Consider the following 57252-nt stretch of genomic DNA (forward strand, 5'->3'; position numbering starts at 1 on the left):
ATAGGCATTGGCGACCATATCTTTATCGCCGCCGGCGAGCGCGTCCCCGCCGATGGCGTCGTGATCGCCGGCACGAGCGAACTCGATCTCTCCATCGTCACAGGCGAGAGCGTGCCGGTCGCAGTCGCGAATGGCACGGAGGTTAGGTCGGGTTCGATGAACCTCATGGCTTCGTTGACCATTCGCGTCACGAAGACGGCGGAGAACTCCCTGCTCGCCGAGATTATCAGCCTCATGGAAGCTGCCGAAGGGGGCAGGGCGCGCTATCGCAGGATCGCGGACCGAGCTGCAAGCCTTTACTCACCGGCAGTCCACCTGCTTGCGCTGGTTTCGTTTCTTGCCTGGGGTTTCATCGGTGGGGATTGGAAGCATGCGATGCTGGTCGCGGTTGCCGTTCTCATCATCACCTGCCCGTGCGCGCTTGGTCTTGCCGTACCGGTCGTCCAGGTCGTCGCCGCTGGGAAACTGTTTCGCGGCGGCATCATGATCAAGGATGGTTCTGCTTTGGAACGTCTCGCCGAGGTCGATGCCGTCGTGTTCGATAAGACCGGTACTTTGACGATGGGCCAGCCATGTCTCATCGAAATGTTGGGCGCGGGGCCGGAGGAAAGGGCGATTGCGGCCGGTCTTGCCGCGCATTCCCGGCATCCACTCTCCCAGGCGTTGTTGCGTAGTGCTGGCAACAATGTCCGCCGGTTCGACAGCGTCGCGGAGATTCCGGGAGCGGGCCTCGAGGCCGAGGCCGCCGACGGACTTTATCGGCTCGGCAACATGCAGTTCGCTTGCGCCGCCCCGCTTCGTGAAAAAGAACCAAATCAGTCCCTTTCCGAGGTTATACTGTCGAGGAACAGGGTAGAGCTGGCGCGCTTCTACTTTGAGGACACTCTTCGTCCCGGAGCAGCCGCGGCCATTCGCCAGCTCAGTCTTGCGGGGCTGCATACAATGATCTTGTCTGGTGACCGGCGAGCAGTCGTCGAATCGACCGCGCGGCTATTGCATATGGATCGCTGGATTGCGGAATTGGATCCGAAGCAGAAAGTCGAAGAGTGCGCACGCTTAAACGAGGCGGGCAACAAGGTCATGATGGTTGGCGACGGTATCAATGATGCGCCGGCACTTACGGCGGCGCATGTGTCGATGGCTCCCGCAACCGCCTCCGACATTGGCCGACAAGCGGCAGACCTCGTTTTCCTGAAGGACCGCCTCGACGCGGTTCCGGAGGCGATCTGCGTCGCGCGGCGTACGGCTGCTTTGATCCGCCAGAACTTCGCTCTTGCCATCGGTTACAATGTGCTGGCAGTTCCTATTGCTATCGCGGGCTATGCGACGCCGCTTATCGCCGCCGTCGCCATGTCGACGTCGTCGCTGATCGTCGTGACGAATGCATTGCGGCTCGGCTGGAATCGACGGGAGCAACTTAGGCATACGGGCAAATATGCAGCCTCAGTAGGGAGTTCTACCTCATGAATATGCTGATTTATCTGATCCCGCTGGCGCTGTTCATGGGTACGCTTGGGCTGGGAGGCTTTCTGTGGTCGCTAAAGAGCGGACAGTATGATGATTTGGAAGGAGCTTCGTGGCGCATCTTGGTGAATGAGGAGAATACGCCTGAGGGGGAGCAAAAGACGAAAATCTCGAGCGCAGATGACCCTACGGAACTGCTAAATTCCTAAGTGTCTCGAATCCAGAGAAGGTCTAACACGAAGAGGCCTTTCCGAAATGACGATTCGAAAGCGTGTTGAATTGCGCAAGGCTTCCTGTCCAGGTAGTCGTAAGGGCCAGACGCGAATGATCCAAAGCTGCAGCAAAGGCCTTTTCCAATGATGCCGTTGTTATTCCAATTCGCTTTTGCGGCAAGCGTCATTCAAGTGCCCGAACGTTGCGAAATTGCCACACAAGGCTAGGGTTTGTCTGCGACAGGCAGTGCAATTTTCTTTAGTTGAGCCGCCTCAAATCCTGACGTGCCAGCCGATGTTATTGCTCCTCGATTGACGAATTTCAGATCGAAGGAGACAAGGATGACTTCCAACGACATCGTACGGGCCATCATCGCTACTGCATTATTCGGCGCCGTCAGCACCGCGGAGGCTGCCGATCTGACGACACTACCAAGTAGGGCTCCCATTCCCGTGGCAGCGAACAGAAACCCATGGCAGATACGGCTGCGGGCGCTTGGGGTGATCACCAATGACTCTGGGCGCGTCGACGGACTGCCGGGCTCGGATCTTTCTTTCTCGGACACAGTCATTCCAGAATTCGACATCTCGTATTTCTTTACTGAGAGTTTTGCTGCGGAACTCATCCTGGCCACAACCTACGCCAAGGTCCAAGGCGGAGGCTCGATTTCAGCGCTCGGCGAGATCGGCAAGACTTGGCTGCTGCCGCCAACGCTCACCCTACAATACCATTTCACCGACTTTGGCGCTTTTCGGCCTTATGTCGGCGCCGGCATCAACTATACGCTGTTCTACAACCAGTCAGGAAAAAGTGCTCGTAGCCTTGATGTCAAAAACACCTTCGGTGTCGCGCTCCAGGCGGGCTTTGACTATATGATCGACGACCACTGGGGTGTGAACTTCGATGCAAAAAAGATCTTCGTGAGGCCTGATTTCGATGCCAACGTCGGCGGCGCCGCTGTCAGCGGCAAGGCCAGGCTCGATCCGTGGCTGTTTGGCGCGGGCGTAACCTATCGTTTCTAGGCCGTAGACTCATCAAAATTCCTTGGTGTTTAGCGAGTTGTGTCATTCAAGGCTCGAGAAGCGTTTGGATGACATTGGCAGCCAGTGATGCCGGGTACGAGCGTGCCAACTTGGTCGTCAAACTAATGAGAAGATCAAAGTCGGACAGTGGACTAGCTTGAGAAATGGAACAAAGCCGCGACCAAGTCACAGCATAGTTGAGTTCGCAAAGAGTTCACTTGACCCATCGTATCCGGGTGCGGCGCGATATTCTGGTCGTACGAATATCGCACGACATTGACGCCGATGCCTCAACGGAGGGCCTGGATGCGATGGCGGCGAAATGCCGTAAGGGCGGCGATCTCTATATGCCTATGGGAGCATGACATTGCGAATTCTCGTTAAGGGCGCCGGTATTGCCGGCCTAACAGCAGCACGTGAACTTTGCGCGCGGGGGGCTCAGGTCACAGTCTTCGACCCGCATCCAGGATTCGGGCGTGCCGCGTCCTGGCTCGCCGGCGGCATGCTGGCGCCCTGGTGCGAACGGGAAAACGCCGACGAGAGAGTGATGACATTGGGGAAAATGGCCGTGGAATGGTGGGATGCGGTCGTGCCTGGCCAAGTCGTCCGCAAAGGGACACTGGTCGTCGCACCTCAAAGGGATTCGGGCGAACTCGCCCGATTTGCGGCCCGTACGTCTGGGTATGAATGGTTGGACGAAAACGGGGTAGCCGAGCTTGATCCCGCCCTTGCGCGGCGTTTTCGCAAAGGCCTGTTCTTTCAGCGTGAAGCTCATCTGAACCCTCGTCAGGCGCTGCGCGCGTTGAAAGAGCTGCTATCGTCAGAGGGCGTCGTTTTTACCGGCGAAGATGTGAGCGAGGACGATTTCTCCGATATCGTTGATTGCACAGGTGCTGCCCGCATCGGGCAAAGTCGTGATCTGCGCGGTGTGCGTGGCGAAATGCTCTATCTGCATACGAAGGAGGTTACGCTCGCCAGACCCATCCGCCTGCTGCATCCGCGCTTTCCCGTCTATATCGTCCCCCGCGGCGAGGGCCTGTTTATGGTCGGCGCGACGATGATCGAGACCGAATTCGACGGCCCGATCACCGCGCGCTCGATGATGGAGCTGCTGAACGCAGCCTATACGCTGCATCCGGCCTTTTCGGATGCCACCGTCGTCGAAACCGGGGTAGGCATCCGCCCGGCCTTCGCCGACAATTTTCCGCGCGTGATGCGGGAAGGCAAAGTCATCCACGTCAACGGTCTTTATCGCCACGGTTTTTTGCTGGCGCCCACAATGGCGGCCGAAGCCGCCGATCTCGTCTTTTCCGAACGGACGCAAAGGAGTTTCCAATGCACCTGATCATCAATGGCGAAGCGCAGTCGATCGCCGCTACGACGCTTTCGTAGCTTTTGGCCGCACTCGACTATGAAGGCGACTTGCTGGCAACCGCCGTCAACGGCGAACTCGTTCATCGCGAGGATCGAGAGGGGGCGGACAGCGCTGCAGTGGTGACGAATATTGTCTTGAATGCGAATGCTGAAAACCAAGGCAATGGATCGCAGCAACGAGGCCTGCCCTGAACACCATCGAGCATTTGGAGCTGAAGCGCCGCGACACTGCACTCATGCCTAAAACGAAAAAATGTTGAACCAGCAAACAAAAATGGACGCTGCGGCAAAATTCGGGATGCCTGGCTAACGACACGCCGCGGTTAATATTTTAGAAAATAAGCATAGTCGCAGTGCAGTTAAGACAGGATTTCAGGACAAATCTACAACAAGTCAACCTTCAGAGGGACGTCTCATGGAACCTAACCGACCCACAACAATGCAGATAAGCGCCCCTCAACATGACGCGAATAATCCATATCGCGTCATCGAGGGCGAGGAGGTGCTTTCCGTGGCATTCCGCGAATTCGTGCTGACGGCCGTCGCTGCCGGTTGGAAGGAGCCGGAGGTCGCTTTGACCTTGGCCGATATCGCAGATGACTACGTTATGGCGCTCGCTCGAAGAGCTGCGGCAAATTAGCATTGAGTTCCATCTGCGTTCGTCTGTGGTATGCGCAAGATGGCTGTTAACAACTCTTCATCCAGCCGTCCGGCAACTCGCTTAAGACGAGATGGCTTGCCGGCGGTATACCGACGTGCCGAAGGGCTCCCGTTGCTTTGTTGCAAAGAGAAACCTCAGGCCGTCTTGCTATAACGGCGCGCCGGACCCCTCACATAGGCATCGAAAGCGGCTGCAACGGCGCGGATCAAAAAGCGCCCTTCTTCTAGCAAACGAATGATGCCGCCCGCGTTTTCGATTATTCCGTCGCCCTCGAGCATCGCGAGCCTGAGGTTGCCGTCGAGAAGCGCGCGTGGCTCAAAACCGTATGTGACGGCCAACGCCGGGACGTCGACCTGAAAGTCGCACATGAGGCGCTCGATGATGCTTGCCCGCAGGCGATCCTCGGCCGACAAGCGCCAGCCTTTCGTTGTGGCCAAGCGTCCGGATGCGATCCGCTTCGCGTAACGATTGGGAAGCACCTCGTTTTGAACATAGCCGCCTGGCATGCGGCCAATCGCTGACGAACCCAAGCCGATAAGCGTCTCACAGGCGTCGGTCGTGTAGCCCTGAAAGTTGCGATGCAATTGCCCGTTTGTCTGCGCGGTTGCCAAGCTGTCGTGCGGCCTCGCAAAATGATCGATCCCGATGCGGCGGTAGCCGGCCGCAACAAGGTGTTCCGAAATTGCCTTTGCCTGGGAAATACGGCTTTGCGCATTGGCGAGAGCGGCTTCGTCGATCAGCCGTTGATGCTTCTTGAAGGACGGTACATGCGCATAACCGAAGACTGCGAAACGGTCAGGCTCCATCTCGATCGCTGCCTTGGTCGTCTCGATGCAGGATTGAACCGTCTGGTTTGGCAGGCCATACATAAGATCGAAATTGATGCTGGCGATGCGCGCCCGGCGCAGCTGGAAAACCGCCTCCATTGTCTGTTCTTTGCTTTGGGTGCGGTTGATCGCCCTCTGGACCGTCGGGTCAAAGGTCTGTACCCCGATACTAGCGCGGTGCACCCCTGCTTCCCCGAGAACCGTCGCCATCTCTTGATCTAGCGTCCTCGGATCAATCTCCAACGCGATTTGGGTCGAACCCGTGAACTCGAAGTGCTTGTGCAGAAGCTCAATAAGCTCAAACATTTTCTCCGGCCCCATGATCGTTGGCGTTCCTCCACCAAAATGCAGATGGTCGATCCTGACCGGTGCCCCGGTCTTTGCGGACACGAGCCGTACTTCCTCGCGCAGCATTCTGAGATAGTCGGCGATCGGGCGGCTGTTGCGCGCGTTCATGGTGTGACATCCGCAATACCAGCATATCGATGGACAAAACGGTATGTGCACGTAAAGCGATGCCGCTTTCTCCAGCGCGCCAGCGGTAAGCCAATTCTCATAAGTGTTATCGTCGACGTTGGTGGAGAAACACGGCGAGGTCGGATAGCTGGTGTAGCGGGGCAGGCGCTCATCGCCGTATTTTTCAACAAGTGCCGATCGCATGCGAAATCCTTCTACGGAGTGCGGCCTAGAATGCGGGCATTCTAGGCACACGCTTTGCATAGCTCTTTGATCGACAACAAAGAGCGCGTCGGATTTCTTTGAATTATTTTCAAAATCGTGGCGCCGACGCAAAAGGAGGCGCGTCATAGTCGATGACGAGAGTGCAGCTTATTTTTGATCTGCCAGTGAGGGGTGCGGCATGATGACAATACCTTATCCCCTGGTAGACCACGAAATGCATTCACGAGGCGCTGGCGGGCTCGCTTGGATGTTCGTCCGGTGGCGGGGGAGACCGATCGTCGCCTATAGTGTCGTTGCCGCTGCTCCATTAGGCGTTCTCGCACTGAGACTGGCCCTGTCGCAGTTCACTAGCGACGATCTTAACCTATTGCCGTTCATCCCTGCTATTCTCATGGTTGCAATCGTCGGCGGCGTAAAGCCGATTGCCCTTGCGGCTGGCATGTCGTTTGGTGCCGATGTCCTTGTTCAGCGGCTGCACGATGGGTCTGATCCGACGGTCTTTGAACTGGTTTCCTTTGGCGTTGCAGTGCTTCTAATTGCTTGTCTCGGAGAGGCATTGCAGGCGACAAGACACGCCATCATCGAGAGGGAGATTGCCCCCACAGCCTGCACTGCGCATCTGACATCGATATTGGACAAAATCCCAGATGCGACGGTGATCACTACCCGCGATGGCGCAATTGTTTTCTTCAACGCCGCCGTCTTGCGGCAGTTCGGGTATGACGCACAAGAACTCCTTGGCGCGAACCTGCGACTGCTGATGCCTGACCCTTATCGTGCCGACCACAGCAACCATAGGCAATGGCAACTTGGAACCGGCGAAAAGTGCGTTTTCGAAGATCAAGTGGTTGTCGCACGCAGGAAGAACGGATCGACGTTTCCCCTCAAGTTAACCGTGAGCCGGCTGGAATCGGGTGGCGACTTATTTTTCATCGGCTTCCTAAGAGACCTTACGGAGCGGGAAGAAGCCGCTGCTCACCAGCAGCGAATCCAGGCGGAATTGGCGAGATTGGCCCGCCTAAGCGAGATGGGCGAAATGGCATCCGCCCTCGCGCATGAGCTGAACGAACCGCTGGCGGCGATTGCAAATTATGCTTGCGGGTGTACGAAGCTCATGAGCGACATGAACAACAGTGTCCCAACGGGCATGAGAAACGCTTTGCAGGAGATTGAAAGTCAGTCCCTTAGAGCGGCAAAAATTATCAAACATCTCAGGGAGTTCGTAACGACAGGTGAAACGGAAAAGGCCCTCGAAAACATTCGCACGCTGGTGGAGGAGGCAGGCGTTCTTGCGCTTGTCGGTTCCCGAGAAAACGGCATCAGGACTGTATTCGAATATGTGCCCGGCGCTGAGATGGTGATGGTCGATCGTGTTCAGGTCGAACAGGTCATCATCAATTTGATGCGAAACGCCATAGAAGCTATGCGCCACGTCGAGCATCGTGAGCTTACGATCCGCACGATGCCCACGCAGGAGGGTGAAGTCGCCGTTATCGTGGAAGACACCGGCGAAGGCATTCCGGAAGAAATTGCCGCGGAGCTCTTCGAGCCATTCGTCACGACAAAACCAACTGGAATGGGTGTCGGCCTTGCGATCTCGAAACGTATTGTCGAGGCCCATGGAGGTGAAATGACAGTCTCGAAAAACGCGGCTGGTGGAGCTACTTTCCAGTTCACGCTTCCCGCCTATGCGGAAGGACAAACGTGTGAAAACAACTGACTATACGATCCATATTGTCGATGACGAAGAGCCGGTACGCAAATCGTTTGCCTTCATGCTGGCCACGAACGGCTATGCCGTCAAGGTGCATCAATCGGGCGCCTTGTTTCTTTCCTTTGCCCCGAGCATCCACAACGGAATTCTTGTTACGGATCTCAGAATGCCTGAGATGTCGGGTATCGATCTCATCCGTCAGCTTAGTGTGAAAAAGATCTCGATTCCGTCAATCGTAATCAGCGGACATGGCAATGTGCCCATGGCAGTTGAGGCGATGAAAGCCGGTGCAGTCGACTTCATAGAGAAACCCTGCCAGGATGCCGTTATCATCGAGGCGATCGAACGAGCGTCGGACCATTTGCATGTTTTTGACACTAACGCCGACGAGATCCTCGCCATTCAAGCGCGCGTCCAAACCTTGAGCGAGAGGGAGCGCCAAGTGCTTCTTGCCGTCGTGGCCGGCCTTCCGAACAAGTCGATCGCACATGATCTGAATATTAGCCGCCGCACGGTGGAGGTTCATCGCGCCCGCGTCATGTCGAAAATGAGAGCGAAAAGCCTCCCGCATCTCGTCCGTATGGCTGTTGCGGTAGCGGATGGACCCTTCTAGTTTCGTGGCGTTGATCTCGCCGTATTCGGCGTCCTGCCGGGATCCTCCGAACGGAAAAGGTCGCGTCATGGCATCCGTTTTTCCCAGAAACTCTGTATTTGGTCGTCATCGCCGAGTTCCTTAGCCTTCGCGGGTTGAAGGATTATGCGCCCAAGTTCCGCAATGTCTTGGGCTGAAACCAAAAAACGCTCTCTACCAGCGAAGACGGAACCACAAAAGCGGTAACTTCGGTAGCGTTTCCGCGGACTTCGCAGGGAGCGCCCTCCTGCGCGTCGAATCGAAGTCTTTTCCGAATAACTGGCCGTATGGTCCTTCTGACCCGGCGATACGATTCTTATGAGGACGATGAGCCGCTGCCTCTTGTGATGAATACCCGTCGAAAGGGATCGGAATAAAGCGCCGGCGAACCGTACGAGATGCCGTTTAAGTGTTTACCCTTAGTGATGAAACCGAATTTATCGCTCCCATAAGAACCGGCAATCTTGCCCTGGAACATGGGGAATACGAGATGCATCCCAAATTAATGCCTGCAGCACAGACTTCGATCACGCCGGCGAAAATTGTGGGGCCGCAAATTCCGGGAGCGCACCTCGTCGTGACATATGAGCGCGGCCAAGAGATATACGCCCAGGGCGGGAACGTCGAAAAGTGCTATCAGGTTTCTGCCGGAGCTGTTCGGACATGTCGTATCCTTCCCAACGGGGGGAGGCAGGTCGTTTCCTTCCATGTCGCGGGGGAAATGTTCGGCTTGGAAGCCGGCGCTCAGCATCGCTATTTTGCCGAAGCGCTCGCCCTGACAAGAATAGTCGCGTTTGAACAGGGCCCTGCCCAGCATCATTTGCCGGAACTCCTTGCGTTTGCTCTTGAAGCTATGGAACGCGCTCAGGAACACCTTCTGCTTATCGGACGGCAGTCTGCGATTGAACGGGTCGCAGTATTTTTGCTGGATCTCTGCGAGCGCCTGGGAGGCACACGACAGTTTAGATTGGCCATGTCGCGGCAGGACATTGCAGACTATCTCGCCTTGACCATCGAGACGGTATCGCGTGCCATGAGCGAGTTGAAGGAGCAAAGCATAATCAGCCTGCGACATGCGCGAATGGTCGACATTAGGAAGCCTGAGGCACTTCGTTCGCTCTCGGGCCATGTTGCCCGACTATCTTAGTTTGACGCGACCTGTGCAATGCAGGACGTTGCAGCCTTCGGGCTGAAAAATCGCCATTGCGCTCGCGCATCTCATTTCTGGGACATGGTGTGGCGGGCCCACGTCAGCTTGTTTCCGGTCCTTGCCTGGAACTTATGGCGCGACCGTAGGACGACGGCCACCTTCCGTGCTGTCAGCAGGAGTTTTGCGGATATCAATGCCGATGCTGTCGGCAACGATGTCGAACATTCGGGCATTCGCCTGAGGCGGCACGACCGTCCCGCATCATCATCAGGAAATCCTCCGCCACCGTGCCCGGAGCGAAGAGCCAGGTGCTGCCGCCCGCCGGAATGGAGATCAGATCGTAGCGACTGTCGTCCACGGCGAGATCCACGTCGAGAATGGCCTTCTTCCTATTGCCTGACGGCGCCAACACGACGGCGCCGATAGTAGCCGCTGAGCGTCTCGGCATAGTCAACGCAGTGGCGCGGGGATGCCGGTCCGGCGCTCGATTGAGCCGGGTCCTAGGCCGAGCCCGATTCAATCCCGGCATTTTCCGGCACGGCATGGCCGACACCAACCAAAGAAGATGAGCGCCTCCCTCATAGCCGCCCAGCCCCAAGAAAGCCCTCAGTAAGCCTTTCGCTTTGACGCTCTGCGAGCTTTTACGATGCGCTGGCCGACCGGTTTCGTCCTTTGAAGACACGCGCTGTCCCGTCCGCTTCGCGCGAGCAAGCCGGCCATCAGAAATCGCTTGGTTTCACGCAACAACCGGAGAGGGATAATCGATAAGGCTCTCTGGGGAAAACCATCACCACGGTACCATCCTGCTTTTCCTCATAACCAAATGGGATATAAGCGGACGCGAAGATGCGTCGACCGTTGGCTCGGCCGTTCACATCGGAACCAATGACGATTGCCACTGGTTCCATTGAGGAGCTTCAGGGTGTATTCGCGAATTTTGGCTGCATTTCAAGGTGATCGTGGTGGCTTGAAGATTGTCGCAGCGAGCAATCGTTTGTCGCTGATTTGACCTGACCGCCGATCTCACAGCCGTGATTTGACTTCAGCGTGCATCGGATTATTGAAGCAAATTGGCTAAACTCTTTAAAGTTGTTATAACCTGATAATCTACCTTCGGAAGGGACAGAAGACGACCGCAAAGTGGCAAAGGCAAGCAGTTCAAGTCCGTTCAAGGTGATCCACCCTGACCGGCGATTGTTGAAAAAATAGGGACAGGCGGTGACGCAAGATCTAGAAAGTTACAAAAGTTCGAGAGGCCTGGTGGATACCACCGATCCGGAAGTCGACAAGCCGATCTACCGCAAGCCCGGTTTTGACGGGAACGTTGCGACATTAGGGAATATGGAAGAACTGATTAGCGCATTTTTAAAAAAAACGCGCGAGGCCGAAGGCCTCTCTCGCGCGGATCTTGCGCCAATGCTCGGCCTGTCGACACCCGTTTACGGACGTTACGAGCGGGCGTTTTCAAAAATGACGGTCACCCGAATGATCCATCTCTGTGAGATTCTCGGTTTCATGCCCATAGACATGCTCTATGAAGCGGCACCTCATCTTTGGGGGCGCACGCCTGAGGAAGCCGAGGATCGTCTCACTCTGGATCGAATTATCAGAACCCTTCCGAGCGACGCAACGCGCGATCTCGTTCGGCTGTTGAAGCGTATTATGCCCCAAGATAGCGGGAGCTGATGAGACATTAATCGCGGGTATGTTCGACTTGTTTAATGGGCACCCCGCCAACGGCCAGCGTCGGTCTTCACCGACGATCTCGCCGCAGATGTAGTTTCCATGATCATCTTTCTGAGGGAACCAGGCGACGTAAACATAGAAGCGTGGATCGTTCACTTACTCGTTTTCCGGTTGGACGCCGCATGCGCCGATATCGTCGATCGCTTTGATCGTCGCGCATGAAGAGTGTCGACTAGAACGCTGCACCTCTTAAAAGCGTGACCCACCAGTTAAGTTTGCCCGGCGGTTCGAGTGCTTTCCTCAAGGTCGCGGCGAGCCATCAGACCGAAGACCGAGCGGGTAAGATGTAATCGGCCCGCGGCTGCGCGCTCGGCCATTGCGCGTAGATATCCCCCAGGCGAACTGACCTCCCGCCGATTTGCTTTTTCAAGAGTAACTGCCACCGCCACTGCTGCTTGTCTTTCGCCCATTGTCGCGACGGCGCCGCGACGGGCATCCTCTGAGATCCCGGCGAAACGGCACAACATCGGAGTCAGACGAACAAGCTCCTGGAAGTTTTTGGGGGTGCATCCAAGCTCCCCGAGCGCCGGTGTCGCCCGCAAGATATCCTTAAGCGCAAGTAGAGCCTGCCGCTGAGGCTCCCGCTCACTGACTGAGCCTGGTCGACGCGTCGCGGTATGTTCAAAAGCCGATCTGCTGGCGGCGTCGGCTTTTGGAAAACTGTGTTGTCCGACATGAGCCCAACCCTCTCGAACATTACTACGTTCTGATTGATAGGGAAGTGTAGTCTGTTTCTGCATGTCGTTTTCGACACGTAAGCATGTCGTTTTAACTGCCCCGAGCTGGTATTGAGGTCGCGGGGCAAGCTGCATCAGTTGATCCATAGACCATTCAAGAAGGAAAGTCGCGCGACGCAGCATCCGGTTGGACGCTTTGGCCGCAATTCCGATATAATTACTGATGCGCTCGACGCGGTCGGCGACGCGTTGGCGCACCGTCGCACGTACATCAGCGGCAACGGCGAGGGCATAACGGATATTGCGCAACGCGCCGCGATATCGTCGCAACGCGGCTTCGGTCGCCTTCTTCTCCGCTCGGATATCTTTTACGAGGCGATTAAGCTCGCCATATCGCAGGACCAGTATTCGAAGATCGACCCCGCATCCGTCTGTTATGTCGCCATCACTGTTTCTGATAGGATATCGCTTATAGTTTCCACTGTCCTGCATCGTGATCAAACCCAGATCGAAAAGCCTGGAGAGCATTCGACTGACCCGACCGACTGAACGCCCGACCTCAAACGCCAATTGTCGGTTCGATTTGAACACTATTGGCCGCCCCGACTTTTCGAAAGCATCGGCGGGGGCGGTGTTGATCAATATCAGCAACAGATGGCTTTCCGTTCCATTTATCAGGCCTGTGCAGGTCAGGTTTTGAGCAAGCACCGCCAATTGGGCACGTGTCACCATTCCGATTTCTGCCGATTTTGCCAAGCGGCGGAATTCGGCCCTTTGAGGCGTGATCTTACGGCCGACCGGCCGCTGGCAGGTGGTTATATCTTCCATGTCCTCGTCTCCATTCGGGACCAGGCAAAGCTCCGCCGTTCACCAAATTGGTGTTTTTTGTTGACAAGGAAGGAAGGGTCTGCGAGAAAGGTTTTGGCTAATTTATTCTCTTACAGACCCGCTTCCGGATTTCTTCGGGAGCGGTTTTCTTTTTCTGGCCGGTTTTGTCTCTCCATTTCAAACCCGACCCACGCGTCGGGATGTTTGCGGTCAATACGAGAAAAGCATATCTCAACAAATCAATTTGGCGCAAGATATGTACGAATTTGAGCTGCTACTTGAGGTCGCAGCCGAACAATTTCTAAATTAAGTCTTTGATATCGCTAGGTATAAGAAAATCTGAACGCAATTTCGATGCGGTTCTGACCGATCCTATTTGGTTCGCCTTATGGACAGGAGTTCGAAAATTTGCCGGATGCTCGGACATCGAGCCGATGACGCTTGACCGAAAACGCAATGCTCCTCCGGTGCTTGCCGTTGAGGATCAGAGTGCGAAATGTGGATGGTGGGATAAATAGCGATGGCCCGCTTTCCCGACTGGTCATTATCGACCCGGGGGCTATCAGAAGAGGCGGGAGGATTGTGCCGTCCGCTGTCGACGTAAACTCCATCCCTCGTTGGGGTTTGAGATCTAATCTCCTGGAGCGATGATTACCTGAGGTGCGTGGGATCGCCATCTCAGGCCTGCGAAGGGTGCGCGCGTTTTCCGGGGCTCCCTGAGATCTCCCTGCATGTTGAACTGCAGCGCCACCGCAGCAAATTCATCAAGGGATTGCCGCTTTCAAAATGAGTGAGTCAGTTGAAACTGAGTACTTAAGCCTTTGCCGCCACGCCCGCGGGAACGTTCGTGAGCGTGGCGGTCGGATTTATTGTATCAAGCCGCGATTTTCGCAAGTTGCGCTCTCTTCGAGCATAGGAGAGCGACGATCAATGCGGACTTGCAAGCTTGCCAGTGCCCCGGCAAGTATAAGGCCCTTTGGCGTCATATCGTCAGCCGTGACAAAGACTGGATCGAGCACCGGCCGGCAACATTGGAAACGCGCGGCCGCATCCGCAATCGTGATCAATGGGGAACGATAAGGCTGTCCGCCGTCGCCTCCCACAAGGACAATTTTCCCCGCCAGAGGCTTTGGATAGCCGTCAAAGATCGTAAAGGCGGTTAGCCCATCACGCAACGCTTCTTCGTCTAAGAACAGCGAGTGCATATCGTCAAAGCGGATCATCTCGATCAGCCTGCTACCAATCAAGTCATAGATCGGAGCAATGCTGCTTCCGTCCTGAAGCTCAACCGCCCGAAAAAGGGCGGTGTCCGACTCTAACACGTACGCGATGTTTTTCATTTGTTTAGCCTTCTATTTGAAGCGATCTCGTGCCCACAGAGATGAGCGAGAAGGGAGGGTCATTGACACCAACCCTAGATAGCGGCGACGCGGCGCAATATGCTGATTTCAAAAGGCGCTGTAAATGCCGTCTGCGCCAATTTGGCACGCGTTTCGTAATCTGGATAGCTTTCCAGGGCAGTGAGTTTCGAAAGAGTCGCGGTGAAATCAGATGGCTAAGGCTGGTATTTCACAGAATTTCTGGCGCGAGAAAGCCTGAAGGCGCGCCAAATATATTTTGCGTTTTTTTAGCGAAAAGTTAAAAAGCAGTATGTTAGTCAGCGCTATGCAATTTTCAGTAGTCCTGCTGAGTGGGTAGTGCTGTGTGAACTGGATCGCTCGTGCAGACTTGTGACCGGGGTGTCGCTTTCCCGTATGTCGACCATCAGACCCAAGCGGCAGAGAGCCGTTTTGGCCACGCTACAGAGTCTAGAAAATGGCATTTGGTGCGTTTCTCACGAAATTGGATCCGTCGGAAACGCCATGCAAGTCCGGTCCCTTTCGGATTATGATGATAAACCCAATTTGGCGCGATGTTTGCACGCTCTGGCACCAAGAGAGGCTGGTGTCGCTTTTCTTTATGGATTGAAAAATAAGGATAATATCAAGAATCAACACACGTGGCACGAATTCGCTTGATAGAAAGCTGCGCCAAAAAAGATCAAAAATGCAACGTTATAGGTTTTAACCTGAAAATTTTTCCGTATAAAAGAGGTCTTGTGCGCTAACCTTCAGTCTCAGCAATGGCAGGTCCATCTTTGAAGCAATGGATTAAAGAACTCGGTTTACAGCAGGTCGTTGACCCACGCATAGACAAACCAGTCTATCGGAAGCCCTTTGACGGGCGAATTGCGCTTAGCGCGGAACTGGAAGAACAGATCTGCACCAGTCTTCGCGACGCCCGCGACAGAAGAAAACTGCCTCGCTCGAAACTGGCGCCCTTGCTTGGTCTCAGCGAACAGGTTTACGGTCGCTACGAAAATAAAGTCTCCCGTCTGACGGTGTGCCGGCTGATTCATCTCTGTGAGGTTCTGGACGCCACTCCGGAGGAAATTATCGCGCCAGCAGCACCCCATCTGTGGGGTGGGACCGAAGCCAAAGCGGTTCTGCTATTGGCATCAATCGAAAAATTGAGGACCTTCGACGAAGAGACTTTGCGGGATGTGTTCAGCTTGTTAGGTCGCATAGGCGAGACCTGCGGCGAAAATGATGGCCAGGCGGCGGACGACCCTGAATGCCGCAATGCTGTCGAAATCGCAATCGGAAACCAAATTAACGAATGACGGAAAGACGTCGCGCCGATTGGAGTAGATCCATCATGACGGTTCTTCTGGGCTTTGCGATGTTGCACAGGAAACGGAAGGCGTCATGCGGTGAAACCGGCCGATTCAGGAGCGTTCCTACTCACGCAGCCTTCCAAAAAAACGCGGCAGGGGAACCGCCATACTTACGCGCGTTTTCAGCCGCGTCAGCATTGATTAAAGAACGGTATTCCAGCTTCTTCGGCTGCAGCCAAGAATGCTCGCCGCGCTTCGTCGGCAGAGATTTTGCCATCATGCGCATCAATGAGTGCTTGTTGGGCTTGGTCAAAGAACTTGCCGGCTTGGTTTCCCGGCCACTCTTCCAACATGTATTCTGCTGCCTTGTCCGCACTGTTTATGGTAAGATATTGGCCAACCCGGCGCGGTTCGATCGTCACTGGCAGCGTCCACCATTCTAGTGTCATCTTCGTTTCCTCCCGCTACCGAACCGCGATCGCTAAACTGGGTTCGGACGCAGCGCAGGGAGTGCTTCCGCGTAGGGCAACTTCTCCGGAACATTGAGCCCCAGGGAGAAAGCAAATGATATTCACTCAAGCCGACCTTGATATCGTAGATCGCCATATCGCAGAAAGTGAAGAACAGGTTTCACGGCAGGCGCGAAAGGTGACTGTCCTTCGTATGCAACGATTGGATACGGCATTGGCGGAAAACGTTCTGACAGTTTTTTACGAAACGCTGCTGATACAGAACGCCAATCGCGATATGATTGCTGCTCACTTGAGACAGAAATGATCGCAATGCCCTCTCCAGTATGCCGAAGGATCCAACGGGCATCGGCATAATTTTCGACGACGTCCGTCCACCAATTGGCGGTTTTCGCATAGCTGGCAACGGAGGTGCCACCAGAAGTGTCGCTAGGCCGTATCGGTACTTTTCGATAGGCGCGTATTCCACGCTTTTTGCATCATCCAAAGCGCATGTCAGCGCTAACCAGTGCTCCGCTTCAGATGGGCTCCAGCAGACATATCCGCGCTCAATGCTCTTCGGACGGTAAGGCAAGGCGCGATGCTTCCTGCAATAAGATCCCGCGCATCCACAGGCTTGCCGGATCACTGTTTTGAAGCGCAGGCCATTGAACGGCCTCTGTGAATGGGGGAAGTGGCAGTGGAAGGTCCATGATGCGAAGGGGCAGAATTTTGGCGAAATGTTGCGCCAGTCGCAAAGGCACGGTCGCTATGCGATTGGTATTGGACAGAACGGGCAGGATCATGCTGAAGCCCTGCACGACGACCTCGATACGTCTCTTGAAACCGTGTTCGAGCAAATACCATTCTTCGATTGAGGGCCTTCGTGAATTCCCGAATTTGGCCGCGACATGCCCCATGGACATGTATCTATCGAATGTAAGCGGCTGTGATAGCTCTTGGTTGGTGCGACAGCCCACGCAAACGAGTGTCTCATCGAACAGTTTCGCTCGAGGATGCCCAGTTGGCATGAACACTTCCGGGAGAATGACAAAATCGACTTCGCCACGGCGCAGAAGCTCGTCATAGTCATCGGCGAGGGGCAGAAATTCGAAGCTCACGCCTGGGGCTTCCCGCGCAGCACGCTTCACGACCTTTTCCATAAACACGAGTGTGAGGAAATCGGAAAGGCTCACCTTGAAACGGCGATCCGATTGAAAAGGGTCAAACGGCTTCCAGGAAATGATGGAGAGCTGAATATACAGCAAAGCTTCACGGACGGCGGAAACGAGCCCTTCCGCACGCGGCGTCAGGACAAGTTCGCGACCATTCATCGTAAACAGTTCATCCTCGAAATAGACACGTAATCGGGCAACAGCGGCACTCATCGCCGGCTGGCTGAGGTGGATGCTGCGTGCCGCGGCCGTAAGATTTCGCTCCGTCATCAATGCGTCGAGCGCAACAAGAAGATTTAAGTCCAGTCCTTTAAAACGCATTTTTCCGTCATCCAAGATGTGGATGGTTGCCATCCAAACAATCAATTTTACCGATTCGGCGTGATGGTGCATGAGAAAAATGTCGATAACCTGACAAGTATGTCGATTAGCAGACGAGTACATCGGCGCAAGCTTACGAACGACTGAGGAAGGTCGCAAGTATTGGGAGAGTTGATCATCTCAGACGCGAGCGGAAGAGAAAGGCTCTACTATCACGATTGTTTGTCGCTGTGGTCGTCAATGGCGCGTATGACGTGCGGAAGACGAAGCCATTGCTGCAATCACACGATGTTTCCCTCAGAACTACAGCAAGAAAAGGAGGTCTTTGCATGCGCTCAGAGGTGCGGTGGAGACTGTGCTGGGAAAACGAGTTGGAACTCGTCGAGCATGTCGAGCTCGCCGACTTCTTTCGGATGACCTATGGGCCAACCGGGGCCTTTAATGCAAAACCATTCGAGGGCAGTCGAAGCTGGGCGGGAGCAAGGCCCGAACTTCGCCTCATCGGCTATGATGCTAATGGTGTCGCGGCTCATATGGGCTTGCTACGCCGATTTATAAAAGTTGGCACAACCGATCAGTTAGTGGGTGAGCTCGGACTATATGGCGTACGTCGGGATCTCGAGGGGTTAGGGCTCGGGCATTCTATCCACGCCATGCTTCCGGTATTGCAGGAGCTCGCCGTCCCGTTTGCATTCGGCACAGTTCGGCCCGCCTTGCAAAAACATGTTGAGAGGTTCGGCCGACACGGTCCGCTGACGATTTTGTCGGGCATTCGCGTGCGGTCAACTCTCCCAGAGGCGCGCCTCGACAAGCCGCCCACGCGCATCGAAGACGCGCTTGTTATCGTGCTGCCGATTGGTCGGTCCATGTCCGATTGGCCTACTGGCACGACGATTGATCGGAACGGGCCAGAGCTATGACGCACCTCGATTGCTTATACGAAATGCCCGATGCGTGCGCTGAAGCTATCGATCAGCCGAGCATCTATCTGACGTTTGACGACGGACCTCATCCCTTCTGTACCCCGGAGGTCCTCGATGTGCTGGCGCAACATCAGGTGCCCGCAACCTTCTTCGTTATCGGAACTTACGCGGCCGAGCGGCCGAAACTCATCCAACGAATGATCGCAGAAGGCCACAAGGTCGCCAATCACACGATGACCCACCCGGACCTGTCCAATTGCAGCGCCAGCGAAATAGAACATGAGATATCCGAGGCGAGCAGGGCTATCAGGACTGCATGTCCGCAGGCGTCGGTGCAATACATGCGCGCTCCCTATGGGAGCTGGACCCAAGACGTTCTTTCCGTGTCGGCGAGCGCAGGGTTGGCGGCCGTCCACTGGTCGGTAGACCCCCTAGACTGGTCTCGTCCTGGCGTCGATGCGATTGTCGATGCAGTGCTCGCCTCTATTCGTCCCGGGGCAATCGTGCTCTTGCACGATGGATGCCCTCCAAGCGAGGCAGAGCCGAGCACAGATAGCAGTCTGCGCCATCATACCATCATGGCACTCTCTCGCATCATTCCAGTCGTGCGCGACCGCGGATTTGCAATCCGCCCGCTTCCTCAACATCACTGAAAGCGATATCCATGAATCTGCTCGACACAACCAGCACTGCCGCTATCTCGCTTTATGCGCTGCTCTCGACGGCTTATAAAAGCATGCAGGTCGTTTATGCTCGGCCGACCGATGAACCATCGACGTCGGCAGAGCCGATCGGCTCGGCGCATTGGCCGAGCGTCGATGTCATTATACCCTCTTTCAACGAGGATCCGGGCACTCTTTGGGATTGCCTTGAGTCCATCGCGCAGCAAGAATACGCCGGGGATTTGAATGTCTATGTGGTTGATGACGGTTCCAGCAATCGCGACGCCATCACGCCCGTTCACACGGCATTTGCACGCGATCCAAGATTCACATTCATTCTGCTCAAGGAGAATGTTGGAAAGCGCAAGGCGCAGATAGCCGCGATTCGCCGTTCCTCTGGAGATTTGGTCCTCAACGTCGACTCCGACACCATTCTCACCTCAGACGTCGTCATGAAACTTGCACTCAAGATGCAAGATCCGGCGATTGGCGCGGCTATGGGCCAGCTGGCTGCGAGCAACCGCCACGAGACCTGGTTGACCCGTTTGATCGATATGGAATACTGGCTGGCCTGTAATGAGGAGCGGGCGGCACAGGCCCGTTTCGGTGCTGTCATGTGCTGCTGTGGTCCATGCGCCATGTACCGCCGGACTGCGCTCACGATGCTACTTGACCAGTACGAAACGCAAATGTTCCGGGGAAAGCGAAGCGACTTCGGCGAGGATCGTCATCTTACAATCCTCATGCTGAAAGCTGGATTTCGAACCGAATATGTTCCAACCGCCATCGCGGCAACTGTTGTTCCAAACAAGCTGCGCCCTTATCTGCGTCAGCAACTTCGCTGGGCACGCAGCACTTTCCGCGACACGTTGCTTGCAATGAACCTTCTGCCTGGTCTTGACCGTTTTCTCACTTTGGACGTGATTGGTCAGAACCTCGGACCGCTCTTGCTCGCCCTGTCGGTGCTAACCGGACTAGCGCAGGTCGCACTCACCGGCACCGTGCCCTGGTGGACATGCCTGATGATCGCATCGATGACCATGATCCGCTGCAGCGTCGCAGCGGTCCGTGCCCGCCAATTACGATTTATCGGATTCTCGCTGCATACCTTCCTCAACATCTTTTTCCTGCTGCCCTTGAAGGCCTACGCGCTCTGTACGTTGAGCAATAGCGATTGGTTGTCGCGCGGCTCTGCTGCCAAAGCACCAGACAAGAATGAAAAGCTCGATGCCATCCAAGATCCGATTGCTGGATCAAGCCCACGAGAATTACAGGAAAATGAAGCTCCGCTTCGCCGGCACAATCTTGCGAGAGATGCGACCAGATTGATGGCATATGACGGCATTTGCACCGACCAGCAATGATTGCTTTATCAAGGTGGACGGGCTTGAAAATGCACGACAATTATCAACTTTTAAATCGCGAACTGGCTGCAGACGATCCGTGGCGCCTCGACGGTAATCCGTTCGAACGCAAGCGTCACGCGCAAATGCTCGTGCTGTCGCTTGCCGAAGGCCCCATCGCAAATGCACTCGAAGTCGGGTGTGCGGCTGGCGCCTTCACGGAAAAACTGGCGCCACACTGCCGGCGCCTCACAGTTGTGGACGTCGTGCCAGAAGCGATTGATCGAACGCGCCGACGGATGAACATGCCGGCACATATCAGCTGGGTTGTCTCAGACGTTAAACAGTTTTCCTCTGAAGAGCTTTTCGATCTGATCGTGGTTGCAGAAGTTCTTTATTACCTCGGAGACATTGCCGAGATGCGAATGGCAGTTGGCAACCTGCTTCGCATGCTTGCGCCTGGCGGGCATCTGGTTTTCGGTTCGGCACGCGATGCGAATTGCCGGCGCTGGGGTCATGCTGCCGGCGCTGAGACGGTCATCGCCATTCTCACCGAAATGTTGGTCGAGGTAGAGCGTCTGGAGTTACGGGGGGACTCGGACAACGAAGACTGCTTGCTCGTCCGTTTCCGCAATCCGGTTTCCTCTTCCTGATCAATCGATGTTTCGACCTAAGACATGGAGACACTATGCGCATCTGTGGTATAAAGCTGACCCATGACGGGGCGATCGCCCTTATCGAGGACGGACGGCTAGTCTTCTGCATTGAGCAGGAGAAGCAAGACAACAATCGCCGATATCAAACCATCGACAATCTCGACGCAATTGTTACCGCTTTGGCGGAACACGGTCTCAATCCATGCGATGTCGATCAGTTCGTCATCGACGGATGGGACGGTGAGATCGAGTCGCGTTTCCAGGTCCTCAGTGGCGCAGCTCCCGTCACTCTCACGGGGGCGCCGTACGTTGAACGGCACAGCGACGGTCTTCTCGATTCGCTCGATGGCACAGGCCTCATTCTCAATGACCGGGTTTTTTCTTATAAGAGCTATCCGCATGTGACCGGCCATGTGGCCTCCGCATACTGCACCAGTCCGTTCGCCAAGGCTGGCGAACCCGCGTTTTGCCTGGTGTGGGATGGCTGTATCTTCCCGCGTCTCTATTACGTCGATGGCCAAGGGGCCCGGTTCCTGGAATCCTTATTCCCGATGATAGGGCAAGCATACGCGGCCGCGGGCCATTACTTCGGACCGTATAAGCAGCCAAGCCGCGCGGGCTGGGACCTCGGTGTCGCTGGCAAGCTGATGGCCTATATCGCGCTTGGGTCGATTGATGAAGACATCGTCGCGGTGTTCGAAGAGCTCTACGAGGAGCACTTTTCAGGCGATACCGAGCGAGCCTGTCGCTATCGCGCAAATATCAACGACGCCGAATCTTCCCTTGTGGCCGTCCATGATTTCTTCGATGCCAGCGTGGTCCGATTGGAGGATAAGGCGCCCGAAAATGTGCTTGCATCATTCCATGCTTTCCTGGAGCTTCTCCTAGTCGGTGAAATGGCGCTTACCATGCAGCGCCACTCTTCGCCCGGGCCGCGAAATTTATGCATAGCCGGCGGCTGTGGTCTCAACATCAAATGGAACAGCGCACTGCGTGAAACCGGCCTGTTCGATGCCGTCTGGGTTCCGCCATTTCCGAACGACAGTGGTTCTGCAATTGGTGCCGCCTGCAGCGCCATGGCGGCGCATGAAGGCTTTGTGCCGCTGGAGTGGTCGGTCTACAGCGGCCCGGCTTTGAAAAATGGCGATGCGCCGCAAGGATGGGAGGCTGCCCCGTGCAGCATATCAGAACTCGCCACGATCCTCGCCAGCAATAAGCCCGTTGTCTTTCTTGCCGGGCGCGCCGAGCTCGGACCCCGGGCGCTCGGAGGCAGAAGTATTCTCGCAGCCGCGACGTCGGCGCAAATGAAAGACTATCTCAACGAAGTCAAATTTCGCGAACACTTCCGGCCGGTGGCGCCAATATGCCTGGAGGACCGGGCGTCGGATATATTCAGTCCCGGAACACCCGATCCTTACATGCTGTTCGACCACCAGACGCGCCCGGAGTGGAAGGACAAAATTCCCGCTGTCGTCCATCTCGACGGATCTGCACGTTTGCAAACCATTTCCAGGAGCTCTGAACACGGAGTTACCGAACTCCTCATCGAGTATGAAAAACTCACAGGCATCCCGCTGCTTTGCAACACGAGTGCAAACCTCCATGGACGTGGCTTCTTCCCGGATGCTGCCGCAGCCTGCGAATGGGGACGCATCGAACATGTATGGTGCAACGGCGTGCTCTTCACCAAGGAGCGGGTATCTGAATTGGCGCCGGTTGGCGTCGCAGCCAACATGAGATGAGCACATGTCCGCGGTAGCAATCGAACTTGCCGGCGTCACGAAGTCATACGGCGGAAGGACCGTTGTCGACGAGCTGTCGTTTTCCGTCGCAGCGGGAGAGTGCTTCGGCCTGCTCGGGCCGAACGGCGCAGGAAAAAGCACAATTGCGCGCATGGTGCTCGGGATGACCCTTCCTGACGCCGGCAAGATCAGCGTCCTTGGTGTGCCGGTGCCGGCGCGCGCGCGCTTGGCGCGCCGGCGCATCGGCGTCGTCCCTCAGTTCGACAACCTCGACGCCGAGTTCACCGTGCGCGAAAATCTTCTGGTGTTCGGACGCTATTTCGGCATGAGCACACGCGAGGTCGAAAAGGTCATTCCGTCACTGCTCGAGTTTGCGCGCCTCGAGAGCAAGGCGCATGCACGCGTTTCCGAGCTGTCCGGCGGCATGAAGCGGCGCCTGACACTGGCACGTGCGCTGATCAACGACCCGCAGCTGCTCGTCATGGACGAGCCGACGACGGGCCTTGATCCGCATGCGCGCCACCTGATCTGGGAGCGCCTGCGTGCGCTTTTGGCGCGCGGCAAGACGATCATCTTGACCACCCACTTCATGGAAGAGGCTGAGCGTTTGTGCGACCGCCTGTGCGTCATCGAGAAAGGACGCATCATCGCGGAGGGCCGCCCGCACGCGCTTGTCGACGAGCAGATCGGCTGCCAGGTGATCGAAATATACGGCGGCAATCCGCATGAACTGCATTCAGCGATCCGGCCTTATGCGCAACGGTTCGAGGTGAGCGGCGAGACGCTCTTTTGTTATGCGTCCGATCCGGAACCGGTGTTGGCGCAGCTGCGCGGGCGAACGGGCCTGCGTCTTTTGCAGCGTCCGCCGAATCTGGAGGACGTTTTTTTGCGGCTGACCGGGCGCGAGATGGAGAAATGAACGATGGGTGAAGGTTACGCGACAACGCTGCCGGCTAACGCCTGGAACTGGATTGCGGTGTGGCGCCGCAACTTTCTGGCATGGAAGAAGGTCGCGCTTGCGTCAATACTCGGCAATCTCGCCGATCCGATGATCTATCTGTTCGGTCTCGGCTTCGGCCTCGGAATAATGGTCGGTCGCGTGGACGGGGCTCCCTATATCGCGTTTCTGACGGGCGGCATGGTTGCGGCAAGTTCCATGACCTCCGCGACATTCGAGACGATTTATGCGGCTTTCGCTCGGATGCAATCTCACCGCTGGGAAGCAATCCTATACACACAAATGACGCTCGGCGATGTCGTCCTCGGTGAATTGGCATGGGCCGCAACCAAAGCGTTTCTGGCCGGGACGGGAATTTTGATCGTCGCCACCATGCTTGGCTATACGGCGTGGACTTCGATCCCCTGCGTGCTACCGGTTATCGCGCTCACCGGGTTTGCGTTCGCGAGCGTGGCGATGGTCGTGGTGGCACTTGCACCCAGTTACGACTATTTCATTTTCTACCAGACGCTCGTCCTCACACCCATGTTGTTTCTGTGCGGCGCGGTCTTTCCGGTCGCACAACTGCCGGGTGGATTTCAGGAAATGGCGCACTTCCTGCCGCTCGCGCATGCGATCGATCTCATTCGCCCGGCAATGCTTGGCCGGCCGGCTGAAAGCGTCGGCCTGCATGTCGGTGCGCTTTGCCTCTACGCGGCATTGCCGTTCTTTCTTTCGGCAACGCTTCTGCGGCGCCGTCTGATGCCTTGAAGCCATGACCGCTTACGACAAGGAGATATGAAATGCAGTATCGCGAACTCGGCCGCAGCGGCCTCAAGGTAAGCGCGCTCGGCTTAGGTACGATGAGCTGGGGAGAGCAGAACACGGAAGCCGAGGCGCACGCGCAACTCGATGCGGCTCTCGATGCAGGCGTAAACTTTGTCGACACGGCGGAGATGTATCCCGTGCCACCCCGCGTCGGGACATACGGTCTTTCGGAGTCCTTTATCGGCAGTTGGCTGCGCAAAACCGGCCGCAGGCAGGATGTGGTGCTCTCGACCAAGGCGGTTGGTCCCGTCCGACCAGGCAAGGCGAACCTGCCCTATGTCCGCGACGGCCGCGTCAGCTATACGCGCGCAAATCTTTTCGAAGCAGTCGACGCCAGCCTTCAAAGGCTGCAGACGGATCATATCGATCTCTTTCAGCTGCACTGGCCAGACCGCAGCACAAACGTCTTTCAACTGCTCGACTATCAATATGAGCTTGATCACGACACGATCTCTATCCTGGAGACGCTGGAGGCCCTGGATGCGCTCGTCAAAAGCGGCCGGATTCGCCACATCGGGCTCTCCAATGAAACGCCGTGGGGGCTTGCCAGCTTTCTGCATCTTGCCGAAATGCACGGCCTGGCTCGCGTGACAAGTATCCAGAACCCTTACAACCTTATCAACCTCGATTTCGAGAACGGCCTCGCAGAAATGGCTGTGCGCGAAGGGGTAGGGCTCCTCGTATACTCGCCCCTTGCGATGGGTACCCTCACTGGTAAGTACCTGGGTGGTCAGCGGCCAAGCGGTTCGCGGCTGAACTTGTTCGGACGGTTCTTTCGCTACAGCAACGAAAGAGCGCAGCATGCAGCTCTCGCATATACAACGCTCTTTCGAGAACATGGCATCGATCCGGTGCATGGCGCCTTGTCATTCGTTATGAGCCGGCCTTTCGTTGCAAGCACGCTCGTGGGCGCGACTTCCCTGACGCAATTGACGCACAACTTCGCCGCCGCCGAAGTCACTTTATCACGCGAGATTCTGGATGGGATCCAGTCGATCTACCAGCGTTACGGATCGCCGGCACCATGATGGGCTTCATCGGTTTTTTATCCGATCGCGCGGTCTTCGGCCCTCGGGTTTGATTTTGGAGAAGGCAACGCACTTACGCTCGTCAGCGCGACCGAGGAGTTCTTGTGCAGGCGCCATCCACACCTTTGTGATCAATATCAGTTGGGAACATGCGCAATGATCCATTCCGTACCGTCGCCTCAGCCATTTGTCATCCTTGCGATGCCGCGAACTGGGACGCACTATCTCGAAGCGCTCCTGAACGACCATGCAAATGTGTTGAGCAATGGTGAGTTGCTCAACAGCTATGATGAAAATTGGCCCGATAAGGATCGCCTCCGGCACAGCGATCGCGAGCTTCTCGAGCTCGCCTATCTGCGCTATCCGCCAGCCAAGAAGAAGGTGACGCACGTCGGTTGCAAAATCAACGAGCCTCAATTTTATGACCGCCCGGGCTTTTTCGATGAATTGGCTCGTTGGCAAGACCTCAAGGTCATTCTGCTTACTCGCAACACATTGGAATCCCTGCGATCGCTGGTGCAGGCAAGGCAAACGGGTCAGTGGCTGAAATTTAGCCCGGACCATAATCAGCCCCCAAGTGTCTCGCTGTCAGTGAACGAATGCGAAGCCTATTTCAAAGCTGCCGACGATTTCCATGCACGGGTCAAGAGCGCGTTCGATCCGAGCAAACTGCTGATGATCGAATACCAGGATCTTCTTCTTAAACCGAGCGCATGCCTGGCAGCCGTTTTGGCGTTCCTCGGAGCTCCCGCGCATAAGTCTTCCAATCGCGCTACCATTCAACGGCAGGAAACACGGTCGCTCGCTCGCTCGCTACAGAATTTTGAAGAGCTACGGCGGCACTTTGCAGGCGGGCCCTATGCGAAGTTCTTCGAGCTCGACGACGCATCGGCTCCGCAAGGATAAATGAGATGTCTTTCGACAATCTGCGATACCTTGAAGCCGAAGCCATCCATATCATTCGGGAAGTCGCTGCGACCTTTTCAAATCCGGTTGTGCTCTATTCCATCGGAAAGGACTCCTCCGTTTTATTGCATCTCGCGATGAAGGCGTTCTTTCCGGGAAAACCACCCTTTCCCTTTCTTCATGTGGACACCCTGTGGAAGTTTCAGGAGATGATCGCCTTCCGCGACCGGATGATGCGGGAACTGGACCTGAAATTGATTGTCCACGTCAATCAGGATGGCATCGATCAGGGCATCAGCCCCTTTCGAGACGGCTCCAACGTGCACACGCACGTGATGAAGACTCTGGCGCTGCGCCAGGCGTTGGACAAATACCGTTTTGACGCTGCGCTCGCAGGCGCGCGCCGCGACGAGGAGAAATCGCGAGCCAAAGAGCGGATATTTTCCATTCGCAACGCCCAGCATGCTTGGGATCCGAAACGCCAGCGTCCGGAGATGTGGAAAACCTACAACACGCGTGTGAGCGCAGGCGAAACGATGCGCGTCTTTCCGCTTTCCAACTGGACCGAGCTCGACGTCTGGCAGTACATCCAAAAGGAAAATATTCCCGTCGTGCCACTCTATTTCGCGGCGCCGCGGCCCGTCGTGCGCCGCAGTGCGACGATGATCATGGTCGACGACGAGCGCATGCCGCTTGAACCCGATGAAACGGTCACGCAACGGATGGTCCGTTTCCGCACGCTCGGCTGCTATCCTTTGACGGGCGCGATCGAATCCGGTGCGGCGACAGTGCCGGAAATTCTGCGCGAGATCGTGGAGGCACGCACCTCCGAGAGACAGAGCCGGCTGATCGATCTCGATGAGGCCGGCGCAATGGAGAAGAAGAAGCGCGAAGGGTACTTCTGATGTCATATCCTTTTTCCATCTCGCCGCATGACATGAAAGAGCATCTGGTCCAAGAGGACAAAGCACCGGTTCTTCGATTCATCACCTGCGGCTCGGTCGATGACGGAAAATCGACCTTAATCGGTCGACTGCTCTGCGATGCGGAATTGGTCTTCGAAGATCAATTGGCGGACCTTCGCCGCGGCGGCATCGGCGGCGGCAATGGCGAGGAAATCGATTTCTCTCTGCTGCTCGACGGCCTTGAGGCAGAGCGGGAGCAGGGCATCACCATCGATGTCGCCTATCGCTATTTCTCCACGTCGAAGCGCAAGTTCATCGTTGCCGATACGCCAGGTCACCACGAATATACGCGCAATATGGTAACGGGCGCATCGACAGCCGACCTTGCCGTCATCCTCATCGACAGCTGCCAAGGCATACTCCAGCAAACACGCAGGCATTCCTATCTCGCCTCGCTTCTCGGCATTCGCCATGTCGTGCTGGCGGTGAACAAGATCGATCTCGTCGATTTCAGCGAGCCGGTATTTGATGCCATCGTGGCCGAATACGAAAGCTTCTCGGCGAAGCTGCGTTTTGCCAGCGTAACGGCTATTCCGATGTCCGCCCGCTTCGGAGACAATGTTGTTTCGAAATCCGGGCAACTACCCTGGTATCAAGGCCCGGCGCTCCTTGAATATCTGGAAACGATTGAACTCGACGCACCTGACAAGCAAAGCCCCTTTCGTTTTCCGGTTCAGCTCGTCATGCGGCCAAATTCGGATTTTCGCGGCTATGCGGGCCGGATCGCATCCGGAAAAATTGCCGTCGGCGATCCGGTGATCGTTGCAAAATCAGGTCTGCGCTCCTCGGTCAGGGCGATCATTGCCCCTGACGGCAACCAGATATCTGCCGCAGAAGGGGAACCGGTAACCTTGGTTCTAGCCGACGAGGTAGATGTCTCCAGGGGCGACATGCTGGTTGATCCCGCCTCAAGGCCTTTTGTCTCGGACCAATTTCAGGCGCATCTCATTTGGTTCGATGCCAATCCGATGCTCCCGGGACGAAGCTATCTCTTGCGGACGGAGACGGACACTGCCAGCGCCACGGTGACTGCGCTCAAGCACCAACTGAATGTCGACAACTTCGTTCGCGAACCAGCAAAACTGCTTCAGATGAACGAGGTCGGCGTCTGCAACATCATGACGCAAAGACCGATCGTGTTCGACGCCTACGAGGAAAATAGGTCAACCGGCAATTTCATCATCGTCGATAGGGTAAGCAGCGCGACCGTCGGTGCCGGCATGATTGATTTCCCGCTTCGTCGTGCTGACAACGTTCATTGGCAAGCGCTCGACGTCGACAAGGCCGCGCGATCCGCGCTCAAGAACCAAAAGCCCGCCGTCCTTTGGCTCACCGGTCTGTCGGGTTCGGGCAAGTCGACGATTGCCAATGCGCTCGAAGCGCTTCTGCATACTTACGGCAAGCATACCTATCTCTTGGACGGAGATAACGTGCGCCACGGGCTTAATCGTGACCTTGGCTTTACCGCGGCCGATCGGGTCGAGAACATACGTCGCGTCGCTGAGGTCGCCAGATTGATGGCCGACGCAGGACTGATTGTGATTTGTTCCTTCATATCGCCCTTTCGGGATGAGCGGCGTATGGCGCGCGAGCTTATGGATGAAGGGGAGTTCATCGAAATCTTTGTCGATACGCCCTTGGAGGAATGCGCGCGCCGCGATCCGAAAGGGCTCTATAAAAAGGCCTTTGCCGGCAACATCGCGAACTTCACCGGCGTCTCGTCTCCATATGAGGCGCCGGACAATCCGGAACTTCATCTCAAGACCGTCGGCCAGGAGCCGGCAACGTTAGCACTTCAGATAGAAGAGTTCCTTCGAAGCCGAATGGAGGAGAAATAGCGCCTGGCCTAACGCTCGCTTTTGGCATGTGCTGGGCATCAGCGGTCCGAGCGGCGGTTTGGTGTTAGCCGCGGCTCAAGCTTTAGTTCGGTAAACTTGCGAAATTGTCGGTCCTCGTTCGGCAGACAATTGATGTCAATGCACGAAAAGCTCGTTTCGCCTTATTCCAGCAAGGAGGATGACCAGATTATCTTCGATCTAGCCGCTCTGCTTCGGGCGCTCACCCGCGAGGCAGCGCGCCGGGCGAACACCCGTGTGATATGAGGCGCTGCAGGATGCTTTCCCTGTTTTGCGACAAATCACCTTAAGCGGGCCGTCCCGGCGGCGCTAGAACGCAAAGACGCTGTCCAACCGTGTTATCTGTTGCTGGCCGTGCCTGGGCCCGCTTCTTCACGGCGCTCCTTCGAAAACAGATGGAGAAGCACAATGCAGCAATCGATCAAAATCACTGGGATAACGTCGCCTTCAATAACCCTGCGCGGTCTGAAGCTTTGTGATCCAATAGCAATGGCCCGATCCTATTCAAAAGTGGCCAGACGCTCGCGGACAATTTCTCGCATGTGCGCCGCCCGTTCAGCGCCGACTGAGCCATCTGCCAGCGGCGGTGGCAACGTAAGGGCGTCCAGGCCGTGAGCAAGCGCCGCGGCCAGCTCATCCATGGCCATATCCGCCGCCGACGCCGGAATACCTGCGGTGGCGGCAAAACGCCTGAAGTCCGCTCTCTTGAGCCGTTCGTCCTTGCCGCTGATCTTGAGCGCCATACGGTCGCTCTGCAGGGTCGGAAATACCCGCGTTGTGACCGCATCGTAGAGCGGCGCCATTCGGACGGAGCTAAAATCTCTCCTCCGTGGCTCCGCGATTTTCAGCATGGCCATGTTCTTCAGATGCATATCGCCGTCCGCGATCAGCCAGGCGAACAGTGCCCGCCGCAAGACCAACAGCAGGTCCGCATCCGGGTCAGTAGACAGCGGGCGCAGGGCGGATGCGATCCGCTCCATGGTGCCCATGTATTTATCTTCCGCGGGCACGCCCAGAACCGACGCCATGTCCTCGAGCACCAGACGGCGCATGTCGTCAAGGCTGGTGCGGATATCCAACCGCTCAACCACAAGGGCATGTGGCATGCCATCCGGCATGGCAACGAGCGCAATGGCGGGCACAATGAATCCGACCGCCCGACCGAGTTCCATGGACTGCCATTCTATCGCGGGCAGCGCTTCGAATCCCGACGTGCCGGCGGGCTTGAGAATATGCGTGAACGGCTTGTTCGTGCTGGGCATAAGGTTGCCGTCGGCATCGAGAAACATCGGCGCCTTGATTTGTACGCCTGACAGGCGCGGTGTCGCGCCTGTCGCGAAGATTTTTGCCAGGTTCTGTTCGAACGTATCATGGATATCGCCGCGGCCGGGACCGGCATAGATCCCTGTAAACAGATGATTTGCCGTGAAGGTGTTCAGCCGCGTCAGTAGAATATCGGCCGGAAGCGCCGTCAGCTCGCTTGCCCGCTCTACAATTGTGATGTTCGACATGTACCGCTTACCGGTGCGCAGTTCCGCCCGCTCGTCCGGGCTGTTTAGCACCCGGTTCAGCCACCCTTCCGGGAGTAGTGATTCAATGAAGGGAGGCAATCTGCCCGGCGTAGTCTGGCGCACAAGCGGCGGGCCGTCGGGATCGGATGCCTTCCACCGCCATTCGAAGCCATCATGCGCAAGGTTGCCGATCGGCGCACCGTGCCATGCCACGGTTAGGTCGAGCGCGGCCTGGTTGGTGACAGTTACGGCGGCCGCCGGCTTCCGTTTGAGGAAACGCTCGGCGGCGCTGCCTTCGGCAAGCCAATCATTGTCGCGGGCAAGTTTAAACACCGCATCGGCGGCGCTCTCTGGATTCCCATATTCTTCAATCAGCCGTGCGGCGATTGCCTCTTTCATGTCTTCGTCGAACGAGGCCGCATGTTCACTACGGATGCGGAAGGCTTCCAGAAAACGCTGGCGCAGCGAAGACACGGCCACGCGGAACTCGCCCATGTTGTCGCCGACCGCCGCCTGCGCGACGGACGGGTTGTCCGGCGCTTTGTTCTGGATGATTTCGAGCGTCCTAATGCGCTGCCGCTGCACGCGGCGGCCGGTTAGAAACAGGCGGCCATCGCGCATCGGGCCGAGCAGAACGGCACTGGCGGCCGACAGGTAGGCGTTCGGGTAGAGATATTTAGCGATGCGTACAGCATGGGTCCGCACCGTCTGATCTATGTCATCGTCGGCATCAACATAGATACCGCGCATGAGCTGGACGAGCTTGCCGGCTTCCGCCTGACGGTGGCCACGCGTTTTGTCAATGTTTTCGCCGACGAGATGAAGAGGCATATATGTAACTTTCGCAGATGCGATAAAGTTACAACAGTCGTCTTCGCTCTGCAAGAAAATGTAACTATCGCGTATCTGAAATACGTGATAGTTACATTTTTCGATGCTGCTGTGACGATCAAAGATATAATAACGCATTGAGTTATAAGAAAAATACTTATTTCAAAATTAGTATTGTCATGCTGCTATCGAATATCCATAAAGCCACTCCGACGCCGTGCAGGACATGCTCTGAGCAAAGAACCTGAAGGTAACGCCGCCGCGAGCCACCAAGCTGCTCCTGCGATTGAGACCGCATATCAGCTGGACCGGTTTGTCGACCTCTGCGTGGCAGCGGCCGAGCATTTTTTGTGATGTTTTCGTAGACGATAAGGGACCTGATGTAACTTTCGCGTATTTCAAATATGCGAAAGTTACATCGCCCGACATCGGGCGGATACGCGTAAGGGGAGTTTACTTACTGAGTATAGTCGAGGTTTGAATATGCTTTAATTTACAAAGTTTCGCTTCGTAAAATCGACTGATTTCAAACCGTCAGTTTGAGAGGAAGCGCACCTCGGCCGGGTTGCTGCCTTCCGGTCAAAGGCCGCTTGAGGTTGCTGGACATTCGCTACACACTCGCCACAGACAGAAATAGACTGGATCAGAAAATGACGGGTTCCTGCGGGTTTCAGAGGATCGCGAATTTGTGGCAAATTTCTCGCTTTTTTCTGATTAGGCTAAATCGTTACCTTCAAACCATTGATTGCATTACTAGCGCCGGACGAGATTCGAACTTGCCGTCTCTTTCGAACGCAACCACATGTCCGCTTTCCTGGCCTCGCTCTCGCGAAGCGGACAGACCGTTTCCGGCCCCAGATCGGTCATGCATTCAAGCCGAGCCGACGTCCGCTTGCGGGCGCAAAGCAGACCTTGGCTATTGGTGCTTTTGCTGCCGAATTCCACGTAACGTCAACAAGACTTTATGATCGTCGGTCGACATTCGATTTGCGGAGCCTGGCTCGCGCCTGCAGCTATGCCGGATCGACAAGACCGGCCGCAACTTCGTCAATCGGCAGGTCAATCAGGGTGATGGCGCATTCCGTGCAGAAGCGGCGTTCATTCTTGGTCATGGTTTCGGCATCCATCACCGCGAAGTGTGGGCCGTTGGAGCGCTTCATGATCTGGCGGGCGAAGATGCGTAACATCTGATCGTTGAAGCGGCAGCCCAGAAAGAAAAAACCGCGGTTGGTCCGCCGTTCCTTGACGATTTCGGGGATCGGCGTCTGGATATCGATCTCGGTCAAAACTTCGACATAGTCGGCATCTGACACGAGAAAATTAGCGGCGGGGCGAACGCTTCCGTGAGGCGTATAAAGAACCGTTATTGCCGTCGGGCCGGCGTCGAGTTCTTTCCCGGACAAATCGTAGGTTTTCGTCCAAATGTCCCGGTTCTCATTTGCCCGCGTGACGCCTTGTATCTCGACCACGTCTGTTCGGCCATTCGCGACGAGAGCCGCGCGCATCGTCCCGTCGTACCAGCTATCGATGATAAGCGAGAGTGGTAGCGTTGCAACCCAGGCGTGGAGGACAGTCGGCGGCTGGGAGGGGGCGAATATCTCCGCCATCCAGGCTTGAAGCGTCCGACGATGTCGGCGCTGCTCGATAAACTGTGCGACCGACCACATGTTGCTGCGTATCTTGGAAGGTGCTGTCGCCCGTGCGTTAAGAGCTGCTGCAACGGCTTCAGGTCCGTCCGGTACAGTCGGCGGCGCCGAACTTTGCCGGAGAAGCCCGGGACCGAGATATGGGATTATGCCGTCCGCGGCGAGCGCTTCCTTCAGCAAATGAAGCTGCTTTTTGGCGTGATTGCCCCGGCAGACCAAAAGATCATCAGATTCAAGAAGCGCGGTCATGCCGCTCTCGCCTTTTGTCGTTCGTTACCAGCGTCTAGTCCTCCTCAGATATCTTTTTTGCCTCGACCGTAATCGGCAGGCGCGTGTCCTTCGGCAGATCGGGCAGGGCAAGCCGCCACCCATTCCTAAGCAGCACGCACCCGCCCCATAGATTTTCATTCTCCATGGCAATGATCGGCTCTTCGAGATCCTTCTTGGAAACATATGCCGACAAGCCGGTTCCGGTTCTGCGGATTATCACTTTCACGGGGCTATTCCTTCTTTGGCGCTGGTAGCCGTTTCGGCAATGCTTGCCGCGGCTTTGTCGAGGCTCGTCAGTTCACGCGCGCGCATACCGACGATGGTGCCGCGATCCACCCATTCGACCGCATAGATATAGAACTGCTGGAGAAAGGTGCCGATGTCGCGCACATAACCCTCATCGCCCTTCCGTACCAGGTTTTCGCCAACGTCTTTGCCGGGATAGGTGCCGTCATTCTTTATGTGACGCGTGGCACGAACCCGCTCGCCCGGTAGAAATCGCGGTGGAGAGCCGATTTCCACCTCTTGTTCGCGTCCTGGGCCCACGGTGGTGCCTCACTTTCTTGAAACTGGTCTGCTTAGCCGCGGGTTTCAAAATGTCCTTTGGAGGAGATATTGCCTTCGGCGACCAGCGAGAAGGCGATCAAGCTGGGACGCAGGTCTTCGGTACCGGACATACCGATGCGCATTGCTGCGTCTCGAAAGCTCCCTCGCATTCTGTGCACTTTTCCGCATCGATCACGTAGTTATCGCCCTTCAGTTCTATCGCACCTGATGGACATTCGAATTCGCAGGCTCCGCACTGGGTGCATTGGGATGCGATGATCTTGAAGGCCATTATCAACTCCTGAGGCGGTTTAAAATGAACAGTTCAGGCCGTCCCTGTCAGCGGGTCAACGCCAAACTGGGCGGCATAAACCATGCTGATGGCGGTTTCGATGTACTCATACGTATAAGAGTCCATCGCTCGAATGCCGGCGTCCGCCAGTCGCTTTTTAGGGCAATCTCCGATCTTGGCGCAGAGCACGATGTCGATCCCTTCGAGCGCAACGATCACACCCTCGAGTGTAGCGTCGTCACCCCAACCGCCGCGGCAACATTGCTCGACCTTGCGATGGCCCACGAAGGTGATTCCTGCCGGAGAGACTTCATAAATCTGGAACTCTTTCGCATGGCCGAAATGTTCGTTTATACGGCCGCCGCCCTTGGTCGCTACCGCGACGTGAAGCGACCCGTCAGGGCCTACTGCTTTGACCATTTCGATCGCCTCGCTCTTGGCTGCTGCGTGGTTGCCTCTCTCCCGCGCGACTACTTCGCGGTATGCCGCGCGATTGCGGTCGTCGTAGGAGACTGCGTCGGGTATGTGTTCGAGCATGAATTCCTGGCCCCGATCCTCGCCCAGAAGGCCGACGGCATCGGCCCGGCACTGCCGACAATGGCGCATCAGCTTGGCGCCGTTTTCGAGACGACCTTGAAGCGCCTTCAATTCGATTGCCCGCGGAGCGCGTTGCCCGGTCAGACCATAGTAAGTGCCGTGCGCCGGGTCCGAAATCAGGGGCATCACGTTATGCAAGAAAGCGCCGCGCTCCTTCACCCATCTGTTCACTTCGATCAAGTGGTCGTCATTGACGCCGGGTATCATGACCGAATTGACCTTGATGAGGATGCCGCGCGCCGCCAGCATCTCCAGACCCAACATCTGGCGCTTGTGCAGGATTTCGGCCGCTTCGATGCCGGTGTATCGCCGGTGGTCGTAAAAAACCCAAGGATATATCTTTGCGCCGATTTGCGGGTCGACCATGTTGATTGTGATGGTCACGTGATCGACATTCATGCTTGCAAGCTCGTCGACATGATCTGGCAATGCTAGACCGTTAGTAGAGATGCACAGCTTGATGTCGGGAATTTCCGCGGCAATTTTTTCGAACGTCGCCTTGGTTCTCTTCCAGTCATAACACGCATCGCCCGGGCCGGCGATGCCCACGACCGAAAGCTGCGGCACTTCGTTGGCGACCGAAATGACTTTGCATAGCGCCTGCTCTGGCGTCAGCTTTTCCGAGACGACCCCGGGCCGGCTTTCGTTTGCGCAGTCATATTTGCGATTGCAGTAGTTGCACTGGATATTGCAAGCCGGTGCGACGGCGACGTGCATGCGCGCGAAATAATGGTGTGCTTCTTCTGAATAGCAGGGATGATCCTTTATCTTCTTCCAGATCGCTGCATCCATGTCATCCGGTTTTGCAGGCGAGCCGCAGGATGAGGATTTGCAGCTGCTGGACTTCGCGGTAGCCAGCCTACGGTCCGAAGTTTTGGCGCTGGCCGAGCTATCAAGCGAAATCAACGATGCGGTCATCTAACAATTCCGTGGCTGGTGAAAATTGCAGTTCAAACTGCAAGACCGATGCCAGTGCTAGAATTGTTTCATGTCAGGCGTTTTAGCCTTTCGCGTCCGATTGAATACACTTGCTCCGCACGGTTTCGTTCGTTCCTGACAATCGGCACATGGACCACGTCGCGAATGCGACGCGCCTTGTCACGCGGAGTGCCGGAGGGCATCTTCGACCTGACGAACGACAGGCTTAGAACTTTTTCACCTCGATATTGTGCCGGCGCAGAGCATAGCCGACCTGACGGGGCGTGAGGCCGAGCATACGAGCCGCTTTGGCCTGAACCCATCCGACCTTCTCCATTGCCTCGATCAGCCGGTCCCGCTCTGTAAGGCGCGGTGATAGGGCTTGGCACGCCGGACCATTGGGATCGCAGGCCTTGAGGGGCGCTACCTCCGGATGCGAGACGCTGCCTGGTTGGGTAGAGAGCGGCGATACCGCCGGCATCGTTCCTCTCCGAGTGAGCTCATCGATAGCCTTACCGTCACGGCTGCCGCCATCTCCTTTCCAAAGACGCGCCGAAAGGCATTGGCTGTTCTGGCACGCAAAATCCGAGGGAACGATCGTCTTTGAGCGCGCCAAAGTCGCCGTCCGTCGCACGCAATTTTCGAGCTCGCGGACGTTTCCAGGGAAATAGCATTGCGAAATCAGGTCTAGTGCCGGCGGCGTGAAGGCGAGCTCGCGATTGTTTTCCCGGTTGAAGCGGTCGAGAAAGACTTTTGAAAGACGCGGAATGTCCCCGGGCCGGTCTCTGAGCGGTGGCAAGACGATCGGCACGACATTGATGCGATAGTAAAGGTCGGCTCTGAACTCGCCATTCGCGACAGCCGCCTCGAGGTCCTTGTTGGTTGCGCATATGAGCCTGATGTCGACTTTGAGGGTCTTGGTTCCGCCGACCCGCTCCAGCTCCCCTTCCTGCAACACGCGCAAAAGCTTGGCTTGAAAGGCAGGCGAAATTTCGCCGATTTCATCAAGGAGCAGCGTTCCGCCATTTGCCAATTCGAAACGCCCTGCGCGCTGCGAGACAGCCCCGGTGAAAGCGCCCTTTTCATGGCCGAAGAGTTCCGATTCCAGGACACCTTCAGGCAGTGCGGCGCAGTTTAGTTTGACAAAAGACTTCTTCCTGCGAGGGGAAAGCTCATGAATGGCCTGTGCGAAAAATTCCTTGCCAGTGCCGCTTTCACCCCGCAAAAGCACTGTAGTATTCGTCATCGCCACGGCAGAGACGATTTCCAACACCTGCCTGACTGCGGGGCTTTCACCGACGATCCAGTCGACTTTGGCTCGGGAACTTTGGCTCGCATCATTCCGTCCCCCTTCGGCGGATTTCCGGTGCAGCTGGATGATCTGCGGACCCGACGTGCTCAGGGCTCGGTGGAACGAGATCGTCTGACCGATAAGATCGGCGACCATGGTAAGGAAGCGAATATCTTCGTTATGACGCAGCTCAGTGGCGCTGTCCCTGAAGCGGTCGATCCATAACGTCCCGACCAGTTTGTGCGCAGCCCTTAAAGGAACCCCGATGAATGTAATGGGGATCGTGTCACTGCTCAAAGACGGTTGAGGAGCCTGAAACAGTTCGGACTTACTTGTTTCCCTTATCACCAGCGGCTGTCCGGTCATCAAGATCTGATCCATTGCAGCCTGCGGGATGATGTGGCGAGCGCCGGATTGACGAGGATCGGTCACTCCGGCCGACGCGGTAATTTCCGGCTCCCCTTCGCTCGCCAGTACAACGATTGCTCCATGACGCATCCGCAAAAAGGTGGGGAGGATATTCGCGACCTTGACAAGCGTAATCTCCAGCGGTGCAGCGGCCGTCAGGAGCTTCGATATTTCGTAGATCCCGGTGCAGGAGATTCCGACTTCAGGCGTTTTGCTGGATTGTCCACGCAAAGGTCCAACTTCATCGACGCAATCGCGTAGGATGCGGGTCATTTTCAACACCTCTAGCTGTGTAGAATGCCAGCATTCCAACCACAGTTTGTGCTTATTTGTATAAGTAGAAACTCTAATGTTAGTTTCTGAAATTGCAAGCTGGTTCCAGGCAAAATTGATGCAGCGCCTGGCTGTGACAAAATAACGTGTTTTTGAGATGTTTAATAATAAAGTTGTTCACCCGAACTTGAAGAGAACACCAAAGCCGCCTCGGGGATAGTTCCAAATAACCTCGCCGGTTGCCTCACATAGCACCCTGCATGTGCCGCACTCCATGCAGCCGTCGGCCGTAATCTCCACCTGGCCTTTGTCATTCAGCTCATAGCATTTTGCCGGGCAGATGCGTGTCAGCGCTAAAAGGTTCGCACTCGGATGCTCGTGCGGCCGCACCTTGATGTGAGGGCGTCCCGGATCAACCAGATAGCGATTCTGGAAAAGCTTGTCCTCGACACGCAACTTCGTCACTGCAACGGTCATCCTATTTCTCCCTTAGCGCCAAGCCATTGCGAGGCGCACCGCGTCGCTGACCAGTCCCCAGCGCGAGCGCGCCTTTATGAAAGCGGCCGTCGTCGCCCTTTCATTTTCGATCTTCGGCGTACCATCGACACGCATGAAATTTTTCGAAGCCTCAGACATCAACTTCGGGTATGTCATGAAGAAATTGCGGGAATTGGTATGAAGCAGGGCGGGCATGTCCTTGTATTTCTTGAGATCTTTAATGACGAAGGAATCGTCCAGCATTGTCTTGTAAAGTGCGAGGTTCCTTTTGGTCATTCGGCCTCCGCGGCTCTTGACCTCGAAAATCGCCTCCCCGGCGATGCGACCTGACGTCATGGCGAGATTGGAACCCTCGCGGTGAACGGCATTGTTGAGCTGGGCCGCGTCGCCGACAACGACCCAGCCATCGCCGAAGAGCGCGGGAATTGCCTTGTACCCACCTTCGGGAATGAGATGAGCTGCATATTCCTTGACTTCCGAATCCGCGATCAGATGTTTGATCGAGGGATGGTTCTTGAACGCTTCGAGCAATTCGTAAGGGCTTTCGCACGTTGCAGCAAAGTCGGAGACGAGGCAGCCGATGCCAAGAGAGATCGACTCCTTATTGGTATAAAGGAAGGCGAGCCCGGCCATGCCGCGGGAGATGGTGCCGGCTGCCTCAATCACGCAGCCTTCGTTGCCATGAAGACCGAACCTCTGATCGATCACGTCTTCCGGCAGAAAATGTATTTCCTTGACGGCGAGTGCCACGTTCTCCGATCTCGGCGTCTGACGCAAACCGGCCCGTGCGCCGAGCAGCCCATTGGCGCCTTCCGCGAGAACGACCGTGTCCGCAAGAATGATATCGCCGCTACGGTCGGTGCGCACACCGATCACCTTGCCGCCTTCCTGGGCAAGTTCCGTCGCAGTCGTCTCGCACAGGACTGTCGCTCCCGCCTCGCGCACCTTGCGCGAAAACCAACGGTCGAACTGGGCGCGAATGATTGTGTAGCGCTCGGGCGTCGACTCGTTGAAGTCGTCCGATCGATATTGGATGCCGACATGGGACGTGTCATCCATCATCCAGAAGCGCTGCTCGACGAGATGCCGCTCAAGAGGCGCATCATCTCGAAAATTCGGGATGATTTTCTCCAGCATGTTCGCATACATGATGGCGCCCTGGACGTTCTTGGAGCCCGGATACTCGCCACGTTCCAACTGCAGGACTTTCAGGCCACGGCTTGCCATGGTGTAAGTAGCCGCATTGCCGGCCATGCCAGCGCCAATGACGATAGCGTCAAACTTTTCCCCGCTCATAGCCGTCCCCCTAATTCGCAAGCTTATCGCGACTGTGCGGCGACAGCCGATGCGTGAAAACATCAGTGAGGGCCGGCAGGAAGCGGATCGCATCCGTCACGACGCCAAGGTGGGCGAAGTCGAAAATCGGCGCGTTCGGGTCAGTGTTGATCGCGACAATGAGATCAGCCCCCCCGACGCCAACCCGGTGCTGAATGGCGCCGGAAATCCCGGCCGCTATATAGAGCTTCGGCCGGATAGTCTTGCCGGTTTGCCCGATCTGCCGATCAGCCGGCATCCAGCCTTTCTGGACCAGCGGCCGTGAGCAGCCGTATTCGGCTCCAATTACCCGCGCGAGGTTCTTTACAAGCTTCAGGTTCTCCGATGTTCCGAGACCAAGGCCCCCGCCCACCACCACATCGGCATAGGCGAGATTGGAATTTGTCGATTGCACGTCGGAAAGAAACCCGAGGACTTTGGTGACGATCTCCTCCTCGAGCATCGGGACCCCATGCTGAATGACGCAGCCAATCGGCTTGTTCATGCGCTGCGGCATCGCCATGACGCGCGGCCGCACTGTCGCCATCTGCGGTCGGCAGTTGAGCGTGTAGATTGTGCATAATAGAGAGCCGCCGAAAGTCGGCCGCGTTGCGGCAAGCGAACCGTCCGCATCCACATCGAGTTCGGTGCAGTCCGCAGTGAGCCCCGTCAACAGGGTCGTCGCCACGGAACCGGCAAGGTCGCGACCAAGCGTCGTCGCACCCAGAAGCAGGATCTCGGGTTTGTAAGTGGCAACCAGATTTGTCAGAGCTTTGGTGAAGGGCTCGTTCCTATAGTCTGCGAGCAGGGGGTGCTCCACGAGATAGGCAACGTCGGCGCCATAGGCAAACGCCTCTGCAATGGCCTGCTGCGTGGCATCCCCCGGAGGTCCGAGCACGACACCTGCGAGCTTGACGCCAAGCTTGTCCGCTAGCTTGCGGCCTTCTCCCAGCAGTTCGAAGGAGACGGGATGAATATTTTCGCGCTCCACTTCGATGAAGACCCAAACGTGCCGGTAGTCCTTGAATTGCTCGGGCAGCTCTTTCTTCATACCCGCGCGGCCGACGGCAGGGGGCGGTGTTTCTTGATTTGCGGTCAACGTCATGGCTCCTTGCCGTTATGCGCTGGCGTCGAAGGCGAGTTCGTGTTCGAGCGCCGGCTGACGAGAGAAGATTTCGACAATCAACTCATCGGCAACATCGCTCAGCGCCTTATCGGTGGTGGTGATTTGCTCCGCCTTTTCCACCCTTGCTGTCGGGGCAAAGACGCGTTTGACGACCGTCGGCGAACCACGCAGTCCACATTTGCTGAGGTCCTCGATGCCGGCGTCGGCCGCGCTCCATTTTACGATCTGACTGCGTGCAGCGCGTAGCGCGTCATCAAGCGAGCCGCGCCGAATTTCGTTGGTGCCTTCCAGCATGGTGATGAGGCAGGGAAGCCTGCTATGCAGCATTTGCGTCCCCCCTTCCGAACGGCGATCGACCTTAATTTCACGCGCATCGAGATCGAGGGAGCAAATCTTTGAAACGTAAGTGAGTTGCAGGAGGTCGAGGCGCTTGGCGATGCCCGGCCCGACCTGGGCAGTGTCGCCGTCGATCGTCTGCTTGCCCGTGAAGACGATGTCCGGGGCGCCGAAGGTCTCGCCGATTTTTGCGATCGCCTGCGACAAAGCAAAGGAAGTCGCCAGGGTATCGGATCCTGCAAAATAGCGGTCGGTCAACAATACCGCCCGATCCGCACCGTAAGTAAGCGCCTTGCGCAACGAATCCTCTGCCATCGGCGGGCCCATCGTGAGCGCAGTGACCTCGCCGCCATGGACGTCACGCAACCGCAGTGCTTCTTCAAGGGCGAATAGGTCATAAGGATTTATGATGGTCGGCACGCCCTGGCGCATGATCGTGTTCGTTACCGGATGGACGCGAATCTGAGCGGAGTCCGGCACCTGCTTGATACAGACTACGACGTGCATGTGGTCTCCTAGCTGCTGTTCGAATGGCGGGTTTCGCGCTTCATGTCCATCAAAGCACTATCTGTGCCAACGCTTTTGAATTTCGCATCCGTTTGAAATTCCGCCTTTTTCTTCTGATCTGCGCGCGCTGGAACCGCTATTGTCGGCTTCTCGACATCGTTCAAGCCACAACCATGTCGCATTCATTCATTGTCGAAATGCTTCAGGATGGAATCGAATGAAACGAAGGTGTGACCCGGTCGGGCGGGCGTGGCCGGACTGTGGTCTTTGAGTACCTTGAAGACACGGTGCGCAAGTGGCGAGGACGTCGCAAAATCCTCGTAGGCGCGTTCAAGGATGGCGCGTGCCCTGGCGGCAATCACCTGTTCCGGAAGATCGGAGAAATCCTCTTCGGCGAGGTATTGCCCCATCCGCTTCAGGATGTGAAGCCGCGAGACGTCAAGCACCTTGGGATCATAGGCGACGTCAAGCAGCGCGAAAAATTCCTCCGCCGCCGACAGATTTTTCAATCGCGCGAGGATTTCAGCCGTATCGCTGCTTGGGCTGACGTTGCAATAACTGTTCATAACATTCTCCCCGTTGGAACGATGCGCTGCGGTGCGTCCGATGCGATGAATCCGCGGTCGCGAAAACCTCGCAGGAAAAGTCCTCGCGCTTATGGCCTCAAGCGGCTTGGCAAGTCCGAACTATTCTGCGTCGCGTAAGCGACGAACATCGCCTAGTGCCGTCAAGCCAAATCGTGTCGTCAGAAATACGAACCGCGTCATGAGGGGTTTCCGTCCGTCTCCGGCGGCTTCAGAAAAGCCAAAGGTCTTCGGCGCTTTGGCGGCGTCGGCCCAAACGAGGAACCATCTCGCAAAGTGCCGACGATTCCGGGTAAAACATCGAGTACACGGTCGATATCCTCCTCGCAATTGTCACGCGACAGGGAGAACCGGATGACCCCGTGGCTCGAGATATCGGGAATGTTCATCGCCGTCAGGACATGGCTCGGCTGCGGCGACTCAGAAGTGCAAGCCGAGCCGGAAGAACAGGCAATGCCATAGCGGTCAAGAAGAAGCAGCAAGCCATCACCGTCGACTTGGTCGAAGGCGATGTTGGAGGTGTTCGGCAACCGCTTTTGCTTATCGCCGGTGACGAACGCATCTGGGATGCGCTGCAGAAGCCCTTTTTCCAGTCGATCTCGCAGCGATCTTACTCGTCCGTTCTCTTTGTTCATGAAGCGCAAGGCAAGTTCAGCGGCCTTGCCGAGCCCGACGATGCCGGCGGTATTTTCCGTGCCAGCGCGCCGATCGCGCTCCTGATGTCCCCCCTTGATCATCGGATCGAAGCGTACGCCGCGCTTTACCCAAAGCGCGCCAATCCCTTTGGGTCCATGCAGCTTGTGACTTGAGAGCGACAGCATGTCGATCGCACTCGATTTCAGGTTCATCGGAAGCTTGCCGACCACCTGCACAGCGTCTGTATGGAAAAAAGCGCCGACTTCCTTGGCCAACTTAGCGAGGTCGGCGACCGGAAAAATCGTGCCCGTTTCATTGTTCGCCCACATGATCGAGACGAGTGCAACATGTGGGGTGAGGGCTGCCCGGTATGTGCGCAGGTCGAGGCGACCATGCCGATCGACTGGAATCCTGTGCACCTTTATGCCACGCGTCTTCTCAAGGTGCGCGCAGAGCGTCAGCACGGCCGGATGCTCGACTGCGGACGTCACGATCTGCGTGCGATCGGGCATGATCTCGAGCGCCGACAGGATCGCTGCATTGTCGCTTTCCGTCCCGCCGGACGTAAAGACGATCTCATGCTCGAACTCCGCACCGATCAAAGCTTGCAATTGTTTGCGCGCGGTCATTATCGCCGCACTTGCCGAGGCGCCGAAACTGTGACTGGACGAAGGATTGGCAAATTGATCCGTAAAGAACGGCAACATCGCTTGTACGACTTCAGGATCGACTCGCGTCGTTGCATTGTTGTCGAGATAGACAGATCTCATGGAAGCGATCCTCAGTTGGCGGAGTACCTCGATAGTCTCCGTCGTTCAGCGCTGGAGCGAGAACAATCGCGGCAGCGTTCGATTGGTCGAATTCGCTGTAGCGACGTCATTTGGCAGTCTCAGATTATGGTGGGAATGTTTCAGGCGAGCCCCATGCGTCCTCGATCCTTGGCGACATCCCATCGAAAATGACCATCGGTTACAAAGATGTTTCTGTGACCTCGAGCGCGCTGCCTTCTTTTGTGCCCGCCGACAAAATCGTCTCTGACCTGATGAGGCCTTTAACGAACAACGCCGCAGGGACCGCAACAGTCGCTTCCTCGACACCTTTGACGCTTGTGACGGGATCCGGCTACGACTTTGCGCCAGATACGACGCAAGCGGTGATCGTGCGCCGACCTCGCGTTCAGTATTGGCTGTTTGCAGACCGCGGGCGCCCTTGTGATTGCAGGACGATTTCTTGAGCTTGTCGCGATACTTCCGCATGACTTTTCACACCAATTCGGGATGATCAGGCGAAGGACTTGCCGCAAGCGCACATCTCTGCTGCGTTGGGATTGTCGAAGACAAAGCCTGAGGACTCCAGCCGTGTAACGAAGTCCACCGTCATGCCGTTGACGTGTGGCTGAGAGCTCGCGTCCACGAACAGCGTGATCCCATCTGTTTCGATGACAGCGTCGCCCTCGCGTGAGCTGCTCTCAAGCCCCATCCTATATTTGAGCCCGGCGCAGCCACCGGTCTCGACCGCGATGCGCAGGCCCTCGGCCGGCTCGTCCGCTCGGCTGAGCGCAATCCTCATGGCGGCGACGGCGTTGTCTGTGAGCGTGATCATAAATGTCGTTCTCGTTGGTCGTCGGCAAAATTCGCAAATGACCTTGCATGTGCCGTGCCAAACAGAAAAACACTTGAGGAACCTTCGGATCTTCCAGTGGCAATATGCGCATCTCCGACATCGTTGAACGTCAAACATCAAAAAAGGGCAGTCACTGGTGAATGCGAGAATCCCACCAAAGGATCACCGCGCCATTCCACGCCGCAGCCGTTATCGCAGGTGGGAGAACGTTCCTAGCAGGCGCACCGGGGAAAGGGCTGAGTACCAACGATGACTGTCGGGTTTGTCGATGAGCCGACATTTGGCGTTGGCCGCTCTGCATTTGCACGCTCATCACATCGCTCAAATAACCCCGAAAGGCCTGTGCCTACGCTGTTTGTCGGACCACGCTGGCATGGTTTTTGGAGGTTTCTCGTCACGGCCGCCAATGCTGCAGGCGACCTTGATCGATGAAACGAAGGAGCAAAAGCGCCGTGTCAGATCTGCATCAGTTCCAGGTTTTGAGGGGCAAGGGCATCAGTCGCGGAGCACGAATGTCTGATCGGTGGCAACACTTGCAGTCATCCAAGGCCGGGCAGTGGCTGCGAATGGACTTGGAGATGGATTTTGACGAATATGCGCTTGCCTGCGTCTTTTCGCGCGCGCTTGAGGAGATCGAAGCTGGCCAGGCGTCGGCGACAGAGGCGACCGGCCTTTCTCGCGCCGAGCTGCGGGACATCCTTACAAGGAGTTTTCCTGCCAAGCTCATCGACGCCTTCTTTCCGGGAGAGGCGAGCGATCCGGAACTCGGTACGGAGGAAGGGCTCCTGCGTGAATTGCTACTTTCGCATGCCCGTCACAACGATCCAGTCAGTGCCCGCTTTGCTAAGATCATTGCCCGACGTGCCCTGCGCGACGACCATCTTTGGCAGGACCTTGGACTACTTGAGCCGGCCGAGCTCGGGCGTTTGTTTGCCATGCATTTCCCGACGCTGGCGGCTGGCAATACCAACAATATGAGGTGGAAGAAGTATCTTTACCGCAAGCTCTGCGAGGCCGAAGGTTTTTCGCTGTGCGCCGCTCCGAGCTGTCAGGAATGCGGTGATTACGAAACATGCTTCGGCCCCGAAACGGATGAAGGCCGTCGCTAAGTCGCTTCTGCGAGCTGTGCGAGATCGTCAGCGCTTTGGTCGGCGTCTATACAAATCCCGCCCGCATCTCGCGGCGGCGTTGAACGGAAGAGGGGATATTCATTCCTTCCCTGTATTTTGCGACCGTGCGGCGCGCTATATCGATGCCGCTTTCCCGAAGTTGGGCGACCATGTTGTCGTCGGAAAGCACACTGTCCTCCGTTTCCGCGGCGATCATTGCCCTGATGCGATGGCGGATAGCTTCGGCCGAGTGCGCCTCGCCGCCTTCGCAGGAGGAAATCGCGACCGTAAAAAAATACTTCAGTTCGAACACGCCGCGGGGGGTGAGCATGTATTTATTCGAAGTCACACGGCTCACCGTCGACTCATGCATCTCGATCGCGTCAGCGACAGTTTTAAGATTGAGAGGCCGAAGATAGGCAGTGCCGCGTTCCAGAAAGACATCCTGCTGGCGGACGATTTCGGTCGCTACCTTAAGGATCGTCTTGGCGCGCTGATCGAGACTGCGAACCAACCAGTTCGCGTTTTGGAAGCATTCGTTGAGGAATGCCTGATCTTTGGAATCATGCGCGGTCAGACGGGAGACTTCGGCAAAATAGGTTTGGTTGATGAGCACCTTGGGTAGCATGTCGGGATTGAGCTCGATCTGCCACCCGCCTGCGTTCGAAGGCAAGACCCGAACGTCCGGTATGATGGCCTCCGGTCGTCCCGATTGGAATCGGTTTCCGGGCCTGGGGTCAAGCGTACGGATCTCATGCAACATGTCGAGAAGGTCATCTTCGTCGACGCCGCAGCGCCGCTTCAATGCGCGAAAGTCGCGTTGCGCAACCAACTCAAGATTGGCGACCAGCGCTTCCATAGCAGGGTCGAACCGATCGCGCTGCCGCAACTGTATCTCGAGGCATTCGCGAAGAGTTCGTGCAAAGATTCCAGGTGGATCGAAATGCTGCAAGGTCGCGAGGACCCGCTCAACCTCAGCCTCGCGGACACCCAGACATGCTGCCAGCTCTGATAGGTCCACCTGAAGATATCCAGTGGTTTCCAGATGATTGGCAAGCGCACCGGCAATCAGCCGATCTCGAGAGGTGAATGCAGTGAGGGCGATCTGCCGGGCGACATCGTCGTGCAATGTTTCGGTAGAAGCAGCAAACTCCTCGAAGCCAGGGAGTTGCTCTGACGAAGCATTGGCTCCATTCCGAATTGATTTCCATTCTCCAAGTGGCTCTGGAGCGTCGACCCGTGTAGGCGCATCAACCTTGCCCTCCTGCGCGGCAATGTCGGGCCTATTCTCCGAGCTCGAAACGACATCGTCAGAAGCGATGCCGTCGCTTGATGCCAGCTCCAGAAACGGGTTCTTCTCCAATTCCTGTTCGACGAACTGATGCAGCTCGCCGTGCGCCAGTTGCAGCAAGCGAATAGATTGGATGAGCTGAGGCGTAATAACCAGCGATTGCCTTTGGCGCTGGAGAAGGTTTGCTAAATACTGCATCCTAAGAGCGAAACCCCTATCGATCTTGGTACTTAGTCGCGCGAATTTTCATTTTATGAGGCTTTGATTCCGATGTTTATGCTGCGGCCGAGGCCTTCAGCGTTTCCAGGATGTTTTGCGGTGACGAAATGCCATAGGGATCGGTTTGACAGTTGTCAGAGAAGCCTTCTTCCTCAAACCATTGCTCCACCTCGCCGTCATCGACTACCGCCGCGTAGCGCCAAGAGCGCATTCCGAAACCGAGATTGTGCTTGGTGACGAGCATGCCCATCTTGCGGGTAAATTCTCCCGAGCCGTCAGGGATGAGCTTGACGTTCTGAAGTCCTACGGACTTGCCCCAGGCGTTCATGACGAACGCATCGTTTACGGAGAGACAGTAAATCTCATCGATGCCCTTTTTTTGAAATTCCCCATAAAGGCTTTCGAAATCAGGTAGCTGTTGGTTGGTGCAGGTGGGGGTGAAGGCGCCTGGCAGCGAAAACAAGATGACGCGTTTGCCGCTGAAATAGTCGTCGGATGTCTTGTCTTTCCAGCGATACGGATTCGGTCCGGGTAGGGACTCGTCGCGAACACGCGTGCGGAACGTGACGAAGGGAACCTTCTTTTTGCTGGTCATCCAATTGCTCCTTCATAGACAATTGACGCGTTGTTTTGCGATTACGGCCGCAGTATTCAATCTCAGCCGAGATACTGGTCTAGCAAGCACCGTGCCATTGCCTTGAGGGTAGAGAGCTATTCTACTTCTGCGCCGAGCCCTGGCATGAGTAGGAGCGCCTCGAACAACGGCGCTGACCCAGATATCCGAGCCTCGAATGACGTCCGCCGCGGTGACATCGGTTGGTCGCCCGTTATCGGGAAGCGTCCGATATTCGAAAAATACAGAAACGTTCCAGAAAGTCGTGTCAGATCCTTCAACTCGCACGCCGGCAGGCTTTGATGTGGCCGCGGTACTCGCGCTTTTGGGGGCAACGATTTGCCGAGACATCTCTTCTTGCAGCGCCGACCGACGCGTCGCAGTTGTTCTCGACCATCTCCAGATTAAGACCTGTACCGCTCTCCAGCTCTTCGGCAAGACGGCCGCGTGTCCGGTCCCAGTGAGATTAAAAGTTCGGGAGGGGTCATCGCGATTGGACGATTAGGTTCTCTCGCGCGTGTCCCTTCGCCAACCTTCTTATGTTCGAAACGGGACAAGAATGTTGGAAGACGGACGAAGGGAACGCAATGCCTGGGCTGCCTGCCGGGACAGGTCGTGTAGCGCGGCCGTTTGCGCCCATTCGGCACGCAACTTGCGTCGTTGCTCTTTTGGCTGCGCTTGGCACCGGCAGATTTCCGAAGGAGCATGACATGGATCAAACGGTTTTCGTTCCAAAGAGCATTGGGGCGATTGAGGATCCGACGAAAACGCTCCGCGATCTGATTTCCTCGCCGAACCTCACGCACCTGATGGGATCGTATGATGGGCTTTCTGCGCTGATCGCCATGCAGGCGGGCTTTAAGGCCATCTGGGCGTCTGGACCGTCCATTTCGAAGAGCCTCGGCTATCGCGACGTCGGGGAGGCAAGTTGGATACATCTGATGGAGGTGGTGGAACGAATGGGGGATGCCAGCGGGCTGCCGATCCTGGCCGATGGTGACTCCGGCTTCGGGAGCATGAATAGCGCGCGGTTGATGGCAGCAAAGCTTTTGCAACATGGCGCATCTGGTGTGTGCATCGATGACAAGGGCTTCCAGAAAATGAATTCCTCTGTCGGCCGTCGTCATCCGCTGGACGATATCGAAGTGTTTTGCGGCCGCCTGAAGGCGATCAAGGACACGACGGGAAACGATCTTGTGCTTGTCGCCCGCACCGAAGCCTTGATCGCCGGTTACGGTCTCAAGGCGGCCCTGTTGCGCGCGGACGCCTATGCGAACGCCGGCGCCGATGCAATCCTGATTCATTCGCGAGAGGCGAAAATGGAGGAGGTTCTGACCTTCGCAAAGGAGTGGAAGCGGCTACCGATCATAATTGCGCCCTCCAACTACTACCGCACAGTCATTTCAGTGCATCATGAGGCTGGGATCTCCAATGTCATCTGGGTCAATCACGCGATGCGGGCCGCGGTCGCAGGCATGCGGGCCGCTTGCAACTGGATCATCGCCGAAGCAAGCGCCGGGCGGATTGGGCAGGAGGTAGCGACGGTCGACGACCATCCCGCCGCGTTATGGTGAACCGCCTTCGGCGGAAGTAGATATCTATCCTCGCACGTAATTAGAATCGGTCCGGCTGAAGGGGCACCCAGGCGCATGGAATATGTCCAAGCGCTTCTGCCTGCATGGCGCTTGCCGTCGCCGGCGTGGTCAAAACTCCGTCTCTTGCAAAATTGCTGGAAGCCCGGCGAAAAACCCGGTGCGGCGCATCGGCCGGCAAGGGCTGCATAGCGCCGGATATGGCGATCTTTGTGACTGCGAATTACCTCGATCAAGAGGTGTTCAAAATCCAGTTCTTCTGTAAACCGTCCAAGCATGAAGTCATGCGAGTTTACATTGGTGCGGTCGCCCTACTGTTCGGTATTGGCTCATTTGTGATGATCGATTTGAGAGAGACTTATCAAAAGCTCGCGAAGAAAATTCGAGAAAGAAACAAGCCCGAGGACACAGCCAAGTGAAATGAACTCAGTTGGCCGATGGGAACGGAGCTCCTGCGAGGCAGCCTGTCGCGTCGAAACATGCTATGAAGCGATCATGGGGCTTGACGGGAGGAGGCAGCTTAGCCATGTGCGGACGTGTCTATATCCGATCATCCTTGCGGGAGTTGCTGGACAATTTCGCCTTTGCCGGTCCCGGTGATGTCGAAGGGCTGGCGAACCGCTTTCCCCGCTACAACGGCGCACCACAGCAAGACTATCCGATTATCGTCAGGGAGATTGTGCGGGAGCCGGACGTCATGGGTCCAGTTTTTGCGTTGGCGCGCTGGGGCTTCATTCCGGCTTGGGCAAAGGACGCCGGCCGGCCGATGGTCAACGCCAGGGCCGAAGGCATCTCGACCAGCGGCATGTTCAAGCATTCCTACAAGTCGAAGCGCTGCCTGGTGCCGATCAATGGCTTTTTCGAGTGGAAGGACATCTACGGCACGGGCAAGAACAAGAAGCCCTATGCGATCGCGATGAAGTCGGGCGAGCCCTTTGCCCTCGCCGGCATCTGGTCCAGTCGCCGCAATCGCGATACCGGTCTCGACGAGAAGACGTTTGCGATCATCACCTGTGCACCCAACGAAATGATGGCGCAGATCCATGACCGTATGCCGGTCGTGCTGCATCCGGAAGACTATGAGCGCTGGTTGTCAGCGGAGCCCGATCCTTATGACCTGATGAGGCCGTTCCCGAGCGAGCTTATGACCATGTGGCCGATCGGCAAGGACGTCGGTTCACCGAAAAATGATCGGCCCGATATCATTGAGCCTTTCGAGGATCCAGAGCCGCCGTTGCTGTGATCGATGGCGATATTGTGAAAGAACGTGCCGGAGGAAGGAACCATGATGAGGCCGTTTGACGCCGGCAATGTCATTGACTAAGCCGAACGTGATGGGGCGCTTTCTTTGTAGCGAAATGTGGTGATGTAGGTCGCTCTCACATGCTTTCCCTCGGTCCAATCACGGAGCCGGTCTGGATGCGTGCCGTTGATAACAACCCCCGAAGCGCCTCGCAAGGACATGAAATGGGCCGCACAAGCATCGACTGGCGCATGACCAAGCTCCGCAAGATCATGGGCATCTATCTCCTCGATGAACGCCTCCGGATTGTGAGTTGCCCCATTTCGATAGACGCCGTCTACGTCGGTCAGCATTGCCAATAAAGGAGCGTTGGTTACCCACGCAATCCACGCGGCCACAGCGTCGGACGTAATGTCCCAACCCCATTCAACCGAATCCGTCGTGGGGAGCATGCGCGACGGAAGCAGAACTGGAATTTTGCCAACCTTTGCCAGGCTCCGACATTCGCTCAATGTTGCAGAGGGAACAAGTTTCGAAGAGAAAGCACGATTGGCCAGCGAATTTCCTTTCTGATCTTGGACAAGAGCGCACGCGTGACGGGTCGAAACCGGTGCCCGAGCATATAGGTCGTCAACACGCTCCATCGCCTTGTCGTGAAAGTCCCCGCCGGGAACTACTAAAATTCGATGTCCACGCTGGACCAAGCGCTCGAGTTCCGCGACAGCCGTCCTACAGGCCGACAGATCATGCATGAGGCTCCCGCCGAACTTCACAACTATGGAAAAGCCGCATGGGGGAAGACTTTGGGTGAACATGTCTGGACCTCGCCCTTCCACTGTGTAGGCCACATGAGCGTTTGCAGGGATCTTCGATGTCAGATTCCGATGCGAAACTGAGACTTTATGAAACCCCGCAGCGTACAACTGCATCCGTTCAACGCCATTTGGGGAGCAAGCTCGATTACGTTGAACCTAACGTCGAGAAGTTTCGTCGCATTCCAAACATCTCTCTTCCACCATTTTCTCCGCAATTCTTCGCCGATCGATATTGCAGAAGTCTCGAACGTGCCGCGACCTTCCATCTTTGTCCGCGACGCTCAAACTGACGGGCCTCTTCATTTAGCTGCAGGCCTCCATGATCCCGCGTTCCATGCGGCGACCAACGAGAGAAATATGGGTCGGCGGCTCTTACTGCGTCGGAACAACGTCAAAAACCGTGCCAACCTTGCAGAAGGAGCCGGCAAAAGCTTTGTCCATGTTTCTTCCCGAGGGCTGAGGACAGCGAAACGTCTCAAAGAGGCGATAAAACGCGTTATGGAGATTCAAGCGCAAACACTGTCCAATTTGTCAGATGCCCGACACAGCCTTCGTTAAGTCAATCTCGCTGCTCCCAACGTAAGCAGTTGAAATCAAGCCGCTAAGACATCTCGTCCGGCGATGCCAGTCGCGTTGGCATGAGATTTGAAAGTATTTGTCTTTGAAAGTGGTGGGGCCTGTAACGGCGATGCCGACCGGTAAATAATTATTCGGTACCGGTCGGCAGGAGGGGAGGTGGACCATATCAAATCGTCAAATGGATTTCGTCGAAGAAGAGAACAATGGAAGCCAAGAGAGCGAACGGTCTGAGGGGCCAAATCCCCGATAACTTTCAACCGCGGCCGAGCGCAGTTACGGATCTTGAGCCAAACGACGGTTTGATAGATGGGAAGCATATTGCCGGGCCACCCCGTACCAGGTGCAAAGTGCAGCATCTCCTCGATGGTCCGCCGGCTACGAACATCCTGGCGTCGTTGCCGCGTCGATCAATGCACGAATGCCTCTTCCCAACCTGGAATTAGCGACAAAGCGATGTGCCACGAACAAATTACCGAATTACTTGATCGCGAGGCGATCCGCGACTGTCTTTATCGATACTGTCGCGGGATAGATCGGGCAGACGAGGCGGCGCTGCGCAGTGCGTACTGGCCCGATGCGCATGACAATCACGGCGCTTATTCCGGCTCCGCCGAGGGGCTCATAGAGTTCGCGCTGAGTGTCTTCAAGACCGAACCGCGCAATATCCATCAGATCACGAACGTTCTGATTGAGTTCATCGATCCGGCGGAGGCTGCCGTCGAGAGTTACTTCACTGCGCTGCAGCGGGGACCGGACGGCGCGAGGACGATACGTCAGGTTCTCTTGTGTGGCCGCTATTGCGATCTGTTTCAGAAAAGAGAAGGTGAGTGGCGCATTGCCGAGCGGACCGTCGTCTACGATTGGTTCGAGGAACAGACCGCGCCAGTGACCTCCGAGACGGAGCGTTTCGGTCTCCGGCAGCCGATCGGGGCATCGTATCCGGCCGATCCGGTCTACGCGCTCGTGAACCGTCGTTTTCTTCAAAAACGTGAAGAACTGATCCACATTGCGAAAACACCTCGGTGATGAGCGGTTTTAAATCTTCGTCGGTGGCCGAATGGACCTCTCAATCTACTGCCATGCCGGGGTGGTTGTCCGGAAAACATGGTCTGGGAAACGGTCAGGAGAATTCCTCATGAAACAGCAAGGACGCGTCGTCATCATTACAGGCGCTGCAGGCGGGATCGGCCGCGCACTCGTCGACGCTCATCTCGCTGTCGGGGACATAGTTGTTGCCGCAGACCTCCCGGACAGCGGCGTGCTTGAACTGGCTCGCGGTTTCGGCGCGGCGGATCTCGGGCTTGAATTCGATGTCTCGCGGGAAGAAGATATCCTTGCCCTTTATGCGCGGATCGACGCGCAGTTCGACCACATCGACGTTCTTGTCAACAATGCGGCGATGGGACCCAGCATGGCCGCGACCACTGAGACCCCCATCGATGACTTCCGACGCGCATTGGCGGTAAACCTGATCGGGCCCTTCCTCATGGCTCGCGAAGCGGCGCGGCGGATGCAGCCAGGTGCTGCGATTATCAACGTCGCCTCGATGGCGGGCATAATTGGCAATCCAAAACGCAACGCCTACGCTGCTTCGAAAGCGGGCCTTATCTCGGTTACGAAATCGCTCGCCTGCGAGTTGGCTTCGCTTGGCATCCGCGTGACGGCAGTGGCGCCCGGCTATGTGCGCACGCCGATGGTTGCGAAATTGGAACGCGCGGGCCAGACGAACTTGGCGGCGGTGCGTAGCCGTGTGCCGATGGGGCGGATGGCGCGTCCGGACGAAATTGCGCGAGCCGTGCGGTTTCTCGCCAGCCCGGATGCGCATTACATCAACGGCACGGTGCTGACAATTGATGGGGGGTGGATGTCCTTCAACCAGCCCGGCGACGCGCACCCGCGAGTAAGCGAAATACCACTAGCCGAGCTTTCCCGCCCGCCACAATCAACCAATAAGCGGATCGTTCTCGTGACGGGCGGCGCGACCAGCATAGGCGCGGCCGTTGTTCGCCGCTTTGCAGCAAACGGCGATACCGTCGTAATTGCAGACATAAACGGCGCCGCAGCGGTGAAGCTCGCAAAATCCCTCGGCGGCGAGCACATGGGAAAATCCGTGGACATCTCAAGTGAAACGGAGGTGGTAGCACTGTTCGACGATGTGCGGGAGCGGTTCGGGCGGCTTGAGGTCCTCGTCAACAGTACCGCTTGGCCCGACAGCTGCGAGTCGGGAGTTGAGCAAACGCCTGCCGAGATCGCGCGCGTCATCGATGTCAACCTCACCGGTGCCTTCACCTGCGCGCGTGAGGCTATCAAGACGATGCGGCCAGACGGGGTAATCCTGAACATCGGATCAATTAACCGTTCCCTGACGATTGCCCAGCGCCATGCGTATGGCGCATCAAAGGCGGGGTTGGAAATGCTGACTCGCTGCATGGCGGCCGAACTCGGGCCGGTTGGCATCCGAACTGCGACGATTGCTCTTGGCTTCATTCACACACCTGATAGTGCACGGAAAGCGAACAGCCGCCGCAACCCGGCCCGTAGCGGTGGGCAGTTCGAAGGCATGGCAAACGCCGCGTTTTTTCTAGCTTCGCCAGATGCTTCATACATCAACGGTTCGACCCTCTACGTCGGCAACGGCTGAAAGTCGGGCGATATTGGATCCTCCCACGATCAGAACATTCACGGGAGATCGAAAATGACACCATGTGCCAGATGGGATGCGAGAGATCATCGAATTTGACAATTTGAGGGAGCGCTTGCGGCCGGCGAACGGCAAGCGATCTGTCTCGAAACCTCGAATACCGAAAAAAGGCGGATCGGGACCGAGGCCACGACACGTAGCCATCGGCCATTTGCCGACGGGCCCAATGTTAATGAGGAAACGCTATGGAATTCGCGACCTTCATCCTTGCTTCCCAGCGGGGCTATCATCAATCGCCCGCCAGCATCATCCGCAACTCAATCGAACAGGCAGTCCTTTCGGAGCAAGCTGGCTTCAACACCGCGTGGTTTGCCGAACACCACTTCAACAACTATAGCCTGGTTCCATCGCCCTTGATGATGGTTGCCCATTGTGCCGGCCGGACGAACTCCATTCGCCTCGGCACTGGTGTTTGCGTATTGCCGCTTTATCAACCACAACGTCTGCTTTCCGAGATAGGTTTCGCCGATATCGTTTCGAGCGGTCGCCTGGAGCTTGGCGTCGGTTCCGGATATCAGCAGTTTGAGTTTGACCGCTTCGGTGTCGAAATCGATGAGGCGCCGTCCATTTGTTCGGAATATCTGGACATCGTTCTCAAGGGCCTCAAGCAAAAGATTTTTGAGCACGATGGCCAATATATAAAGGTACCTCCGACGGCGATTTCGGTGCGGCCTATCCAGAAGCCGACCCCCCCGATCTGGATCGCCACGGCGTCCGGATACAACATGGGCCGTGCTTATCGCGAGGGACACAATCTTTTCGTCACAGCATTCCACGATGGCTTGGACACGTTGCGCAAGCTGCGCGAAAGCATCGAGAACGCAGCACTGTCAAAAGGTAAGACTGTTACGGACGCCAAGATTTCGCTGTTACGTTGTTGCTATGCCAGCGACAATGAGACGGCGATCAACAGCTATCTCGACAACGCCCGTTTCCAGCGTCGGCTATCTGAGGCGCTTCATCAGCGCCGTCAACAAAGTGAGGACGGTTACCTGCTGCAGGAAACCCCGACCCAGCAGGACCTCTCGTTTCAAACGATGCGCGACAATCTACCAATCGGCAGTGTGAACCGGGTGATCGATCGCCTGCTGGAAGAGATCAGTGTGCTGAAACCCTCCCAGATCGCAATTCATTGCCAATTGGGCGATTTCGATCATCAGGCGATGCTGCGGCAAATCGAACTCTGGGGAGACAAGATCATCCCGGCTGTCAACAAGTCACTCGGTCATGCACCCGCGATGACGGGATAACTGCTTTCCGAGATCACGAAGTAATTTTTATGATGAGTCGTTCGGATAGATCGAAGTCGAGATCTCGCTTCACGGCGAACGGGCCCTCGCTGAGGATACGGACCTCGGGCCTGAAGAAACGGCGATTTAGACTTTAGCGAACTCGCCACAATCAATTATAGCAGCGACCATCATCATGGAGCCAGATTAAGAGTCTCGAAGTGAAACGGGCCGCGCACCCCGGCGGAAAAACGCTCGGCGGCGTTGAGAGCCATCTCTAACCTTTCGCGGGGCGGAGAGCTTGATGATGCAAAGAGCGCGCCCAGTGCTATTTGCTGACCACATCCACAGGCGTCAAATCCATCGACCGGCTCAACAACCTGGTAATCATCGTCAATTCTGAAGAGCCTTCCGGCATAGCCGACGAGGAAGGTGCCGCCGCGCTCAGCTTCGTTCTGCCGCCGTGCGTAGCCGCCATCTTTCAAGCATTGGCGAAGCGCGTCGACGAAATCCGTCACCATGAAGGCATAGACATCCGTTTCGGGATCTCTTTTGGGCGGCTTAAAGGAATGTGCCAATAGCTGGCCCATTCTGAACGAAGAGGTAAACCCGAAGAGAAAGTCCTGGTTGCGGAAAACTTTGCGATCGGCTCGGACGGTAAGCGAATAGCCGGCCACACCAGCGCTGTCGCCCCCGATGTGAACAGATGCGTCGCTGATTAAACCGACAATGCATGTCATCCGCTGCCGCTCCTCCTGTGGGTTCATTTTATAGAATCCAATGTCGCAATAGCAGCCGACCAGCTTTGTCGCTTTGGCTGCCCCAGGCTCAACTGGCAAACAGCGTGCCGACCAGCGCCCCGGCCACCGATCAATCGTGACAGCTTCGCCCGGTCTTACCGCTTTCTGGTTGATCGGCACGATCACCAGGTCTGGGATGAATTGGCGCTCTCTCGCCTGAAACTTCAATAAGTCTTGGCGTTGTTGTTTGATCCGGGGGAATACTGTCGGGTTTGTTCCGTCCGCGACACGGACGTGTTCGGCCAACTGGCGCATCCATGCCTAAACCGCTGGATAGCGGGTCATTTCACGTTCTTTGCGCAGCTGGCATGCCTTTTGAAGTTCCCTTGCCAGGAGGTGACAGGAACGGCCGACCTGTGACGACATCGATCCGATAAAATGGAGGAGAAAGGTATCATGCCAAGTCTGGCGCAGATCCG

At 56.4% G+C, this 57252-nt stretch carries 53 protein-coding genes and 5 pseudogenes; 34 read left to right on the forward strand and 24 right to left on the reverse strand.

Annotated elements, in window-relative coordinates; translation table 11 throughout:
• The 7 genes and pseudogenes from ACXHXG_RS19285 to ACXHXG_RS19315 form a co-directional block, all read left to right on the forward strand.
• Nucleotides 1-1467, forward strand: a 1467-nt coding sequence (locus ACXHXG_RS19285) for a heavy metal translocating P-type ATPase (RefSeq protein WP_457900301.1), incomplete at its 5' end; no start/stop codon positions are given.
• A pseudogene (gene ccoS / locus ACXHXG_RS19290) lies at nt 1464-1601 on the forward strand (cbb3-type cytochrome oxidase assembly protein CcoS); the annotation flags it as partial. The gene ACXHXG_RS19285 and the pseudogene ccoS, both read left to right, overlap by 4 nt.
• 417 nt (nt 1602-2018) lie before the next feature.
• Nucleotides 2019-2699, forward strand: coding sequence for an OmpW/AlkL family protein (locus ACXHXG_RS19295; RefSeq protein ID WP_457900302.1), 681 nt, complete (start codon nt 2019-2021; stop codon nt 2697-2699).
• A gap of 218 nt (nt 2700-2917) precedes the next feature.
• On the forward strand, nt 2918-3064 hold the full coding sequence (locus ACXHXG_RS19300; RefSeq protein WP_457900690.1) for a hypothetical protein: 147 nt from the start codon (nt 2918-2920) through the stop codon (nt 3062-3064).
• Between the two features lie 2 nt (nt 3065-3066).
• Nucleotides 3067-4044, forward strand: coding sequence for a glycine oxidase ThiO (thiO, locus tag ACXHXG_RS19305; protein WP_457900303.1), 978 nt, complete (start codon nt 3067-3069; stop codon nt 4042-4044).
• Nucleotides 4035-4172: pseudogene (gene thiS, locus ACXHXG_RS19310) on the forward strand (sulfur carrier protein ThiS); the annotation flags it as partial. The gene thiO and the pseudogene thiS, both read left to right, overlap by 10 nt.
• Nucleotides 4173-4488: 316 nt before the next feature.
• Nucleotides 4489-4713 carry a hypothetical protein gene (locus ACXHXG_RS19315; protein WP_457900304.1) on the forward strand — a complete coding sequence of 75 codons (225 nt, stop codon included), beginning with the start codon at nt 4489-4491 and terminating at the stop codon, nt 4711-4713.
• Nucleotides 4714-4868: 155 nt separating this feature from the next.
• Here ACXHXG_RS19315 and hemN read toward each other — a convergent pair whose 3' ends face one another.
• Nucleotides 4869-6221, reverse strand: a complete 1353-nt coding sequence (gene hemN, locus ACXHXG_RS19320; protein ID WP_457900305.1) for an oxygen-independent coproporphyrinogen III oxidase — start codon at nt 6219-6221, stop codon at nt 4869-4871.
• A 235-nt stretch (nt 6222-6456) separates the two neighbouring features.
• On the opposite strand from hemN, the gene ACXHXG_RS19325 reads away from it, so the two are divergent.
• From ACXHXG_RS19325 to ACXHXG_RS19335, 3 genes are all read left to right on the forward strand, one after another.
• Nucleotides 6457-7962, forward strand: coding sequence for a two-component system sensor histidine kinase NtrB (locus ACXHXG_RS19325; RefSeq protein ID WP_457900668.1), 1506 nt, complete (start codon nt 6457-6459; stop codon nt 7960-7962).
• Nucleotides 7931-8569, forward strand: a complete 639-nt coding sequence (gene fixJ / locus ACXHXG_RS19330; RefSeq protein WP_457900669.1) for a response regulator FixJ — start codon at nt 7931-7933, stop codon at nt 8567-8569. The genes ACXHXG_RS19325 and fixJ overlap by 32 nt, the downstream gene beginning before the upstream one ends.
• A gap of 508 nt (nt 8570-9077) precedes the next feature.
• Nucleotides 9078-9734: a helix-turn-helix domain-containing protein gene (locus ACXHXG_RS19335; RefSeq protein ID WP_457900670.1), complete on the forward strand. Its 657-nt coding sequence runs from the start codon at nt 9078-9080 to the stop codon at nt 9732-9734.
• A 193-nt stretch (nt 9735-9927) separates the two neighbouring features.
• On the opposite strand, the gene ACXHXG_RS19340 is transcribed toward ACXHXG_RS19335, so the two are convergent.
• Nucleotides 9928-10185, reverse strand: coding sequence for a hypothetical protein (locus ACXHXG_RS19340; protein WP_283060955.1), 258 nt, complete (start codon nt 10183-10185; stop codon nt 9928-9930).
• Between the two features lie 770 nt (nt 10186-10955).
• Here ACXHXG_RS19340 and ACXHXG_RS19345 point away from each other — a divergent pair.
• Nucleotides 10956-11423: a helix-turn-helix transcriptional regulator gene (locus ACXHXG_RS19345; protein ID WP_283060956.1), complete on the forward strand. Its 468-nt coding sequence runs from the start codon at nt 10956-10958 to the stop codon at nt 11421-11423.
• A 269-nt stretch (nt 11424-11692) separates the two neighbouring features.
• On the opposite strand, the gene repC is transcribed toward ACXHXG_RS19345, so the two are convergent.
• Nucleotides 11693-12988 (reverse strand): plasmid replication protein RepC, encoded by a 1296-nt coding sequence (repC, locus tag ACXHXG_RS19350; RefSeq protein WP_457900306.1) that lies wholly within the window; start codon nt 12986-12988, stop codon nt 11693-11695.
• 866 nt (nt 12989-13854) lie between these two features.
• A complete protein-coding gene (locus ACXHXG_RS19355) occupies nt 13855-14328 on the reverse strand; it encodes a DUF3846 domain-containing protein (RefSeq protein WP_457900307.1) in 474 nt (157 codons plus the stop codon).
• Nucleotides 14329-15110: 782 nt separating this feature from the next.
• On the opposite strand from ACXHXG_RS19355, the gene ACXHXG_RS19360 reads away from it, so the two are divergent.
• Nucleotides 15111-15650, forward strand: a complete 540-nt coding sequence (locus tag ACXHXG_RS19360) for a helix-turn-helix domain-containing protein (RefSeq protein ID WP_457900308.1) — start codon at nt 15111-15113, stop codon at nt 15648-15650.
• Nucleotides 15651-15835: 185 nt separating this feature from the next.
• On the opposite strand, the gene ACXHXG_RS19365 is transcribed toward ACXHXG_RS19360, so the two are convergent.
• The gene (locus tag ACXHXG_RS19365) at nt 15836-16093 is read right to left on the reverse strand and encodes a DUF982 domain-containing protein (protein WP_457900309.1); all 258 of its coding nucleotides are present in this window, start codon (nt 16091-16093) and stop codon (nt 15836-15838) included.
• Nucleotides 16094-16208: 115 nt separating this feature from the next.
• Here ACXHXG_RS19365 and ACXHXG_RS19370 point away from each other — a divergent pair, with 115 nt between their 5' ends.
• A complete protein-coding gene (locus ACXHXG_RS19370) occupies nt 16209-16421 on the forward strand; it encodes a hypothetical protein (protein WP_457900310.1) in 213 nt (70 codons plus the stop codon).
• A gap of 241 nt (nt 16422-16662) precedes the next feature.
• On the opposite strand, the gene ACXHXG_RS19375 is transcribed toward ACXHXG_RS19370, so the two are convergent.
• Entirely contained in the window at nt 16663-17589 is a 927-nt protein-coding gene (locus ACXHXG_RS19375) for a LysR family transcriptional regulator (protein WP_457900671.1), read from the reverse strand.
• A gap of 184 nt (nt 17590-17773) precedes the next feature.
• Between ACXHXG_RS19375 and ACXHXG_RS19380 the strand changes: the two are divergent.
• The 13 genes and pseudogenes from ACXHXG_RS19380 to ACXHXG_RS19440 form a co-directional block, all read left to right on the forward strand.
• A pseudogene (locus tag ACXHXG_RS19380) lies at nt 17774-17842 on the forward strand (hypothetical protein); the annotation flags it as partial.
• 76 nt (nt 17843-17918) lie between these two features.
• The gene (locus tag ACXHXG_RS19385) at nt 17919-18509 is read left to right on the forward strand and encodes a NodA family N-acyltransferase (RefSeq protein ID WP_457900311.1); all 591 of its coding nucleotides are present in this window, start codon (nt 17919-17921) and stop codon (nt 18507-18509) included.
• The gene (gene nodB, locus ACXHXG_RS19390) at nt 18506-19165 is read left to right on the forward strand and encodes a chitooligosaccharide deacetylase NodB (RefSeq protein ID WP_457900312.1); all 660 of its coding nucleotides are present in this window, start codon (nt 18506-18508) and stop codon (nt 19163-19165) included. Before ACXHXG_RS19385 ends, nodB begins: the two co-directional genes overlap by 4 nt.
• 11 nt (nt 19166-19176) lie before the next feature.
• A complete protein-coding gene (nodC, locus tag ACXHXG_RS19395) occupies nt 19177-20538 on the forward strand; it encodes a chitooligosaccharide synthase NodC (RefSeq protein WP_457900313.1) in 1362 nt (453 codons plus the stop codon).
• Nucleotides 20510-21170: pseudogene (gene nodS / locus ACXHXG_RS19400) on the forward strand (nodulation methyltransferase NodS). Before nodC ends, nodS begins: the two are co-directional and overlap by 29 nt.
• A 35-nt stretch (nt 21171-21205) precedes the next feature.
• A pseudogene (gene nodU, locus ACXHXG_RS19405) lies at nt 21206-22932 on the forward strand (nodulation protein NodU).
• Nucleotides 22920-23834 (forward strand): nodulation factor ABC transporter ATP-binding protein NodI, encoded by a 915-nt coding sequence (gene nodI / locus ACXHXG_RS19410; protein ID WP_457900314.1) that lies wholly within the window; start codon nt 22920-22922, stop codon nt 23832-23834. Before nodU ends, nodI begins: the two are co-directional and overlap by 13 nt.
• A gap of 3 nt (nt 23835-23837) precedes the next feature.
• Entirely contained in the window at nt 23838-24623 is a 786-nt protein-coding gene (locus ACXHXG_RS19415) for an ABC transporter permease (protein WP_457900315.1), read from the forward strand.
• 32 nt (nt 24624-24655) lie between these two features.
• Nucleotides 24656-25708: an NADP(H)-dependent aldo-keto reductase gene (locus tag ACXHXG_RS19420; RefSeq protein ID WP_283060968.1), complete on the forward strand. Its 1053-nt coding sequence runs from the start codon at nt 24656-24658 to the stop codon at nt 25706-25708.
• Between the two features lie 156 nt (nt 25709-25864).
• On the forward strand, nt 25865-26614 hold the full coding sequence (locus ACXHXG_RS19425; RefSeq protein ID WP_457900316.1) for a sulfotransferase: 750 nt from the start codon (nt 25865-25867) through the stop codon (nt 26612-26614).
• A gap of 5 nt (nt 26615-26619) precedes the next feature.
• Complete coding sequence (gene cysD / locus ACXHXG_RS19430; protein ID WP_457900317.1) at nt 26620-27519, forward strand: sulfate adenylyltransferase subunit CysD; 900 nt, start codon at nt 26620-26622, stop codon at nt 27517-27519.
• On the forward strand, nt 27519-29417 hold the full coding sequence (gene nodQ / locus ACXHXG_RS19435; RefSeq protein WP_457900318.1) for a bifunctional sulfate adenylyltransferase/adenylyl-sulfate kinase NodQ: 1899 nt from the start codon (nt 27519-27521) through the stop codon (nt 29415-29417). The genes cysD and nodQ overlap by 1 nt, the downstream gene beginning before the upstream one ends.
• A gap of 132 nt (nt 29418-29549) precedes the next feature.
• On the forward strand, nt 29550-29681 hold the full coding sequence (locus tag ACXHXG_RS19440; RefSeq protein WP_457900319.1) for a hypothetical protein: 132 nt from the start codon (nt 29550-29552) through the stop codon (nt 29679-29681).
• Between the two features lie 254 nt (nt 29682-29935).
• On the opposite strand, the gene ACXHXG_RS19445 is transcribed toward ACXHXG_RS19440, so the two are convergent.
• The 14 genes from ACXHXG_RS19445 to ACXHXG_RS19510 form a co-directional block, all read right to left on the reverse strand.
• Nucleotides 29936-31777 carry a type II toxin-antitoxin system HipA family toxin gene (locus ACXHXG_RS19445; protein WP_457900320.1) on the reverse strand — a complete coding sequence of 614 codons (1842 nt, stop codon included), beginning with the start codon at nt 31775-31777 and terminating at the stop codon, nt 29936-29938.
• A 1013-nt stretch (nt 31778-32790) separates the two neighbouring features.
• Nucleotides 32791-33672, reverse strand: coding sequence for an SIR2 family NAD-dependent protein deacylase (locus tag ACXHXG_RS19450; RefSeq protein WP_457900321.1), 882 nt, complete (start codon nt 33670-33672; stop codon nt 32791-32793).
• A gap of 34 nt (nt 33673-33706) precedes the next feature.
• Entirely contained in the window at nt 33707-33919 is a 213-nt protein-coding gene (gene nifT / locus ACXHXG_RS19455) for a putative nitrogen fixation protein NifT (protein ID WP_283060977.1), read from the reverse strand.
• Entirely contained in the window at nt 33916-34239 is a 324-nt protein-coding gene (locus ACXHXG_RS19460) for a nitrogen fixation protein NifZ (protein ID WP_457900322.1), read from the reverse strand. The genes nifT and ACXHXG_RS19460 overlap by 4 nt, the downstream gene beginning before the upstream one ends.
• Before the next feature lie 97 nt (nt 34240-34336).
• Nucleotides 34337-34531, reverse strand: coding sequence for a 4Fe-4S binding protein (locus ACXHXG_RS19465; protein ID WP_283060979.1), 195 nt, complete (start codon nt 34529-34531; stop codon nt 34337-34339).
• Nucleotides 34532-34564: 33 nt separating this feature from the next.
• Nucleotides 34565-36046, reverse strand: coding sequence for a nitrogenase cofactor biosynthesis protein NifB (gene nifB / locus ACXHXG_RS19470; RefSeq protein ID WP_457900323.1), 1482 nt, complete (start codon nt 36044-36046; stop codon nt 34565-34567).
• Between the two features lie 226 nt (nt 36047-36272).
• A complete protein-coding gene (gene nifA, locus ACXHXG_RS19475) occupies nt 36273-38018 on the reverse strand; it encodes a nif-specific transcriptional activator NifA (protein WP_457900672.1) in 1746 nt (581 codons plus the stop codon).
• Between the two features lie 177 nt (nt 38019-38195).
• Nucleotides 38196-38495, reverse strand: coding sequence for a ferredoxin family protein (locus tag ACXHXG_RS19480; protein ID WP_457900324.1), 300 nt, complete (start codon nt 38493-38495; stop codon nt 38196-38198).
• Nucleotides 38496-38507: 12 nt separating this feature from the next.
• Nucleotides 38508-39812, reverse strand: coding sequence for an FAD-binding protein (locus tag ACXHXG_RS19485; protein ID WP_457900325.1), 1305 nt, complete (start codon nt 39810-39812; stop codon nt 38508-38510).
• A gap of 10 nt (nt 39813-39822) precedes the next feature.
• A complete protein-coding gene (locus ACXHXG_RS19490) occupies nt 39823-40935 on the reverse strand; it encodes an electron transfer flavoprotein subunit alpha/FixB family protein (protein WP_283060984.1) in 1113 nt (370 codons plus the stop codon).
• Nucleotides 40936-40947: 12 nt separating this feature from the next.
• Nucleotides 40948-41799, reverse strand: coding sequence for an electron transfer flavoprotein subunit beta/FixA family protein (locus tag ACXHXG_RS19495; protein ID WP_457900326.1), 852 nt, complete (start codon nt 41797-41799; stop codon nt 40948-40950).
• Nucleotides 41800-41981: 182 nt separating this feature from the next.
• The gene (gene nifW, locus ACXHXG_RS19500) at nt 41982-42365 is read right to left on the reverse strand and encodes a nitrogenase stabilizing/protective protein NifW (protein WP_457900327.1); all 384 of its coding nucleotides are present in this window, start codon (nt 42363-42365) and stop codon (nt 41982-41984) included.
• A gap of 197 nt (nt 42366-42562) precedes the next feature.
• Nucleotides 42563-43789: a cysteine desulfurase NifS gene (gene nifS / locus ACXHXG_RS19505; protein WP_283060987.1), complete on the reverse strand. Its 1227-nt coding sequence runs from the start codon at nt 43787-43789 to the stop codon at nt 42563-42565.
• A 511-nt stretch (nt 43790-44300) separates the two neighbouring features.
• Nucleotides 44301-44621 (reverse strand): HesB/IscA family protein, encoded by a 321-nt coding sequence (locus ACXHXG_RS19510; RefSeq protein ID WP_283060989.1) that lies wholly within the window; start codon nt 44619-44621, stop codon nt 44301-44303.
• Nucleotides 44622-45094: 473 nt separating this feature from the next.
• Between ACXHXG_RS19510 and ACXHXG_RS19515 the strand changes: the two genes are divergently transcribed.
• On the forward strand, nt 45095-45751 hold the full coding sequence (locus ACXHXG_RS19515; protein WP_457900328.1) for a nitrogen fixation protein NifQ: 657 nt from the start codon (nt 45095-45097) through the stop codon (nt 45749-45751).
• 46 nt (nt 45752-45797) lie between these two features.
• Here the strand turns inward: ACXHXG_RS19515 and rpoN are convergent, their stop codons facing one another.
• Nucleotides 45798-47240, reverse strand: a complete 1443-nt coding sequence (gene rpoN / locus ACXHXG_RS19520; RefSeq protein WP_457900329.1) for an RNA polymerase factor sigma-54 — start codon at nt 47238-47240, stop codon at nt 45798-45800.
• A gap of 76 nt (nt 47241-47316) precedes the next feature.
• Complete coding sequence (locus tag ACXHXG_RS19525; protein ID WP_457900330.1) at nt 47317-47856, reverse strand: peroxiredoxin; 540 nt, start codon at nt 47854-47856, stop codon at nt 47317-47319.
• Between the two features lie 728 nt (nt 47857-48584).
• Here ACXHXG_RS19525 and ACXHXG_RS19530 point away from each other — a divergent pair.
• The 3 genes from ACXHXG_RS19530 (at nt 48585) to ACXHXG_RS19540 (ending at nt 50709) form a co-directional block, all read left to right on the forward strand.
• Complete coding sequence (locus ACXHXG_RS19530) at nt 48585-49448, forward strand: isocitrate lyase/phosphoenolpyruvate mutase family protein (protein ID WP_457900331.1); 864 nt, start codon at nt 48585-48587, stop codon at nt 49446-49448.
• Between the two features lie 104 nt (nt 49449-49552).
• Nucleotides 49553-49885 carry a hypothetical protein gene (locus ACXHXG_RS19535; protein ID WP_457900332.1) on the forward strand — a complete coding sequence of 111 codons (333 nt, stop codon included), beginning with the start codon at nt 49553-49555 and terminating at the stop codon, nt 49883-49885.
• 107 nt (nt 49886-49992) lie between these two features.
• Nucleotides 49993-50709, forward strand: coding sequence for an SOS response-associated peptidase (locus ACXHXG_RS19540; protein WP_457900333.1), 717 nt, complete (start codon nt 49993-49995; stop codon nt 50707-50709).
• A 77-nt stretch (nt 50710-50786) separates the two neighbouring features.
• Here ACXHXG_RS19540 and ACXHXG_RS19545 read toward each other — a convergent pair whose 3' ends face one another.
• The gene (locus ACXHXG_RS19545) at nt 50787-51524 is read right to left on the reverse strand and encodes an amino acid kinase family protein (protein ID WP_457900334.1); all 738 of its coding nucleotides are present in this window, start codon (nt 51522-51524) and stop codon (nt 50787-50789) included.
• Between the two features lie 87 nt (nt 51525-51611).
• Between ACXHXG_RS19545 and ACXHXG_RS19550 the strand changes: the two genes are divergently transcribed.
• The 4 genes from ACXHXG_RS19550 to ACXHXG_RS19565 all read left to right on the forward strand — a co-directional run bounded on the left by ACXHXG_RS19550 (nt 51612) and on the right by ACXHXG_RS19565 (nt 56054).
• Nucleotides 51612-52082 carry a hypothetical protein gene (locus tag ACXHXG_RS19550; protein WP_457900335.1) on the forward strand — a complete coding sequence of 157 codons (471 nt, stop codon included), beginning with the start codon at nt 51612-51614 and terminating at the stop codon, nt 52080-52082.
• A gap of 474 nt (nt 52083-52556) precedes the next feature.
• A complete protein-coding gene (locus ACXHXG_RS19555; RefSeq protein WP_457900336.1) occupies nt 52557-53129 on the forward strand; it encodes a nuclear transport factor 2 family protein in 573 nt (190 codons plus the stop codon).
• A gap of 109 nt (nt 53130-53238) precedes the next feature.
• Nucleotides 53239-54744, forward strand: a complete 1506-nt coding sequence (locus ACXHXG_RS19560) for an SDR family oxidoreductase (protein WP_457900337.1) — start codon at nt 53239-53241, stop codon at nt 54742-54744.
• Between the two features lie 245 nt (nt 54745-54989).
• Nucleotides 54990-56054: an LLM class flavin-dependent oxidoreductase gene (locus ACXHXG_RS19565; RefSeq protein WP_457900338.1), complete on the forward strand. Its 1065-nt coding sequence runs from the start codon at nt 54990-54992 to the stop codon at nt 56052-56054.
• Between the two features lie 173 nt (nt 56055-56227).
• On the opposite strand, the gene ACXHXG_RS19570 is transcribed toward ACXHXG_RS19565, so the two are convergent.
• A complete protein-coding gene (locus tag ACXHXG_RS19570) occupies nt 56228-57079 on the reverse strand; it encodes a hypothetical protein (protein WP_457900339.1) in 852 nt (283 codons plus the stop codon).
• Nucleotides 57080-57252 lie beyond the last annotated feature (173 nt).

Source organism: Rhizobium sp. LEGMi-198b (assembly GCF_054114205.1).

Excerpts from the sequence above, each read along its gene's own strand:
- ACXHXG_RS19295 (WP_457900302.1), top strand. The coding sequence starts at position 2,019 with ATGACTTCCAACGACATCGTACGGGCCATCATCGCTACTGCATTATTC.
- ACXHXG_RS19315 (WP_457900304.1), top strand. The coding sequence starts at position 4,489 with ATGGAACCTAACCGACCCACAACAATGCAGATAAGCGCCCCTCAACAT.
- hemN (WP_457900305.1), bottom strand. The coding sequence starts at position 6,221 with ATGCGATCGGCACTTGTTGAAAAATACGGCGATGAGCGCCTGCCCCGC.
- ACXHXG_RS19325 (WP_457900668.1), top strand. The coding sequence starts at position 6,457 with ATGCATTCACGAGGCGCTGGCGGGCTCGCTTGGATGTTCGTCCGGTGG.
- fixJ (WP_457900669.1), top strand. The coding sequence starts at position 7,931 with ATGCGGAAGGACAAACGTGTGAAAACAACTGACTATACGATCCATATT.
- ACXHXG_RS19335 (WP_457900670.1), top strand. The coding sequence starts at position 9,078 with ATGCATCCCAAATTAATGCCTGCAGCACAGACTTCGATCACGCCGGCG.
- ACXHXG_RS19340 (WP_283060955.1), bottom strand. The coding sequence starts at position 10,185 with ATGCCGAGACGCTCAGCGGCTACTATCGGCGCCGTCGTGTTGGCGCCG.
- repC (WP_457900306.1), bottom strand. The coding sequence starts at position 12,988 with ATGGAAGATATAACCACCTGCCAGCGGCCGGTCGGCCGTAAGATCACG.
- ACXHXG_RS19355 (WP_457900307.1), bottom strand. The coding sequence starts at position 14,328 with ATGAAAAACATCGCGTACGTGTTAGAGTCGGACACCGCCCTTTTTCGG.
- ACXHXG_RS19360 (WP_457900308.1), top strand. The coding sequence starts at position 15,111 with ATGGCAGGTCCATCTTTGAAGCAATGGATTAAAGAACTCGGTTTACAG.
- ACXHXG_RS19365 (WP_457900309.1), bottom strand. The coding sequence starts at position 16,093 with ATGACACTAGAATGGTGGACGCTGCCAGTGACGATCGAACCGCGCCGG.
- ACXHXG_RS19370 (WP_457900310.1), top strand. The coding sequence starts at position 16,209 with ATGATATTCACTCAAGCCGACCTTGATATCGTAGATCGCCATATCGCA.
- ACXHXG_RS19375 (WP_457900671.1), bottom strand. The coding sequence starts at position 17,589 with ATGCGTTTTAAAGGACTGGACTTAAATCTTCTTGTTGCGCTCGACGCA.
- ACXHXG_RS19385 (WP_457900311.1), top strand. The coding sequence starts at position 17,919 with ATGCGCTCAGAGGTGCGGTGGAGACTGTGCTGGGAAAACGAGTTGGAA.
- nodB (WP_457900312.1), top strand. The coding sequence starts at position 18,506 with ATGACGCACCTCGATTGCTTATACGAAATGCCCGATGCGTGCGCTGAA.
- nodC (WP_457900313.1), top strand. The coding sequence starts at position 19,177 with ATGAATCTGCTCGACACAACCAGCACTGCCGCTATCTCGCTTTATGCG.
- nodI (WP_457900314.1), top strand. The coding sequence starts at position 22,920 with ATGTCCGCGGTAGCAATCGAACTTGCCGGCGTCACGAAGTCATACGGC.
- ACXHXG_RS19415 (WP_457900315.1), top strand. The coding sequence starts at position 23,838 with ATGGGTGAAGGTTACGCGACAACGCTGCCGGCTAACGCCTGGAACTGG.
- ACXHXG_RS19420 (WP_283060968.1), top strand. The coding sequence starts at position 24,656 with ATGCAGTATCGCGAACTCGGCCGCAGCGGCCTCAAGGTAAGCGCGCTC.
- ACXHXG_RS19425 (WP_457900316.1), top strand. The coding sequence starts at position 25,865 with ATGATCCATTCCGTACCGTCGCCTCAGCCATTTGTCATCCTTGCGATG.
- cysD (WP_457900317.1), top strand. The coding sequence starts at position 26,620 with ATGTCTTTCGACAATCTGCGATACCTTGAAGCCGAAGCCATCCATATC.
- nodQ (WP_457900318.1), top strand. The coding sequence starts at position 27,519 with ATGTCATATCCTTTTTCCATCTCGCCGCATGACATGAAAGAGCATCTG.
- ACXHXG_RS19440 (WP_457900319.1), top strand. The coding sequence starts at position 29,550 with ATGTCAATGCACGAAAAGCTCGTTTCGCCTTATTCCAGCAAGGAGGAT.
- ACXHXG_RS19445 (WP_457900320.1), bottom strand. The coding sequence starts at position 31,777 with ATGCCTCTTCATCTCGTCGGCGAAAACATTGACAAAACGCGTGGCCAC.
- ACXHXG_RS19450 (WP_457900321.1), bottom strand. The coding sequence starts at position 33,672 with ATGACCGCGCTTCTTGAATCTGATGATCTTTTGGTCTGCCGGGGCAAT.
- ACXHXG_RS19465 (WP_283060979.1), bottom strand. The coding sequence starts at position 34,531 with ATGGCCTTCAAGATCATCGCATCCCAATGCACCCAGTGCGGAGCCTGC.
- nifB (WP_457900323.1), bottom strand. The coding sequence starts at position 36,046 with ATGACCGCATCGTTGATTTCGCTTGATAGCTCGGCCAGCGCCAAAACT.
- nifA (WP_457900672.1), bottom strand. The coding sequence starts at position 38,018 with ATGACCCGCATCCTACGCGATTGCGTCGATGAAGTTGGACCTTTGCGT.
- ACXHXG_RS19480 (WP_457900324.1), bottom strand. The coding sequence starts at position 38,495 with ATGACCGTTGCAGTGACGAAGTTGCGTGTCGAGGACAAGCTTTTCCAG.
- ACXHXG_RS19485 (WP_457900325.1), bottom strand. The coding sequence starts at position 39,812 with ATGAGCGGGGAAAAGTTTGACGCTATCGTCATTGGCGCTGGCATGGCC.
- ACXHXG_RS19490 (WP_283060984.1), bottom strand. The coding sequence starts at position 40,935 with ATGACGTTGACCGCAAATCAAGAAACACCGCCCCCTGCCGTCGGCCGC.
- ACXHXG_RS19495 (WP_457900326.1), bottom strand. The coding sequence starts at position 41,799 with ATGCACGTCGTAGTCTGTATCAAGCAGGTGCCGGACTCCGCTCAGATT.
- nifW (WP_457900327.1), bottom strand. The coding sequence starts at position 42,365 with ATGAACAGTTATTGCAACGTCAGCCCAAGCAGCGATACGGCTGAAATC.
- nifS (WP_283060987.1), bottom strand. The coding sequence starts at position 43,789 with ATGAGATCTGTCTATCTCGACAACAATGCAACGACGCGAGTCGATCCT.
- ACXHXG_RS19510 (WP_283060989.1), bottom strand. The coding sequence starts at position 44,621 with ATGATCACGCTCACAGACAACGCCGTCGCCGCCATGAGGATTGCGCTC.
- rpoN (WP_457900329.1), bottom strand. The coding sequence starts at position 47,240 with ATGCAGTATTTAGCAAACCTTCTCCAGCGCCAAAGGCAATCGCTGGTT.
- ACXHXG_RS19525 (WP_457900330.1), bottom strand. The coding sequence starts at position 47,856 with ATGACCAGCAAAAAGAAGGTTCCCTTCGTCACGTTCCGCACGCGTGTT.
- ACXHXG_RS19530 (WP_457900331.1), top strand. The coding sequence starts at position 48,585 with ATGGATCAAACGGTTTTCGTTCCAAAGAGCATTGGGGCGATTGAGGAT.
- ACXHXG_RS19535 (WP_457900332.1), top strand. The coding sequence starts at position 49,553 with ATGGCGCTTGCCGTCGCCGGCGTGGTCAAAACTCCGTCTCTTGCAAAA.
- ACXHXG_RS19540 (WP_457900333.1), top strand. The coding sequence starts at position 49,993 with ATGTGCGGACGTGTCTATATCCGATCATCCTTGCGGGAGTTGCTGGAC.
- ACXHXG_RS19545 (WP_457900334.1), bottom strand. The coding sequence starts at position 51,524 with ATGTTCACCCAAAGTCTTCCCCCATGCGGCTTTTCCATAGTTGTGAAG.
- ACXHXG_RS19550 (WP_457900335.1), top strand. The coding sequence starts at position 51,612 with ATGAAACCCCGCAGCGTACAACTGCATCCGTTCAACGCCATTTGGGGA.
- ACXHXG_RS19555 (WP_457900336.1), top strand. The coding sequence starts at position 52,557 with ATGTGCCACGAACAAATTACCGAATTACTTGATCGCGAGGCGATCCGC.
- ACXHXG_RS19560 (WP_457900337.1), top strand. The coding sequence starts at position 53,239 with ATGAAACAGCAAGGACGCGTCGTCATCATTACAGGCGCTGCAGGCGGG.
- ACXHXG_RS19565 (WP_457900338.1), top strand. The coding sequence starts at position 54,990 with ATGGAATTCGCGACCTTCATCCTTGCTTCCCAGCGGGGCTATCATCAA.